51 protein-coding genes (1 of these 51 only partly in view) are annotated in these 57,468 nt (G+C 70.7%); 19 read left to right on the forward strand and 32 right to left on the reverse strand.

Features of this window, described 5'->3' with window-relative positions; genetic code table 11:
• The first annotated feature begins 322 nt into the window (after positions 1–322).
• Positions 323–1,480 carry an ATP-binding protein gene (locus tag AOP78_RS12435; RefSeq protein WP_152659545.1) on the forward strand — a complete coding sequence of 386 codons (1,158 nt, stop codon included), beginning with the start codon at positions 323–325 and terminating at the stop codon, positions 1,478–1,480.
• A 130-nt stretch (positions 1,481–1,610) separates the two neighbouring features.
• On the opposite strand, the gene AOP78_RS12440 is transcribed toward AOP78_RS12435, so the two are convergent.
• The 3 genes from AOP78_RS12440 to AOP78_RS12450 form a co-directional block, all read right to left on the reverse strand.
• Entirely contained in the window at positions 1,611–2,441 is an 831-nt protein-coding gene (locus tag AOP78_RS12440; RefSeq protein ID WP_062205254.1) for a PRD domain-containing protein, read from the reverse strand.
• Positions 2,442–2,492: 51 nt separating this feature from the next.
• Entirely contained in the window at positions 2,493–4,538 is a 2,046-nt protein-coding gene (locus tag AOP78_RS12445; protein ID WP_062205257.1) for a glucose PTS transporter subunit IIA, read from the reverse strand.
• 192 nt (positions 4,539–4,730) lie between these two features.
• Positions 4,731–5,573, reverse strand: a complete 843-nt coding sequence (locus tag AOP78_RS12450) for a helix-turn-helix transcriptional regulator (protein WP_062205260.1) — start codon at positions 5,571–5,573, stop codon at positions 4,731–4,733.
• A 124-nt stretch (positions 5,574–5,697) separates the two neighbouring features.
• Here AOP78_RS12450 and AOP78_RS12455 point away from each other — a divergent pair, with 124 nt between their 5' ends.
• From AOP78_RS12455 to AOP78_RS12465, 3 genes are all read left to right on the forward strand, one after another.
• A complete protein-coding gene (locus tag AOP78_RS12455) occupies positions 5,698–6,474 on the forward strand; it encodes an SDR family NAD(P)-dependent oxidoreductase (protein WP_236685383.1) in 777 nt (258 codons plus the stop codon).
• Between the two features lie 76 nt (positions 6,475–6,550).
• Complete coding sequence (locus AOP78_RS12460) at positions 6,551–7,561, forward strand: SDR family NAD(P)-dependent oxidoreductase (protein WP_062205262.1); 1,011 nt, start codon at positions 6,551–6,553, stop codon at positions 7,559–7,561.
• A gap of 9 nt (positions 7,562–7,570) precedes the next feature.
• Positions 7,571–8,182 carry an FMN-binding negative transcriptional regulator gene (locus AOP78_RS12465; protein ID WP_269082109.1) on the forward strand — a complete coding sequence of 204 codons (612 nt, stop codon included), beginning with the start codon at positions 7,571–7,573 and terminating at the stop codon, positions 8,180–8,182.
• A gap of 36 nt (positions 8,183–8,218) precedes the next feature.
• Here AOP78_RS12465 and AOP78_RS12470 read toward each other — a convergent pair whose 3' ends face one another.
• The 5 genes from AOP78_RS12470 to AOP78_RS12490 form a co-directional block, all read right to left on the reverse strand.
• Entirely contained in the window at positions 8,219–9,496 is a 1,278-nt protein-coding gene (locus AOP78_RS12470; protein ID WP_062205266.1) for an NAD(P)/FAD-dependent oxidoreductase, read from the reverse strand.
• A gap of 4 nt (positions 9,497–9,500) precedes the next feature.
• Complete coding sequence (locus tag AOP78_RS12475) at positions 9,501–9,875, reverse strand: RidA family protein (protein ID WP_062205269.1); 375 nt, start codon at positions 9,873–9,875, stop codon at positions 9,501–9,503.
• A gap of 76 nt (positions 9,876–9,951) precedes the next feature.
• Positions 9,952–10,953 carry a zinc-binding dehydrogenase gene (locus AOP78_RS12480; protein WP_369401092.1) on the reverse strand — a complete coding sequence of 334 codons (1,002 nt, stop codon included), beginning with the start codon at positions 10,951–10,953 and terminating at the stop codon, positions 9,952–9,954.
• A gap of 58 nt (positions 10,954–11,011) precedes the next feature.
• Positions 11,012–12,001, reverse strand: coding sequence for a C-terminal binding protein (locus tag AOP78_RS12485; protein WP_062205274.1), 990 nt, complete (start codon positions 11,999–12,001; stop codon positions 11,012–11,014).
• Complete coding sequence (locus AOP78_RS12490) at positions 12,001–13,287, reverse strand: aminotransferase class III-fold pyridoxal phosphate-dependent enzyme (protein ID WP_062205276.1); 1,287 nt, start codon at positions 13,285–13,287, stop codon at positions 12,001–12,003. The genes AOP78_RS12485 and AOP78_RS12490 overlap by 1 nt, the downstream gene beginning before the upstream one ends.
• 149 nt (positions 13,288–13,436) lie before the next feature.
• Here AOP78_RS12490 and AOP78_RS12495 point away from each other — a divergent pair, with 149 nt between their 5' ends.
• Positions 13,437–15,005, forward strand: coding sequence for a PucR family transcriptional regulator (locus AOP78_RS12495; RefSeq protein WP_062205279.1), 1,569 nt, complete (start codon positions 13,437–13,439; stop codon positions 15,003–15,005).
• 9 nt (positions 15,006–15,014) lie between these two features.
• On the opposite strand, the gene AOP78_RS12500 is transcribed toward AOP78_RS12495, so the two are convergent.
• The 12 genes from AOP78_RS12500 to AOP78_RS12555 form a co-directional block, all read right to left on the reverse strand.
• Positions 15,015–15,794, reverse strand: a complete 780-nt coding sequence (locus tag AOP78_RS12500) for an aspartate/glutamate racemase family protein (RefSeq protein WP_062205283.1) — start codon at positions 15,792–15,794, stop codon at positions 15,015–15,017.
• Positions 15,795–15,820: 26 nt separating this feature from the next.
• A complete protein-coding gene (locus AOP78_RS12505) occupies positions 15,821–17,782 on the reverse strand; it encodes an amidase (RefSeq protein WP_152659546.1) in 1,962 nt (653 codons plus the stop codon).
• Between the two features lie 234 nt (positions 17,783–18,016).
• Entirely contained in the window at positions 18,017–19,300 is a 1,284-nt protein-coding gene (locus tag AOP78_RS12510) for a M20 family metallopeptidase (protein WP_062205286.1), read from the reverse strand.
• A gap of 48 nt (positions 19,301–19,348) precedes the next feature.
• Entirely contained in the window at positions 19,349–20,932 is a 1,584-nt protein-coding gene (locus AOP78_RS12515; RefSeq protein ID WP_062205289.1) for an ATP-binding cassette domain-containing protein, read from the reverse strand.
• A complete protein-coding gene (locus AOP78_RS12520) occupies positions 20,929–21,810 on the reverse strand; it encodes an ABC transporter permease (RefSeq protein ID WP_062205292.1) in 882 nt (293 codons plus the stop codon). The genes AOP78_RS12515 and AOP78_RS12520 overlap by 4 nt, the downstream gene beginning before the upstream one ends.
• Positions 21,807–22,745, reverse strand: a complete 939-nt coding sequence (locus AOP78_RS12525; RefSeq protein ID WP_083980126.1) for an ABC transporter permease — start codon at positions 22,743–22,745, stop codon at positions 21,807–21,809. Before AOP78_RS12525 ends, AOP78_RS12520 begins: the two co-directional genes overlap by 4 nt.
• An 8-nt stretch (positions 22,746–22,753) precedes the next feature.
• Positions 22,754–24,337, reverse strand: a complete 1,584-nt coding sequence (locus AOP78_RS12530; RefSeq protein ID WP_062205297.1) for an ABC transporter substrate-binding protein — start codon at positions 24,335–24,337, stop codon at positions 22,754–22,756.
• A 294-nt stretch (positions 24,338–24,631) separates the two neighbouring features.
• The gene (locus tag AOP78_RS12535) at positions 24,632–25,588 is read right to left on the reverse strand and encodes an Lrp/AsnC family transcriptional regulator (protein WP_062205300.1); all 957 of its coding nucleotides are present in this window, start codon (positions 25,586–25,588) and stop codon (positions 24,632–24,634) included.
• Between the two features lies 1 nt (position 25,589).
• Complete coding sequence (locus AOP78_RS12540; RefSeq protein WP_062205303.1) at positions 25,590–26,822, reverse strand: MFS transporter; 1,233 nt, start codon at positions 26,820–26,822, stop codon at positions 25,590–25,592.
• 1 nt (position 26,823) lies between these two features.
• Positions 26,824–28,710 carry a hydantoinase B/oxoprolinase family protein gene (locus AOP78_RS12545; protein ID WP_062205306.1) on the reverse strand — a complete coding sequence of 629 codons (1,887 nt, stop codon included), beginning with the start codon at positions 28,708–28,710 and terminating at the stop codon, positions 26,824–26,826.
• A 13-nt stretch (positions 28,711–28,723) separates the two neighbouring features.
• Complete coding sequence (locus tag AOP78_RS12550) at positions 28,724–30,823, reverse strand: hydantoinase/oxoprolinase family protein (protein ID WP_062205309.1); 2,100 nt, start codon at positions 30,821–30,823, stop codon at positions 28,724–28,726.
• A gap of 331 nt (positions 30,824–31,154) precedes the next feature.
• Positions 31,155–32,330, reverse strand: a complete 1,176-nt coding sequence (locus tag AOP78_RS12555; RefSeq protein ID WP_062205312.1) for a pyridoxal phosphate-dependent aminotransferase — start codon at positions 32,328–32,330, stop codon at positions 31,155–31,157.
• 202 nt (positions 32,331–32,532) lie between these two features.
• Between AOP78_RS12555 and AOP78_RS12560 the strand changes: the two genes are divergently transcribed.
• Positions 32,533–32,910 carry a phage holin family protein gene (locus AOP78_RS12560; RefSeq protein ID WP_062205315.1) on the forward strand — a complete coding sequence of 126 codons (378 nt, stop codon included), beginning with the start codon at positions 32,533–32,535 and terminating at the stop codon, positions 32,908–32,910.
• On the opposite strand, the gene AOP78_RS12565 is transcribed toward AOP78_RS12560, so the two are convergent.
• From AOP78_RS12565 to AOP78_RS12575, 3 genes are all read right to left on the reverse strand, one after another.
• On the reverse strand, positions 32,885–33,820 hold the full coding sequence (locus AOP78_RS12565; RefSeq protein WP_062205318.1) for a DMT family transporter: 936 nt from the start codon (positions 33,818–33,820) through the stop codon (positions 32,885–32,887). The two genes, AOP78_RS12560 and AOP78_RS12565, sit on opposite strands and share 26 nt — an antisense overlap.
• Positions 33,817–34,413 (reverse strand): methylated-DNA--[protein]-cysteine S-methyltransferase, encoded by a 597-nt coding sequence (locus AOP78_RS12570; protein ID WP_062205321.1) that lies wholly within the window; start codon positions 34,411–34,413, stop codon positions 33,817–33,819. The genes AOP78_RS12565 and AOP78_RS12570 overlap by 4 nt, the downstream gene beginning before the upstream one ends.
• A gap of 149 nt (positions 34,414–34,562) precedes the next feature.
• Entirely contained in the window at positions 34,563–34,760 is a 198-nt protein-coding gene (locus AOP78_RS12575) for a BldC family transcriptional regulator (RefSeq protein ID WP_062205707.1), read from the reverse strand.
• A 227-nt stretch (positions 34,761–34,987) separates the two neighbouring features.
• Between AOP78_RS12575 and AOP78_RS12580 the strand changes: the two genes are divergently transcribed.
• Entirely contained in the window at positions 34,988–35,191 is a 204-nt protein-coding gene (locus AOP78_RS12580; protein WP_062205324.1) for a DUF3073 family protein, read from the forward strand.
• 133 nt (positions 35,192–35,324) lie between these two features.
• Here AOP78_RS12580 and purM read toward each other — a convergent pair whose 3' ends face one another.
• From purM to AOP78_RS12595, 3 genes are read right to left on the reverse strand one after another with little or no spacing between them, the layout of a single operon-like run.
• Positions 35,325–36,431, reverse strand: a complete 1,107-nt coding sequence (gene purM, locus AOP78_RS12585) for a phosphoribosylformylglycinamidine cyclo-ligase (RefSeq protein WP_062205326.1) — start codon at positions 36,429–36,431, stop codon at positions 35,325–35,327.
• Entirely contained in the window at positions 36,428–37,903 is a 1,476-nt protein-coding gene (gene purF, locus AOP78_RS12590) for an amidophosphoribosyltransferase (RefSeq protein ID WP_062205328.1), read from the reverse strand. Before purF ends, purM begins: the two co-directional genes overlap by 4 nt.
• On the reverse strand, positions 37,900–38,457 hold the full coding sequence (locus tag AOP78_RS12595; protein WP_062205331.1) for a DUF485 domain-containing protein: 558 nt from the start codon (positions 38,455–38,457) through the stop codon (positions 37,900–37,902). The genes purF and AOP78_RS12595 overlap by 4 nt, the downstream gene beginning before the upstream one ends.
• Positions 38,458–38,657: 200 nt before the next feature.
• Between AOP78_RS12595 and AOP78_RS12600 the strand changes: the two genes are divergently transcribed.
• From AOP78_RS12600 to AOP78_RS12610, 3 genes are read left to right on the forward strand one after another with little or no spacing between them, the layout of a single operon-like run.
• Positions 38,658–39,197 carry a universal stress protein gene (locus tag AOP78_RS12600; protein ID WP_062205334.1) on the forward strand — a complete coding sequence of 180 codons (540 nt, stop codon included), beginning with the start codon at positions 38,658–38,660 and terminating at the stop codon, positions 39,195–39,197.
• Positions 39,194–39,622 carry a fluoride efflux transporter FluC gene (locus AOP78_RS12605; RefSeq protein ID WP_062205336.1) on the forward strand — a complete coding sequence of 143 codons (429 nt, stop codon included), beginning with the start codon at positions 39,194–39,196 and terminating at the stop codon, positions 39,620–39,622. The genes AOP78_RS12600 and AOP78_RS12605 overlap by 4 nt, the downstream gene beginning before the upstream one ends.
• Positions 39,619–39,987: a fluoride efflux transporter FluC gene (locus tag AOP78_RS12610; RefSeq protein ID WP_062205339.1), complete on the forward strand. Its 369-nt coding sequence runs from the start codon at positions 39,619–39,621 to the stop codon at positions 39,985–39,987. The genes AOP78_RS12605 and AOP78_RS12610 overlap by 4 nt, the downstream gene beginning before the upstream one ends.
• Positions 39,988–40,044: 57 nt before the next feature.
• Here AOP78_RS12610 and AOP78_RS12615 read toward each other — a convergent pair whose 3' ends face one another.
• The 4 genes from AOP78_RS12615 to AOP78_RS12630 form a co-directional block, all read right to left on the reverse strand.
• Entirely contained in the window at positions 40,045–40,917 is an 873-nt protein-coding gene (locus AOP78_RS12615) for a glycoside hydrolase family 6 protein (RefSeq protein WP_160297639.1), read from the reverse strand.
• A 407-nt stretch (positions 40,918–41,324) separates the two neighbouring features.
• Positions 41,325–41,696, reverse strand: a complete 372-nt coding sequence (locus AOP78_RS12620) for a sterol carrier family protein (RefSeq protein ID WP_062205345.1) — start codon at positions 41,694–41,696, stop codon at positions 41,325–41,327.
• Complete coding sequence (purL, locus tag AOP78_RS12625; RefSeq protein WP_062205348.1) at positions 41,696–44,023, reverse strand: phosphoribosylformylglycinamidine synthase subunit PurL; 2,328 nt, start codon at positions 44,021–44,023, stop codon at positions 41,696–41,698. The genes AOP78_RS12620 and purL overlap by 1 nt, the downstream gene beginning before the upstream one ends.
• Before the next feature lie 194 nt (positions 44,024–44,217).
• Positions 44,218–44,646 (reverse strand): hypothetical protein, encoded by a 429-nt coding sequence (locus AOP78_RS12630; protein WP_062205350.1) that lies wholly within the window; start codon positions 44,644–44,646, stop codon positions 44,218–44,220.
• A gap of 113 nt (positions 44,647–44,759) precedes the next feature.
• Between AOP78_RS12630 and AOP78_RS12635 the strand changes: the two genes are divergently transcribed.
• A complete protein-coding gene (locus AOP78_RS12635) occupies positions 44,760–45,584 on the forward strand; it encodes a sensor histidine kinase (RefSeq protein ID WP_062205353.1) in 825 nt (274 codons plus the stop codon).
• Positions 45,581–46,078: a phosphoribosyltransferase gene (locus AOP78_RS12640; protein ID WP_062205356.1), complete on the forward strand. Its 498-nt coding sequence runs from the start codon at positions 45,581–45,583 to the stop codon at positions 46,076–46,078. The genes AOP78_RS12635 and AOP78_RS12640 overlap by 4 nt, the downstream gene beginning before the upstream one ends.
• 20 nt (positions 46,079–46,098) lie before the next feature.
• Here the strand turns inward: AOP78_RS12640 and AOP78_RS12645 are convergent, their stop codons facing one another.
• Together AOP78_RS12645 and AOP78_RS12650 are read right to left on the reverse strand one after the other, a co-directional pair.
• Complete coding sequence (locus AOP78_RS12645) at positions 46,099–46,371, reverse strand: Txe/YoeB family addiction module toxin (RefSeq protein WP_062205358.1); 273 nt, start codon at positions 46,369–46,371, stop codon at positions 46,099–46,101.
• The gene (locus AOP78_RS12650; protein ID WP_062205361.1) at positions 46,368–46,622 is read right to left on the reverse strand and encodes a type II toxin-antitoxin system Phd/YefM family antitoxin; all 255 of its coding nucleotides are present in this window, start codon (positions 46,620–46,622) and stop codon (positions 46,368–46,370) included. The genes AOP78_RS12645 and AOP78_RS12650 overlap by 4 nt, the downstream gene beginning before the upstream one ends.
• Positions 46,623–46,751: 129 nt before the next feature.
• On the opposite strand from AOP78_RS12650, the gene AOP78_RS12655 reads away from it, so the two are divergent.
• The 7 genes from AOP78_RS12655 to AOP78_RS12685 form a co-directional block, all read left to right on the forward strand.
• Positions 46,752–47,408, forward strand: a complete 657-nt coding sequence (locus AOP78_RS12655; protein WP_062205364.1) for a response regulator — start codon at positions 46,752–46,754, stop codon at positions 47,406–47,408.
• 128 nt (positions 47,409–47,536) lie between these two features.
• Complete coding sequence (locus AOP78_RS12660; RefSeq protein WP_062205366.1) at positions 47,537–48,322, forward strand: ABC transporter ATP-binding protein; 786 nt, start codon at positions 47,537–47,539, stop codon at positions 48,320–48,322.
• A complete protein-coding gene (locus AOP78_RS12665) occupies positions 48,319–50,271 on the forward strand; it encodes an FtsX-like permease family protein (RefSeq protein ID WP_062205369.1) in 1,953 nt (650 codons plus the stop codon). Before AOP78_RS12660 ends, AOP78_RS12665 begins: the two co-directional genes overlap by 4 nt.
• A gap of 8 nt (positions 50,272–50,279) precedes the next feature.
• Positions 50,280–52,298: an FtsX-like permease family protein gene (locus AOP78_RS12670; protein WP_062205371.1), complete on the forward strand. Its 2,019-nt coding sequence runs from the start codon at positions 50,280–50,282 to the stop codon at positions 52,296–52,298.
• Complete coding sequence (locus tag AOP78_RS12675) at positions 52,295–54,433, forward strand: ABC transporter permease (protein WP_062205374.1); 2,139 nt, start codon at positions 52,295–52,297, stop codon at positions 54,431–54,433. Before AOP78_RS12670 ends, AOP78_RS12675 begins: the two co-directional genes overlap by 4 nt.
• Complete coding sequence (locus AOP78_RS12680; protein ID WP_062205377.1) at positions 54,430–56,583, forward strand: FtsX-like permease family protein; 2,154 nt, start codon at positions 54,430–54,432, stop codon at positions 56,581–56,583. Before AOP78_RS12675 ends, AOP78_RS12680 begins: the two co-directional genes overlap by 4 nt.
• Positions 56,580–57,468, forward strand: partial view of an FtsX-like permease family protein gene (locus AOP78_RS12685; RefSeq protein WP_062205379.1) — the 5' portion only. Its footprint extends 1,262 nt past the window's final position; only the first 889 of its 2,151 coding nucleotides appear in the window; the start codon lies at positions 56,580–56,582; the stop codon falls past the right edge of the window. The genes AOP78_RS12680 and AOP78_RS12685 overlap by 4 nt, the downstream gene beginning before the upstream one ends.

Consider the following 57,468-nt stretch of genomic DNA (forward strand, 5'->3'; position numbering starts at 1 on the left):
GGCCCGGGCGTGGTCGAATGCCACGCCATCGCTCGGCGCGAAGAGTCACCCCGCATCTATCCCGCACATTCAGATGCAACCATCGACAACCGCAGACAGCCGATTCGCAGGTCTACCTGGCCTTTCCGAAGGCCAAGCCACCCCGCGAAAACCCCTGACAGAGGCGCACTCCAACTCGAAAGGTCACCGGATCGACGCCGGTCGGAGCCACCAAAGCCCCTCGCGTAGCTTCTCCATCGCGGGGGGCTTCTTGTTTTCCATCGGCATCACGTACGCACCACGATCACCCTGTAAATCCAATATTCAGTGTTAGAATTACAGGGTGAATGACACGTGGCTTCCCCGCGATCACGACGCCGCGCGCTTGCAGTCCGCGCTCGACCGTTCCCCGGCGGTGCTGCTGACGGGGCAGCGCCAGGTCGGCAAGACCTCGCTGGTGCGCAAGCAACTGGATCCCCAGCGCAGCCACTACTTCGACCTTGAGGATCCCCGCGACCTGGCGCGGCTGGCAGATCCGATTCTCGCGTTGGAGCGACTGTCCGGGACGGTCGTGATCGACGAGGCGCAGCGCATGCCGGAGCTGTTCCCGATGCTCCGGGTGCTGATCGACCAAGACCGCACGCCGGGCCGGTTCCTTCTGCTGGGTAGTGCCTCGCCGGACTTGGTGGGCCTCGGCGCAGAGTCTCTCGCGGGCCGCATCGCCCTCGTGGAGCTCGGCCCCCTCGGACTTCCGGAGGCCGGCGCGGACCACCTGAACAGCCTGTGGCTGCGGGGCGGTCTCCCCGAGGCCCTCACCGCCGTCGACGACGCAGCAGCAGGCGCGTGGCTCGGCGACTACATCTCCACGTTCCTGGAGCGAGACCTCGCACAGCTCGGCTCCCGGGTCCCGGCGACGACGATGCGCCGCTTCTGGACGATGCTCGCGCACCGCCACTCAGGAACGTGGAACGGCGCCGAGATGGCGCGCTCGCTCGGGGCATCCGAGCCCACCGCGCGCCGCTACCTGGACACACTCACCGACGCGCTCGTGGTGCGCCAGCTACAGCCGTGGGTGGCGAACATCGGCAAGCGTCAGGTCCGCTCCCCCAAGGTCTACCTGCGCGACAGCGGCACTCTGCATCGCCTGCTCGGAATCCCCACGCTGGACGACCTGCTGTCGCATCCGATCCTCGGGGCAAGCTGGGAGGGCCTCGTGATCGAGCACATCGCCCGATGGGGACTGCCGATGTACTTCTGGCGCACTCAGGACGGCGCCGAGATCGACCTCATCATCGACTTCGGATCCACACAGTGGGGCATCGAGATCAAACGCACCGACTCCCCCAAGGTGACACCGAGCATGCGCCACGCGCTGGCCGATCTCGGCCTCGGGCGCATCATCGTCGTCCACGCCGGACCAGACCGCTTCCCTCTGGCTGAGCGAATCGAGGCGATCGGAGCAGCCGACCTGCTGACCGCAGAGGGGCCGCCAGTCGTCTGAAAGCGAGGCGAGGTCGGAATCTGCCGACAGAGTTTTCCAGAATCTGCCGTACTCAGAAGTCGGAATCTGCCGCCGGTCCCGGCCCGCAGGAAACCCCAGCATCGTCCCTGGGACCGCACACGCGGACCGCTCAGGACGTGACGCGTGCGACGTGCAGGGCGAGGTAGGACAGCTCATCCTCGGTGAGGGCGGCGCCCAGCCGCAGCTCGACCAGGGAGCCCAGCCGATCAGCGCACCGTGCGGCCTCCGGGTAGTTGTCGCGGATCGCCGTCCCGACGGCCGAGTGCCGCTGGTCGGACAGCTGCTGGCGCTGGTGGATGCGCACGAACAGGTAGCGCAGATGCGTCACGAACCGGCCGACGTTGACGCTGCCCGTGTCGAGCTCGAGGTCGAACTGCTCACCGATGACGTCAAGGAACTGCTGGATGAGGCCGGTCATCGTGTAGCTGTACGCCAGATCGCCCGCGGTGAAGCCGGCGTTCACGAGGTGCAGGGTCAGGCCGACGGCCTCCGACGCCGGCAGCGGCGACTCGACCTGCCCGTTGATCTGCTCGACGAGCGCCTGCCCCTGCGCGTACTCCTGCGGGTACAGGTGGGACACCTCCGCCAGCAGCGGGTACTCGAGGGTCTGGCCGGCGGCGGCCCGGGCGAGCGCGGAGGCGACATGGTCGGTCATCGCGACCACCACGGCCGGGTTGGCCGCGAGGCGTGCCAACCCGGCGTCGACGAGCGCCTGCCCGACGAGCTGCACGTGCTCCGGGGACAGCCCCGCCAGCTGCGCAGCCATCCGGTCCGGGTCGTTGTCGTCGACCGGGCGGAAGGTGCGCGCGACCTTGGCGGGGTCGATCGGGTCTCCCGGCCGGGTCTGGTAGCCCAGACCCCAGCCGGTGAGGATCACCTCGGAGCCGTCGTCCTCTCGGGCGAGGACGACGTTGTTGTTGAAGACGCGCAGGATGTTCATCGGGCAGGCCGCTCGGTACGTGGACGATCAGGCTCTGGGGGACCCAGAACCTCAGGGAACCACGTCGACGACGACGTCGCCAGGAGCCACGGCCACGGCGGGTCGCGGCGCCACCTCGGTCAGCGACGAGGTGTTGACGACGGTCACCAACGCGGTCGGGTCGTACCCGGCCGCGCGCACGGCCGCGATGTCGACCGTGCCGAGCACCTGGCCGGCGGCCACGCGGTCGCCCGCGGCGACGGCGGCGGTGAAGCCCTCGCCCGCCATGTTGACCGTGTCGATGCCGATGTGCACGAGCACCTCGACCGCATCGTCCGTCTTGAGGCCGTACGCGTGGAGGCTGTCGGGCAGCGTCACGAGCACGCCGCCGACGGGCGCGACCACCTCGAGCACCCCGGCATCGTCCGCCGGCGCGATGCCGACGCCGTCGCCGAGCGCCTTGGAGGAGAACACCGCGTCGTCGACGTCGGCGAGAGGCACGATCGTGCCCGCGACCGGGGCGATCACCGCGGCGGTCGGAGCGGACTCCTCGGCAGCGGCGGGAGCGGCGACGGGAGCGGCGACGCGAACGTCGGCACCGGCGGCCTCGAGCGCGAGGTCGGCCTCGGCCTGGCGGCGCGCCTCGGCGGCCTCGGCCTTCTGCTCGGGCGTGCGGTAGTCCGAGATGATGACGAGCACCATCGAGACCGTGAACGCGGCGGCGATGGCGATCGCGTACAGCCCCATCGGGTCGAACACCGGGATGGTCAGCAGCGACGTGAACGCGAAGACGCTCGTGTCGACGCCGCCGCCGAGGCCGATGATGACGCCACCTGTGAGGCAGCCGACGAGCATGCGGGGGTAGATGCGCTTGAAGCGCAGGTGGATGCCGTACAGCGACGGCTCCGAGATGCCTCCGAGCAGACCGGCCGCGAGCGCACCCGTCGCGGTCTGACGCATCTGCACGTCCCTGTCGCGCCATGCCAGGAAGAGCACACCGGCGGTCGCGCCGAAGCACGCGAAGTTCCACGCGCCCATGGGGCCTTGGATGAAGTCGTAGCCGAGGGTGCCGATGTTCATGAGCATCAGCGCGTTGAGCGGCCAGTGCAGGCCCAGCGGGACCAGGAACGGGTACAGCAGCGGGATGAGGATGGCGAATGCGATGGGCGCGTTGCCGTTGAGCCACGCGAGGCCGCCGCCCAGCCCGTTGCCGAGCCAGATGCCGAGGGGTCCGATGAGGAACGCGGTGACCGGGATCATGATGGCCATCGAGAAGAACGGCACGAAGACCATCTGGATGTTCTCGGGGAAGATCCGCTTGAGGGCCCTGTAGACCACCGCGAGCAGCGCGACCATGATCAGCGGGACGAACACCTGGCCGCCGTAGTCGTTGAGCTGCAGCGGGATCCCGAAGATGTCAGCGACGCACGACTCGGTTCCGAGCGTCGCGTTGGTCGTGCACACCGTGTCGGCGAAGACCGTCGGGTCCGACAGCTTGATGAACTCGGGGGTCATGAGCGCGCCCATGACGGTGGCGCCGACCCACGGGTCGATCGCGAGCTTCTTGGCCGCGTTGTACGCGACCATGATCGGCAGGAAGTAGAAGACCGAGCGCCACATCGCATCGACGAACACCCAGCCGGCGGACTTGTCGGCGGCCCGGAAGTCGACCACGCCGAGCGCGTCGAGCACCGCGGTGAACGCGATGATCAGCGAGGCGCCGAGCAGCACGCCCAGCAGCGGGCGGAACGAGTCGGACAGGTATTCGAAGAACGCGTCGAGCCAGGCGACCTTGCCGCGGGCCTTCGAGCGCGCCGCGGCCTTGACGTCGGCGTCGGACGGTCCGGTCCCGACGCCCTTCAGCGAGGGCAGGTTGATCATCTGGGTGTACACGGACTGCACCGCGCCACCGACGACGACCTGGTAGCGGTCGCCGGACTGCGGCACCGCGCCCATCACGCCGGGCACCTTCTCCACGGCCGCGCGGTCGACGACCGACGCATCCTTCAGCTCGAAGCGCAGGCGGGTCGCGCAGTGGGTGAGGCTGAGGATGTTGTCCGGGCCGCCGATGGCGTCCACGATCCCCTCTGCCTTGTCACGCGTCGTTGCGGACGTCATGCTCGTTCTCCTTCTCGGCGGCGTCGCCGGTGTCTGGGCACAAAAAAAGACCTGAGACGCATGACAACGTCTCAGGCCTTGCTCCGCATCGAAGCGGGTTACAACCCTGTGGTGAGCTCTCGCTCGGCCGTCAGGGTAGCACCCGAACGCCCGTCGGTGTCACGGGACCAAGGTCACTCAAGGCGCTCACGATCAGGGCGCCGACATCTCCTGCGCTCCCACGACGCCCAGGAGGGCGAGCCTGTCGGCCGTCTCCGCATCGTCCCTGGCCGTGAACCACAGGAGGTGCTGCGACCCGTCGTCGGTGTAGAGGTTGTGGCAGTGGAGGTCGAGCGCGCCGATGCTCGGGTGCAGGAAGACCTTGGCGTCGACGCGTCTGAGCGCCACGGCCCGCTGCTCCCACAGCCGCGCGAACTCCTCGGAGGCCTCGGAGCACAGCGAGACCAGCTCTGCGAGGCGCTGATCGTCGGGGGACCGCCGCGCGGCGGCCATGCGCAGGTCCGCGACGAGGGACTCTGAGAGCCGCTCGTAGTCCTTCTCGGGGTGGCGCGCGCGGTGGATCGGCTCGACGAACCACCGGTAGACCTGGCTCGATCTCGGCCACTCGAGACCCTGCTGCTCGCCGAGCAGCGCCCGGGCGAGATCGTTCGCCGCAAGCGTCTCGGCGAGGTCGGAGACGATCAGCGCGGGAGTGTCGTCGAGGCGATCGAGCAGCGCGAGCATCGCGGGGTCCACGTGGTTGTCGCCGGTGCGCGCGGGCACGGGCCTGCCCGCGAGCCGATACAGGTGGTCGCGCTCATCCTTGGTGAGGCGCAGCGCTCGAGCGAGCGCCGCGAGCATCGACGGCGACGGCTGGACCTTCGATCCCTGCTCCAGCTCCGTGTAGTACTCGACGGATGCGCCCGCGAGCACCGCGACCTCGTCGCGACGCAGCCCCGGCACGCGGCGACGCGGTCCAGGCACGATGCCGACCTGATCGGGCGTGATCCGGTCGCGGCGGGAGCGCAGGAACGCGCCGAGCTCGGGAAGGTCCATCCGCCCAGTATGTGCCGCCCGCGACCGCGAAGGGTAGGGGCGTCGCCCCCAGGGTGAACCCCCTCTTCTTCCTGTCCGGTGGCCCCCGCAGGCTGGTTCCGCAATCACCAGAAGGAGAACCCCCGTGAACGACATCAGCCCCCTCGCCCTCATCACCGGCGCCAACCGCGGCATCGGCCGCGCGACCGCGATCGAGCTCGCCCGCCAGGGCCACGACGTCATCGTCACCTACCGCAGCCACCCGGACGAGGCCGCCGAGACGGTCTCCGCCATCGAGTCGCTCGGCCGCGCCGCGGCCGCGCTCCCCTTGGACAGCGCGCAGGTCGCCGACATCGCGCGCTTCGCCGACGACCTCAGGACGATGCTGGAGCAGTCGTTCGGCGGCGCCCACCTCGACGTCCTGGTCAACAACGCGGGCTTCGGCGCCGACACCACGCTCGCGACGACCACGGCCGAGGTCCTCGACGACCTCTACGCCACCCACGTGCGCGGCGTCTACCTGCTCACCCAGGCGATCGCGACCCCGTCCGAAGGCGTGCCTCTCATCGCCGACGGCGGCAGCATCGTCAACCTCGGCACGGGCCTGACCCGGTTCGTCCACGTGGGCCGCGACGCCTACGCGGCGATGAAGGGCGCCGTCGGCGTCCTCACCGCGTACTGGGCGCAGGAGCTCGGCCCGCGCGGCATTCGGGTCAACACGATCGCCCCCGGGCCGGTCGAGACCCACTTCAGCGGCTGGGTGGGCAACGAGCAGGTGCGCCAGGTGTTCGCCGACGGCACCGCGCTCGGCCGGTCCGCGGCGGCGGAGGACATCGCCGGAGTGATCGCCTCGCTCGTGCAGCCCGGCGCGGCGTGGGTCACGGCGCAGCGGATCGAGGCCTCGGGCGGCTACCGCCTCTGACCGCACCGGGGCGGCGGCGGTGCGGCATGATCGGGAGACGCGGCGATCCGTCGCATCCGCCAGACCCCGGAGCACCATGTCCCCTCGCGCCTACCCGCCGCCGCCTTCCGTCCACTACGCCGCCACCGTCGCGGGCCTGCCGCGTCTCGACGGCCGCACGGTCGCGATCACCGGGTCCACAAGCGGCACGGGCGCGGTGCTTGCCCGCACCGCGGGCCGCCTAGGAGCGCGACTGCTGCTGCTCAACCGAGCGTCGGAGCGCGCCGACGCCTCGCTCGCGACCCTCACCGCGGACGGCGTCGCCGCAACCGCGATCGCGTGCGACCTGCAGAGCTTCGCCTCGGTCCGCGCCGCCGGACCCGCGATCCTCGCTGCCGCCCCCGACGGCATCGATGTGCTGTGCAACAACGCGGGCGTCATGGGGCTACCGGACACCGCGACGGTCGACGGCTGCGACGTGCAGATGCAGACCAACCACCTCTCGCACTTCCTGCTCACGAGCCTCGTGTGGCCCGCGCTGCGCACAGCGGCCGACGCGCGAGGCGAGGCACGGGTGGTCAACCACTCCTCCGGCGCGCGCCGCGGCAGGCCGCTCGAGGCCCGCTACATGGAGGCCCACGGCGGCGACCTGGGCGGCGACGGCTTCCCCGGCTTCGCCAAGTGGCGCCGGTACCAGCAGTCGAAGCTCGCGAACCTCATGTTCACGTACGCGCTGTCCGAACGGATGCCGGAGGCGGACAAGGCCCACGGGATCAAGGCCCTCGCGGCGCACCCCGGTCCAACCAACTCGGGCCTCCAGGCGAAGACCGCGCAGGCAGGGGGCACTCGCCTGCTCGACCGCTACATCCTGACGCGCACCCTCAAGGTCGCGCACTCGGTCGAGGACGGGGCGCTCGGCATCATCCGAGCGTCGCTCGACCCGACCGCCGAGGACGGCCAGTTCTACGGCCCCGCCGAGCGCGGCGAGCCCGGCGAGGCAGTGCTGCTGCCGGCCGAGCGCGACGAGGCGTCGGAGCGGCTCCTCTGGGACGTCAGCTCGGCGACCTGCGGGATCGACGAATACTTCGAGAGTCCTGCCGCCCGATAGTGTCACCGTGTGCACAGCAAGCAGCAGTTCCACATGACCGATCCCGAGGAGATCAAGCGCCTGATCCGCGAGAACCCGTGGGCGACGCTCGTCTCTCACACGGACGACGGCCTGGTCGCCTCGCACTATCCAGTCCTCCTGGACGAGGCTGCGGACGGCATCGTCCTGGTTGGCCATTTCGGCCTCGTGGACGCTCGCGAGCACGGGCTCGGCGAGCACGAGATCCTCGTCATCATCCAGGGCGCGCACGGCTACGTCTCGTCGTCCTGGTACGACGAGGGCGACATCGTGCCCACCTGGAACCACCTGACCGCGCACCTGTACGGCATGCCGCAGATCCTCACCGACGAGGAGAACTACGCGACCCTCAGCCGCCTCACCGAGCACTTCGAGGGCGGGATGCCTGGCGGGCACAGCCTCGCTGAGGACGAGGAGGGCACGCGCCGCCTCGCGCGTGGAACGCGCGGCTACCGGCTCGAGGTCACCCGCTTCGACGCCCGCGCCAAGCTCAGCCAGAACAAGTCAGAGCCCGTGCAGGAGCGCATCGTCGAAGGCCTCGACGCGTCGTACCCCGACCTCGCCGCGCAGATGCGGCGGTCGCGCGAGGCACGCAAGGACTGAGCCGCGGCGCACGGCGACGCCACCGCCAGGTGACCCTCAGTCCGTCCGGCGCCCCGGCATCGTCCTGAACCGGCTCGGCGCCAGCACGCCGAACCTCTCGGGAACCTCGTCGCCGCCCGCGAGCTCGCCGATGTGGGCCGCGACGACCTCGGCCGTCGCCGGGGCGTAGGTGAGGCCAAGCATCGCGTGGCCGGTCGCGACCACGGCGTTCGTGGTCCCGGGCAGCATGCCGATGATCGGCACGCCGTCGGCGGACATCGGCCGCAGCCCGGCCCAGCCCGCGGCGCGCTTGTCGAGCGGCACGTCCGGGTAGAGGTGGTGCAGGTCGGCGAGCAGCCGCTCGACGGTCGCCTCGGCGACCTCGGGTCGGCGCTGGCCCATGATCATCCCGGACGATGCGCGCACCCCCTTGTCGAGGGGCGTCACCGCGATGTGCGTGCGGCCGGTGAGCACCGAGGTGCGCGGGCGGAGGTCGGCCTCGACCTCGACGTCCACCGAGTAGCCGCCGCCCGAGTACAGCGGCAGGCGGGCACCGAGCCGCTTGGCCAGGTCCCTCGACGCGACACCTGCCGCGAGCACCACGGCGTCGCATTCGAGGACGCTCGTGGGGGTGACGACGGCCGCGACCTCGCCGCCGCGCGTCGCGAAGCCGACCACGGGCGAGTGCTCGAAGATCTCGACGCCGGACGCGCGCAGGCTCGCGACGATCGCGTCCATGAGCGACACGGGCTCGACCTGGCGATCGTCGGGAGCGACATAGCCGTACGCATACGCGGGGCTCACGCCGGGATCGACCTCGGCCACCTCGTCGGCGCCCACGAGCGGGCGGATCCGGCTCGCGAGCTGCGGGAACGGCTCGAAGACCTTGAGCGCCTCGTCGAGCTCCTCGCGCGACTCGAACGCATGCATCGAGCCCCCGCGATGCTGCTCGAAGACCAGCCCGTCGGCCACGTACTGGTCGTACAGCGGCATCGTCATCTGCGACAGGACGTCCTGCGCGCGCGTGCCCGCGTGGAAGGCCGACGTGCGCGTGGCGAGCCCCATGCGGGCCAGGAACGTGAGATATCCGGGGTCGACGCGAGGGGTGATGCTGATCGGCCCGTGCTTGTCCAGGAACGACTTGGCGGCCATCAGCATCGTCCCGGGCGCGGGGACCGGGAACGACAGCACATCCGTGACGAGCGCGGCGTTGCCGTGCGACGGCCCCATCCCGTAGGTGTCCGCCTCGAGCACCGTGACGTCGTGCCCGTCCTTGACGAGCCGGTAGGCGGTCGCGAGCCCGACCACGCCGGCGCCGACGACGACGATCCTCACCGCGTCACGCTCCCGTGACCGCGGCGGTCGCGATCATCTCGACCTTGTACCCGGGAAGCGCGGCTCCGACCGTCGCCCTCGGGGGGAACGGCGACGGCACGACCGACCGGTAGGCAGCGTCGAACTCGGCGAAGTCGTGGTCGATGTCGTCCAGGAACACCTGCACCTGCACGAGGTCGGCCATCGACGATCCGGCGGCCTCGAGGATCGAGGCGAGCAGCTCGAGCGCGAGCAGGGTCTGCTCGCTCACGGTCGTGCCCCGCACCTCCCCGGTGACCGGGTCGTGCGACGTCAGGCCCGAGGTGAAGACGAGGTCGCCGACGACCTTGCCGTGGCTGTAGGCGGCGACCGCGTCGCCGACGTTGATGGTCTTGACCATGAGGTGCTCCTCGCTGCTCGGTGGTGCTCGTCGTGGAAATGCGATGGGGACGGGTCTGGGGTGGGCGGTTCTCGGCTCAGGCGCTCGTGTCGATGAGGACCTTGAGCGCCTCGCGGGCGTCCATGCGCCGGTAGGCCTCGGCCACCTCGGACAGCCCGAGCCGGTCGGTGAAGACCCGGCCGGGGTCGATGCGGCGCTCGAGGACCGCGGGCAGCAGCGCGGGCAGGTAGTGCCTCACCGGGGCGACGCCGCCGGTGATGGTCACGTTGCGCGCGAACAGCGTCGCGAGGTCGATCTGGACGCCGTGGGGGATTCCGACATAGGACACCGTGCCGCCCGAGCGGACCGCGGCGAGCGCGGTCGAGAAGGACTGCGCGGTGCCGACGCATTCGAGCACCTGGTCCGCACCGGCGCCGTCGGTGAGCGCGGCGACGGCCACCACCGCGTCGTCCCCGCGGGCGGTGATGACCTCGTCGGCCCCGAGCGATCGGGCGAGCGCCTGCCGGTCCGCGTGCGTGCTCGCGAGCGCCACGACCCGCGCGGCGCCGAGCAGCCGCGCGGCGATGATCGCGCACTGGCCGACCGCGCCGTCGCCGATCACGACCGTCGTCGAGCCTGGCCCCACCCCCGCGCTGAGCGCGGCGTGATAGCCGGTGCCCATGACGTCCGCGAGCGCGAGCATGGACGGAACCAGCGCATCGTCCGGGCGCGAGCCGTCGGGCAGGGCCCGCACGAGAGTGCCGTCCGCCTGCGGGACGCGCAGCAGCTCGGCCTGGCACGCCTCGGTGATCTCGCGACCCCAGAAGCCGCCGTGCTCGCACGACGTGGTGAGGCCGCGCGCGCACGCGGCGCACACCCCGTCGGACCAGCGGAAAGGGACGATGACCCAGTCGCCGACCGCGATGTCGGTCACCTCGTCGCCGGTCGCGATCACGGTGCCCACGGCCTCGTGCCCGATACGCGAGCCGGGCTTGGCCGTGCTCTGGCCTCGGTAGGACCACAGGTCGGAGCCGCACACGGCGGCGGCCTCGACCCGCACGACCGCGTCGGTCGGGTCGACGACGACGGGGTCGGGCACGTCCCGGGGGAAGGACCTCAGCCTTGCCCTCGAGCACGGCGGCGCGCATCGCGGCGCCTCAGATCTCGACGTCGCGGTTGACGAGGTTCGCCGGGCGCTCGCCGTGGACGAGCCGCTCGACCAGGCCGCGCAGCGAGATCTCGCGCGCGGCGAGGAACGAGTCCTCGGACAGGAAGGCCGCGTGCGGGGTGATGACGACGTTGTCGAACGTCGAGAGCTCGGTGGACTCGTCGCCGTCCTCGTCCTCGATCACGTCGATGCCCGCGCCGGCGATCCGGCCCTCGCGCAGTGCCGCGACGAGCGCGGGCTCGTCGACGACCTTCCCGCGCGCGGTGTTGATGAGGTACGCGGTGGGCTTCATGAGCGCGAGCTCGCGCTCGGAGATGAGGTGGTGCGTCTCGGGCAGCAGCGGGGTGTGGAGCGAGACGATGTCGGAGCGCTCGAGCAGCTCGTCGAGCGTCTCGGCCTTGCCGACGCCGAAGTCGGCGAGGAACTCGACGGACTTGGTCGGCGCCCACGCGAGCACCTCGAGACCCATCGCCTTGAGCATCGGGACCATCCCCTGCGGGATGCCGCCGAAGAACGCGAGGCCGATCGTCTTGCCGCTGATCCGGTGAGGCATGGGGCCGAGCATCGGGTCCCACTTGCCGTCGCGCACCGTGCGGTCCAGCAGGCTGATGTTGCGCACGAGGTCGATGATCATCCCGACCGTGTGGAGTGCGACCTCCTCGACGCAGAAGCCCGGGGCGTTCACGACGGTCACGCCGTGCGCGGTCGCCGACGCGACGTCGATGTTCGACGTCCCGATGGCCTGCACCCCGACCGCCTTGAGCCCGGGCAGGCGGTCCATGACCTCGGCGGTGACCTCGAAGTACTCGACCACCGCGCCGTCGGCACCCTCGACGGCCGCCACGAACGCATCGTCCTCGTTGGGAGCCGTGGCCTCCACGAGCTCGACCTGGTCGGCGACGCCCCACTTCTCGAGCAGGGAGCGCTCGTGGTCGAGCGTGTCGGTGATGTTGAAGTAGACGACCTTCGCTGCAGCCATCAGGCGGCTCCTCCTTCGATGATGTCGAGGCACTCCTCGAGGATCGCCAGCCCCTCATCCAGGACCGGCGCGGTGACGTTGAGCGGCGTCGCGATGCGGATCGCGTTGCCCTTGACCCCGCACGACAGCACGAGCAGCCCTCGCTCGAGCGCGGCGCGCCTGACAGCGTCGACCAGGTCGCCGCCCGGCGTCCCGTCGGCGTGGTCGAGCTGGATCGCCGCCATGAGGCCCAGCCCGCGCACGTCGGCGATCGATGCGTGGCGCTCCTTGAGGTCCGCGAGGCGTCCCGCGAGGTAGGCGCCCTGCGTGCGGACGTTGCCGAGCACGTCCGACGCGGCGAACTCGTCCAGGACCGCGAGCGCGGCCGCGGCCGCGAGGGGGTTGCCTCCGAACGTCGTGCCGTGCAGGCCGGGCTTCCACCTCGCCATGAGCTCGGGGGTCGAGACGATCGCGCTCATCGGCAGGCCGCCACCCATCGCCTTGCCGAGCGTCATGATGTCGGGCACGACGCCGTGCTGGGTCATCGCGAACATCTCGCCCGTGCGGCCGTAGCCGGCCTGGATCTCGTCGGAGATGAGCAGGATCCCGTGCTTGTCGCACAGCGCGCGGAGCTCCTGCATGTAGCGCCGGGGCGGGACCCAGTAGCCGCCCTCGCCCTGGAGGGGCTCGATGAGGATCGCGGCGACGGTCTCGGGCAGCACCACGTGGTCGAACAGGCGCTGGAGGTCGGCGAGCGCGCGGTCGGCGATCTCCTCATCGTCGAGGCCGGGGTACATCCCGCGCGACGGGTACGGCGCGAAGTGGACGCCGCCGAGCAGCGGCTCGTAGTGCGACCGGTACTTGGCGCTCGAGGCGGTGACGCTGGTCGCGCCGAGCGTGCGGCCGTGGAATGAGCCGAGGAAGGAGATGATCGCCGGGCGGCCGGTCGCGACGCGGGCCAGCTTGATCGCCCCGTCGATCGCCTCGGCGCCGCCGTTGGAGAAGAACACCGAGCCGAGGTCTCCGGGGGCGAGGAAGGCGATCCGGTCGGCCAGCTCCACGGTGGCCGGGTAGGTGACGACGTTGAACGAGGCGGTCACGAGGCGCGCGGCCTGCTCCTGGATCGCGGCCACGACGCGCGGGTGGCTGTGGCCGAGCGCGTTGACCGCGATGCCCTGCACCCAGTCCAGGTAGCGGGTGCCGTCCTCGGCGATCAGATACGGACCCTCGCCGGCGACCGCGACCACGTCGGTGCTCCTCGCCAGGGCGGGGCTCAGGTGGGCCAGCTGCTCCGCGGTCGCCGTCATCGTGTTCCCTTCGTCCGTCTCACGGCGGCCCGAGGGCCGCTCCTGGCTGCGAAAGTAGCACCGGGAGACGCGACGACGGATGGGCCGCGAGGGCCAATTCTTGGGGCTGAGGTCGACTCGATGTAACACCGCCGTGCCACGATGACCGCATGTCGATCACCGTCGCCGGCCTGCTCGCGCGCCCCGAGCTCGGCCTCACGCTCCTCAGCCCGGGCGCGCCCGGCGCGCTCGAGCGGAGCATCGTCTGGGCGCACCAGAGCGAGCTCGACGACCCGATGGCCTTCTCCGAGCCCGACGAGGTGCTGCTCACCACCGGCAGCCTCATCCCCGGGCCCGGGTCGGTGCCTGGCTCGGACGCCACCGGCCAGGAGGCCGCGGGCTGGGAGCGGTACGTCGCGCGGCTGCGCGAGTCACGCGCCGCCGCACTGGGCTTCGGCGTCGGCGTCGTCCATCAGGAGGTGCCGACCGCCCTGCTCGACGCCGCCCGTGAGCAAGGCCTCGTCGTCTTCGAGGTCCCCGAGGCGCTCCCCTTCTCCTCCGTGATCAAGGCGGTCTCGCGCGCGCAGGCCGACGAGGAGACGATGCGGCTGCGGCGCATGCACGTCGCGCAGCGGCGGTTGATCGCTGCGGCCGCCGCGCCCGACGTCAGCAGGCTGCTCATGGTCCGCGCGGCCGAGATCATCGGCGGCTGGGCCGCGCTCGTGCAGCCCTCGGGCGCGGTCTCCGAGATCTCCCACCTGGCGGCGAGACCCCTCGCAGTCGAGACCGCGCGCGAGCACGCCGGCTCCGGCCGCCAGGTGACGTTCTCGAGCGCCGAGGAGACCGAGCTGTGCGCGTGCGACGTCCGCACCCCCGACGGCGACCTGCTCGGCATCCTCGTGACCGGCTCCCGACGCGTGGGCGACCCCGTCGTCGCCGCGGTGCCCGTGATGACCTCGAGCCTGCTGGGCGTCTCGCTCGCGCGTACCCGCACCGGCGACAGGACCGTGCGCTCCCTGCGAGGCGCGCTCGTGACCGAGCTGCTCGACGGGAACCTCTCGCTCGGCCGCGCCGTCGCGCGCGCCCTGTGGAACGGCCTTCCCCGCGAGCCGTTCACCGTCCTGTGCGCGACCGCCTCGGACGAGGCCTACGACCTGGTCGCCGAGCTCGCGCCGTTCGGGCCGCGACCCCGGGCGACCGTCGCCTTCGGCGAGCAGGACGACGTGCTGTGGGTCCTCGTCGGCAGCGACCGCGCACCGCTCGTCGCCGACCGCCTGCGCGGGATCGGTGCGGCCGTGGGCTCCTCCCCGAGCACGCGCTGGCCCGACGTGGCCTCGGCGCGGCGCGAGGCCTCGGGCGCGATGATGCTCGAGCGCGCCGCGACGCACGGGCCGCGCCCCGGCGGGCTCGCGGACCGCACCGCGAGCTCGGGGCTCAAGGCGGCGCTGGCACCCGAGCCCGCGAGGGCGTTCGCACGCGTCGCTCTCGGGCCCCTCGTCGGCGAGGGACCCGAGCCGCGCAGCCTCCTGGCGACGCTCGAGACCTGGCTCGAGGCCGACGGCGGGATCGCTCAGACCGCGGACAGCCTGGGCGTGCACCGGCACACCGTCACCCGACGCCTCAAGCGGATCGAGGAGCTGCTCGGCGTCTCGCTCGCGCAGCCGCGCACCCAGCACGAGCTGTGGCTCGCGTGCACGCTGTGGGCGACCCACGGCCCCGCCGACCGCGCAGGGCGCTGACGAGACCCGTCAGATGAACCCGTGGTACGGCATCTGCTGGGTCGCGAACCTCAGCCAGCGGATCATGGTGATGAAGTCGAACACCGGCAGTCCGGTGGCCGCCTGGACGGCTGACGCGTAGGGCGGCATGTCGGAGCACTCGAGCAGGATCGCGCCGATGTCGGGCGCGTCCTGAAGCAGCGCCCGCGCCGCCTCGAGGACCTCTTCCTGCACCACAGAGTCGTCGAACTCACCGCGATCCTCGAGGATCGCGGAGAACTCCGGGGCGTCCCCGAGTCCCCGCACCACGAGATCCGACGAGTCGGTCACGCCGACGGCCTCGAGGAGCGCGGGGCTGAACGCGGTGCCGTTCGCGGTGAGCACGCCGATGCGCCGGCCGGGAAGCACCGCCCGGATCCACGGGACCTGGATCAGGCTGGACATCGCGACCGGGATGCTCACCGCTGCCGCGACCTCGCGCTGATAGTTGCCGAAGAAGCCGCATGCGCCGGTGATCGCGCGCACCCCCTCGCGCTGGAGCGCGCGGGCCCCCTCGATCAGGTCGTCGACGATCGAACCGTCCGCGCAGAACAGCTGCCCGGAGGTCAGACCGCCGACCGCGCGCATCCGCACCGGGAAGTCGTACGTCCAGGCGTTGACGACGTTGCCGGGCATCATCGGATAGTGCACCTGGTCGATGTACAGGATCCCGACCGGGTAGCCCGCGACGTTCTGCCCGGCGGGCATGCGGACGCGCCCCAGTCGCTGACCTGGGGCGATGTACCCGGCCGGCGCGTGCTGATCGGTCACGATCGTGCTCCTCGTCTTCCTCGGACTCACGCGGGCAGCGGCGCGAGGCTGTACTCGGCCGAGGCGCCGCTCTTGACGATCACCATGACCTCCTCGAAGAGGCGGTTCCGGCGCAGCGAGATCCGCCCCGCGTAGACACCGGGCTCGCCGTCCACCGGCGCGAGGATGTGGCCGTCCGCCCAGACCTGGGCCGGCGCATCGTCCGCATCCTCAATACGAACGGTCACCTCCCAGAACACTTCGCCCCGCTCAATCTGGACGGTGTGCGCGGTCGCAACGACCGCATCGTCCATGGACGATGCTCCACCAGGGATGACGTCGCTAGGCAGGCTCGGCGTGAGGAAGGCGGGCAGACGGCGCTGGGTCGCCTGCTCGTACGCGTACGCCCGGTCGATCAGGACGTCGTCCGAGTACGCGGGCCCCGCGAAGGTGAGTCCGACGGGCATCTGGGTGTCGCCCATGAAGCCCATCGGCACGGTCACCGTCGGGATGCCGAGGTGGCGGATCACGCGGTTGCCGTTCGAGTACACGACTCCGTTCTGGCTCGCGTGCGCGAGACTCTCGGGCCGCGTGAAGAGGTCGTCGCGGCCCACGTCACCGGCCGCGGGGAAGACGATGAGGTCCAGCCCCTCCGCCACGAGCCAGTCCTCGAAATCAGCCTTGCGCGCGGCCTCGAGCCCGGTGAGGAGCTGGTCGAAGCCCGGGACCTCGTCGAAGGAGGACGGCACGCCCGCCTTCGCCATCTCCGCGAGGCGCTGCCAGTCGAAGCCGCCGCGCGCACGCGTGATCCACACAGGCCACAGCGCGTCCTCGACCGGAAAGACGGAGTCGCCGTCCACGTCGGCCCAACTGCTGAGCTCGGGATCGCCGTTGACCTTCAGGAACTGGTCGAGCACCATCGCGGTGACAGGGCCGCCCTCCATGGTCCGCCAGTTCGCGGGGACGAGCCCGCGCGCGGCCAGACCCTCGGCGCCGGGCCTGTCCTCCTCGTAGTTGTTCCACGCGAGGAAGTCGACCTCGACCACCTCGGCGCCCAGGTCTCGAAGATCGGCAGCGGCCTGGTCCCACAGCTTGCGCACGCTCGGCCGGATGACCGGGGGCTCGAGGGGAGCGTCGTCCTCCCCGATGAAGATCGTGGGCACGCCGATGCGGAGGCCGTCGAGGCGCGTCGGGCGCTCGCGGAGCATCGGCTTGGACACGACGTCCTCGGGGGTGGGGAGCGCGACCGCGGTCTGCTGGCGCCAGAAGTCGCCGGTCGTGTCGGGGTCGGTCGCGATGAGGACGTCGAGCAGGACCATGAGGTCGGACACCGTGCGGGTGTGCGGGACGACGACGTCGCACGCGGGGCGCAGCGGCCAGTTTCCGCGGATCGAGATGAGGCCGCGCGAGGGCGTGTAGGCGACGAGCGCGTTGTTGCTCGCCGGCGACCGGCCCGAGGACACCGTCTCCTCGGCCATGCCGAAAGCCGCCATGCTTGCCGCCGTCGAGGTGCCCGAGCCGTTCGATGATCCCGAGCCGTACGCCGCCGTGATGTAGTCCGGGTTGTACGGGCTGCGCGCGTAGTCGTAGACGCCCGGCTGGATGCCGCCCGCCGCCATCGGCGGCATGTTCGTCTTTCCGATCAGCACGGCCCCGGCCGCCTTGAGGAGCCCAACGCTCGCCGCATCGTCCGTGGCCACGAGATCCTTGAGCGCCGGGCTGCCCGACGCGACCGTCAGTCCCTTCGCCTTGTAGGAGTCCTTGATCGTGAACGGGATGCCCTCGAGCGGTCCCGCCTCGCCTCGCGCGCGGCGCGCGTCCGAGGCCGCGGCGTCCGCGAGCGCCTCCGGGTTGAGCACCGCGATCGCGTGCAGGCACGGCCCGGTGCGGTCGTAGTACGCGATGCGGTTGAGATAGGCGGTCACGAGGTCGACGCTCGTGATCGCTCCCGACTCGAGCGCGGCCTTCATCTCCGGAAGGCCCAGCTCCACGATGTCGTAGCTCGTCACGGTCCCTGTGCTCCTTCGTCGCGGAACGGGTGAGGATTCCGACGTTAGACCTCGCTGTTTGCGGGGAGGTTACGGGCGAGCGTCAGGATCGTCGTTCCGGGACCGGTTCCATCCCGCGGAGCGTCAGGATCGTCGACGCGGACAGGCACAGGCGAGGGAACGCGTGACGTGCGGAAGGCCCGCGCCCCCGCAGGACGGGGACACGGGCCTTCACGATCGTGGTGGGCGGATCGGTCAGGACCCCTCGGGGAAGTCCTCGCCCTTGTCCTGGTTGCAGATGTCGAGCGCAGTGAGGGCGAAGACCTTCGACGCGATCTCCATCTCGCTGATGTACATGTTCTCGTTCGCGAACGCGCTGCGGATGCCCGCGCCGTGTCCCGGTCCCCACAGCACGCAGGGGATCCCCGCCGCCCACAGGTGCGAGGTGTCGTCGCCCGAGTACGAGCCGGGCACGTGCACGCCGATCAGCTCCGGCTCCTTGCCCGTGACCTCGGTGTAGTGCGAGGCGACCGACTGGACGATGTACGCATCTGCCGGGATCTCGAACGGCTCGTGCCCGCGGGTCTTGCCCTCGTGAAAGCGCGCGGGCGGCGGGATCTGAACCTCGTACTCGAGCTCCGGGTCCTCGGCCTTGAGCTCCTCCATCACCCGCACGAAGTCCGCCTCGACCGAGTCGATGCTCTGGCCCGGCAGGAAGCGCACGTCGATCAGGGCGGTGCAGTAGTCCGAGACGTAGTTCGCACCGCGGGTGTCGTGCGCGCTGCCACGGCCGCCGACGATCGCGCCGAGGTTCATCTGCGGGATGTCGGGCAGGTCGGGGCGCGGCTCGTGGGTGAACTCGATCGAGTTGAGCGCGGGGACGGCCTTGACCATCTTCGCGATCGCGTCGACGGAGTCCTCCTTGTACATGATGTGCGCCGACTTGCCCTTGATGGTGATAGCGACGCTGCACGTGCCGACGTTCATGGTGAGCACATTGCGCACGCCGAACGCCTCGGGCACGATCGCTGCATCGGTGCGGAAGCCGCTCTTCATGAGCATGTCGGTGCCGAGCCCGCCGTGGAGCTCGCCAGCGACGAGCGCGACCACGAGGTCTCCCTTGAGCTTGACGCCCGACTTCCTGATCGCCTCCGCCGCGTGGATCATCGAGGCGTCGGCACCCTTCATGTTGATGACACCCGCGCCGAAGAGGAGGTCACCCTCGACCTTCGCCTCGAACGGGTCGTGGTCCCAGCCGTCCTCGAGCGGGTCGATGTCGATATGACCGTTGAGCATGAGGCTCTTGCCGCCGCCCTCACCCTTCAGGGTGGCGATGGTCTGGTAGCGGCCCGGCTCGACCTCGAACAGGTCGACCTCGTAGCCGCGCTCGGTGAAGAACTCGGCGAGGTGGCGCGCGAGAGGCGTCTCCTCACCCTTGATGCTGGGGAAGCGGATGAGGTCCTTTGCGATATCGACCAGCTCGTCCCGATCGACATGCGCGAAGACGGCCTCGGCCTCGGACGTGAGTGCGGTGGACATAGGTGTTTCAGCTCCTTCAGTAGACGATCCAGCGGGGCGCGCGACCGGTCAGCTGACCGCGTGCACCGCCATGCTGGCTGCGAGCAGCTCCTGCACGTACGGATCCTTGGGGTGGGTGAACAGCTCCTCGGACGGCGCATCCTCGACGATCTGGCCATCCCGCACCACGACGATGCGGTCGGCGATCGAGCGGATGACGCCCAGGTCGTGAGTGACGAAGAGCATGGGGATGCCTCGTTCCGCGCGGATCTTGAGCAGCAGATCTACGACGTCGGCCTGCACGGAGACGTCAAGCGCCGAGGTGGGCTCGTCGAGGATCATGACTGCAGGATCCTGCGCGAGCGCGCGGGCGATGCTCACACGCTGACGCTCGCCGCCCGAGAGCCGGCGGGGCTTGCGCTCGGCGTACTCGCGCGGCAGGCGCACCGAGTCGAGGAGTTCAAGCATGCGCTCGCGGCGCGCCGCAGCCGGCACACCCGCGACCTTGAGGGTCCGCATGATCGTCCAGCCGATGGTCCGCACGGGGTTGAGCGTGCTGGTCGGGTCCTGGAAGACCATGCCAACCTTGCCGCGCCCTCGCGCGCCCCGGAACACGTCGACAGTGCCGGAGGTCGGGTCCTGAAGGCCGCACAGCACGCGGGACAGCGTGGTCTTGCCGGAGCCGCTCTCGCCGACGACGCCGAGGATCTCTTGATCGTTGAGGATGAGGCTCACGTGGTCGAGCGCGGTGTGCCCCGCGTGGCGGCGGCGCCCTCCGAACCTCACCGACAGCTCGAAGACCTGCATCGTCGGCTCCTCGGCGATCTCGGGACGCCCCTCGGCGTCCCGTCCGCCGTGAGGCACGTCGACCTTCGGCAGCGCGGACACGAGTCGGTTCGTGTACGGGTGCTCCGGGGAGGTGAGGACCTTCGTCGCCGGGCCGCTCTCCACGCACTCGCCGCGCTGCATGACCAGGAGCCGGTCGGCGTGCTTGCCGATGAGCGCGAGGTCATGGCTCACGAGGATGACCGCGACCCCGAGCGTGGTACGCAGCTCGGTGACGAGGTCAAGCACCGCAGCCTCCGTGCGGACGTCCAGCCCGGTGGTCGGCTCGTCCATGACGATGACCGAGGGACGCATCGAGATCGCCATCGCGATAACGACGCGCTGAAGCTGGCCGCCGGAGAGCTCGTGAGGGTAGCGCGCGAGGGCCGCCTTGGGGTCCGGTAGCCGCACCTGGGCGAAGAGCTCCAGAACGCGAGCCCGCGCCTCCTTCTCGCTCACTCCGTGCACCGTCATGCACTCGGCGACCTGGTCCCCGACCTTCATGCGGGGATTCAGCGCCGTCATGGGGCTCTGGTAGACCATGGCGATCTCGCGCCCGAGGATCTCCCGCCGCTCATGCGCGGTCACCGAGCGCAGGTCGCGGCCGCGGAGACGGAGCTCCCCCTCGACGATGCGGGCGTTCGAGGGCAGGTAGTCCATGAGGCTGAGCGAGACGGTCGACTTGCCCGAACCCGACTCGCCGACGATCCCAAGGCACTCCCCCGGGTGGATCTCGAACGACACCTGGTCGACGGCACGCTTGTCGTCGTAGCAGATACTCACGCCCGACGCCTCGAGGATCGGCTCGGCAGTCGTGGCGGCGCTCATGCGCGGCCTCCCTTCGACTCGTCGATGACGACGTTGACGGCGAGCACGACCAGGGCGATCGCCGCCGCGGGGGCGAGCACGACCCACGGGGCCGCGCTCATGTACGCACGCCCCTCGTTCACCATGAGGCCCCAGTCCGGCGTTGGCGGCTGGACCCCGAGCCCCAGGAACCCGAGCGCCGCGAGCGTGAGGAGGCTGTGCGAGAAGCGCAGGCCCGCCTCGGTGAGGAGCGTCGGCGCGGCGTTGGGAAGGACCTCGCGGAACACGATCGAGAGGGTCCCCTCGCCGCGGACCTTCGCGGCCTCAGTGAAGGGAAGCTTCGCGACCTGCAGCGCGGCGGTGCGGGCGATGCGTGCGATCGGGGGGAAGAAGACGAGCGTGATCGCAAGCACGAGGATCGGGATGCTGCTGCCGAACACGGCGAGGACGAGCAGCGCGATCAGCAGCGAGGGGATCGACTGGAGCACGTCGGCGATGCGCATCACGAGCATGTCGTAGGTGCCGCCGATGTATCCGCTCGTGATTCCGACGATGGCCCCGACGATCATCGAGGAGATGGTGCACAGCAGCGCGAGCAGCAGGGTCGCCCGCCCACCGACCAGGATCCGCGAGAACACATCCCTGCCGTAGTTGTCGGTGCCGAGCAGATGGTCTGCGGACGGCGCGACGAGCAGAGCCTCCGGATTGAGGTCGGTCGCGCTGTATGGAGCGATCGCGGCGCCGAAGACCACGATCAGGCCCGCCGCAAGCACGACCACGGCGGCGACCCGACCCGTCCAGCTGAGGTCTGCCCACCAGGATCGACCGGCCGCCCATCGGGCGCGCGGCGCCCGCGGGGCCCGGCCGGAGGTGTCGTTGTCTCGTGCCATCGCGGTCATGACTTCCTCAGTCTGGGGTTGAGCCCGACGACGATCAGGTCTGCGACCAGGTTCGCCGTCGTGACGATCGCGGAGGTGAGCAGCACCGCGGCCGCCAGCAGCGGCACGTCGCGATTGTTCGCGGCCTGCACGGTCAGCGAGCCGATGCCCGGGAAGGAGAAGATCGTCTCGACGACGGCGAGGCTCCCGAGCAGGTACGCGACGTTGGTGCCGGTCGCGGTCACGGCCGGGGCGATCGCGTTGCCCATGACGTGCTTGCGGAAGACCTTCCATTCGGAGAGGCCCTTGAGACGCGCGGTGCGGACGTAGTCGAGCTCGAGCGTCTGGACGGTTCCCTGGCGCATCATCCGGATCGTGAGGGCGAGCACCACGATCGTGGCCGTCGCGACCGGCATCACCAGCTTCGCCGGATCGTCGAAGGGCGAGCCGGTGATGATGCTGGCGGCAGGAAGCACACCCAGGATGTTCGCGAAGACGAAGATCAGCAGGATCGCCCACACGAACTCCGGGAAGGAGAAGGCGGTGAGGGTGACCCAGGAGATGATCCTGTCGATCGCGCCGCCCTCGCGCGAGCCCGCCCACATCCCCAGCACGATCCCCAGGGGGACCGAGATAAGGAGGACGAGTCCGGCGAGGACGGCGCTGTTGGCAAGCCGCGCCATGACGAGGGGACCGATCTCCGTCTGGAAGACCAGTGAGGTGCCGAAGTCCCCGCGCAGCGCCCCCCCGAACCAGGACCAGAACCTGACCAGCACCGGCTGGTCGAGCCCCAGCTGCTGACGGACGAACTCCAGGCTCTCAGGGGTGGCGAGGATTCCCAGCTTCGTCTCGGCGGCATCGGTCGGGAGGAAGGAGGTGATCGTGAAGATCACCAGCGCTACGAGCGCCAGGGTGAGAAGGAGGAGCCCCACCCGTTGCGCGGCATACCGAACCATGACCTGTCTCAGCTCTCCACAGTGACGTTGAAGAGCTCGTAGTAGCCCATGGCCGATCCGCTGAAGCCGCTGACATCGGAACCGGTCGCAGTGACCAGCGGCATCTCGTAGGGCACGAGCGCGTAGCCGCGCTCGGCGATAATCTCCTGCGCGTCGGCATACAGCTCGGCACGAGCTTCGGTGTCGGTGGTGGAACGCGCCTCGGTGATGAGCTCGTCGAGCTCGTCATCGCTGAAGTACGGGGACTCGGAGCCGCCACCGTTATAGGCGCCGTCGCTCTCGTAGAAGGGCGAGATCGAGCCGTCACCGTCGGGGAAGCCGGTGAAGTAGAACGCGACCATGGGCTGCTGGCGGTAGCCCTCGGTTCCCAGATCGCTGTTCGTCTTCGTGACGACGTTCAGCGTGATACCCGCCTGCGCCGCCATCTCGGCGTACGCCACCGTCATCTCGGAGAGGCCGAAGCGCTCGGTCGTGGTCCAGATGTCCATCTCGAACCCGTCCGGATAGCCGGCCTCGGCGAGAAGCTCCTTGGCCTTCTCGATGTTCTGCTCGGGAACCTCGATGTCCGCGTGGTAAGGGTTGGCGCTGAGCACGACGTTGTCGGCCGTGGCGGTCGCGAGCCCACCGGTGGCGATCGCGGCGAGGGCCTCGCGATCCATCACGAGGCGCAGCGCCTCCCGGACACGCTCGTCGTCAAGGGGCTCGAAGCTCGTGTTGAGGTAGATCGTGTGGAAGCTGGCGCCCGGGTTCTCGATGAGCGCGACGTTGTCCGCCGCCTCGAGGGTCGAGAGCTGCTGCGCGGAGACCTGGCTGATCAGGTCGATGTCACCGGCGATGAGGCTCGTGCTCTGCGTCTCGGCCTGCGCGATCGTCACCTGGTGGATCTCGTCGAGCGTGATCGAGTCCTGGTCGCGATAGTCCTCGAAGGCCTTGTAGACGATCATCGAACCCTCGACGTTCTCGTCCATGACGTAGGGACCGGTGCCGTCGGGCGTGGTCGCGAGCTCCTCCGCAGTCGATCCCTCCGGGACGATGGCGGCGTAGGGCTGAGCCAGGGCGGAGGCGAGGTCAGCCATCGGCTCGCTCAGGTGCAGCTCAACGGTCGTGTCGTCGATGGCGACGGCCTCCTCGATGGCGGTGTAGTACGCCGCGTGAGCCGTGGGGACGTCCGGGTCGATCAGACGCATGATCGAGTAGACCACGTCATCCGCGGTGAGCGCCTTGCCCGAGTGGAAGACCGCATCGTCGATGATCGTGAAGGTCCATACGAGGCCGTCGTCCGAGACGCTCCACTCGGAGGCGAGCTCCGGCTCGGGGGCCAGGTCGTCGTCGCTGAAGTCCGTGAGGGTCTCGTAGACGAGCTGGCCGAACTGGTACTCCTCGAGAAGGTTCATGTTGGCGGGGTCCAGCTCCGTCGGGTGGCCCGACCAGGCCATCTCGAAGACCGTCGGCTCCGCGTCGCCCGAGCCGGACGCGCTCGTCGCATCGCTCTCGCTGCTGGTGCATCCGCTGAGGGTCCCGGCAGCGACGAGTCCGGCGATGCCGAACGCCGCCGCCCGCCGAGAGGCGGTCATCCATGGCGTGGTGTGCATGTGTTCTCTCCCTAGTCATGGGCCGGGGCCCGCTGGCGATTTTCACACTAGGTGTCGGTCGTTACGCCCAGGTTTCAGAGGCGAGTCTTTTTTGTAATTTTGAGCCTCTTCACGCGATTCTTTTTCAGTCTGAGAGGCTCCTTGGGCGGTTTCCTTTCACTCTTCGCCCGTTTCGACCAGCGGATTGCTCACTCCCGACGCAAGTCCGCGAGCACCAAGGCAGGACGCGGCGCGCATAGCTATGAGGGTCGGTGCCGAGTGCCGCTGCGGGGCGAGGGGCGAGAGCGCGGAGGCTCAGTCGAGCTGGACTGCGGGAGCCTCTGTCGCCGACAGCCCAGCCCGGAACGACAGCGATCCGGGGAGCTTCAGGACGGCCGTGTACGGAAGCAGCTCAAGGCGGACCCCGGACTGCTCGTAGATCTCATCGGCCACGAGGAGCAGTTCGTTCACGGTACGACCGTGCACCTCGCCCACCTGGGCGATCGGGCCCGTCGTGCTCGCGACGATCTTGATCGCATCGTGCTCAAGCAGGGCGGACTGGAGCGCCCCGTCACCACGCGGGGCCAGGAACAGCGCCGGCACGATGTCAGACGTCTGAAGGTCGTCCGTCGTGACTGTCGCGCGCGCGACGCCCCCCTCGAGAAGAGCGATGACGCGGCGCCGGACCGCGGCATACGGGCGGTCCGTGCGAGCCGCAAGGTCCTTGAACGAGACGCGAGGATCGTCGACGAGCTCCCGCAGCAGCTCGCGATCCCCGTCCGCGATCTCCAGATCGGAAGGGGACGCCAGGTCCGCGCCGATGCGCGGCCGACCGGTGTCCAGCTGCCACTTGTCGATCCGCGCCATCGGCAGGATCTCGACCTTCTCCACGCCCGGCATCGCCCCGATCTGTGCGAATGCCGCGCGGTGCACCTCGTCGAGCGAGCGCCCCACGAGGTCGACAAGGTGCGAGAACCTTCCGGCCACCCGCGCCAGGTGGATGACCGCGTCCTGCTCCTGGCACCACTCCGCGAAGCTCGTGTCATCGCCATGGAGCGTGACCAACAGGCTCGCGCGAGTCGTCAGCCCGAACATGCTCGGATCGATCAGCGTCACCGGGCGGATCGCGCGCGACTGGATCAGTCGCTCCACGCGCGCACGCGCCGCGTCGGAGGAGAGCCCGATGGAAGCGCCCAGGCTCGTGTACGAGGCACGGGCATCGGACTTGAGGAGATCGACCAGCTGCTGGTCGTGGAGATCGAGCGGCGTCATGTCATCCTCGGTCGGGCTGAGGCTCCATCGTAGCGGCGACCTGCGTCGCCGCCACGACTTCACGCACAGCGATCTCGTCGCGGTTCCTCACGAGCATCCCGATGCCCACGACGGCCATGAGGCAGACGAGCGTGCCCACCGTGACGGTCACGGCGACGAGGGACAGGCCGGTCAGCAGCACCCCGGTGAGGAGCACGAAGCCTCCGCCGAACAGGTAGGACGCGAAGTTGAGCCACGCATAGGCTCCACGTAGCCGGACCAGAGGGTTCACCCGGCGGGCGATCGTGTAACCCGCGGTCTGGGCGAGTCCCTGGGAGACGCCGGACAGCGCGGCCGAGACGAACAGGACCGCCACCGAGCCGACGACGAGCCCAGCGACGAGCAGGATCGCGGCACCGATCGAGGCGCCCATGCTCACCATGCCCTGCACCCCCGGCTCGACGGCGCGGAAGACGAGCTGACCCGTGAACGCGCTCGCGAAGACGACGAAGACCAGGAGTCCGCCGACCGTGCCGCTCGTCACGTCGAGGGCGTCGCGGATGAACCCGGATCCCACCGACATGTAGATCGCGCAGACGATGCCGGCGGTCGCGATCGGCGTCGCCGCGGTGAGCATAGCTCGCGCGGGCGTCCTCACGCCGCCGATGTCTTCAAGGCCCACCTCCTCGGCGGCGGTCGCGCGCGGCGACGACGCGATGGCGAGCGTGCGCATGCCCGAGACGATGAACACGACCATCAGCAGGGCGAACGCGAACTCGAGCACGAAGGCGGATTGGGCGGGGTTCGGGTTCAGATCAACGCCGATGCCGCCCAGGAGCGGGCCGAACGCAAGCCCCATCGAGGTCACCACGCTCGCGATCAGCGGTCCGTTGTCGCGTCCGCGGCGCTCCTGCTCCGCCGTCACCGCCGCCGAGCCGCACGAGGCGACCACGCCGACGGAGAGCCCGCTGAGGGCGCGCGCAGCGAGTAGCCACGCCGGCCCTGGCGCGACGGCGAACATGAGCGCGGCGGCGGCAGTCGTCGCCATCGAGCCCGCGAGCATGGGCCGCCATCCGATCCGGTCCGACAGACGTCCGATGCCGACGAGGCCGACGAGCACTCCTGCCTGGTACACCGCGAACAGGACGGTGGTGGTCGAGGCCGAGAATCCCATCTGGTCCTGCCACACCGGGTACACCGGGCTCGGCATGTTCGAGAGCAGGAACCCGACGAGGATGGCGAATGCGGCGGTCATCTCAGCTGGCCTCGGGCCACCACGCCGTCAGGACCTCCGGGTGCCTTCCTGCATCAGCGGACACCGTCCCGGCACGGAGGCTCGTGCGCAGCGCCGCAGTCGCATCGATGTCGACCGACAGGGTCTCCCATCGGGTCGGGTCACCCGCGAGGACCACGCCGTACGCCTCGCGCGCGCGCCCCACCGAGATGTACTCGTCGATGACGTCCTCGAGCACGCGCTCCGGCTCGCGCAGCAGCGGATCTCCGTAGCCTCCCGCGCCCGAGCCATGGGAGACGATCGCGTCGAACCGCTGCAGGTCGACCGAGGCGACATTGTCGTGGATCTGCTCCGAGCGGCCCCCAGGGCCGATCCGCCACGCCTCGGGTCCGCTGGCCTCCTGCCCGCCGCGCACACCCTTGGGCCTGTTGTCCACGCCGTCCATGTAGTAGCTGGACGTGGCGACCGCGTAGCGCGGGCCGTAGGCGGAGGACGTCCCCGTCGCGCCGCGGTTGTGCCCGGCGCCCTCGGAGTCGGGCCACACCGTCGCGCGCTGCCACACGATGAGGGGGTAGCGCTGCTCGACGATCTCGCTCGAGTCGATCAGGGGGAGCCCCCCACCCATGATGGTCGCGAAGGAGAGCCACCCATCCGCGTCGGCGGTGGCAGGACCGCCCGACGAGCCCGAGAACACCTGGAAGATGAAGTCCTCGTCACGGCGCGGGTCGACGCCGGCGATGACGCCCTCGTGAGGCGGGCAACCCAGCGGCGGCTCCGCGGCGGCGATCCCATCGGCCGTCATCTCAGCGAAGCCGGCGAGGATCATGCCTGCCACCCGATCGGTCACCGTGCGGGTCGCGACGGAGCATGACGCGGGGTGACGGGGGATGCCGACCACACAGTTCTCGCGGACCAGCACCTCGATCCGTCGGTGGCTCCCGGAGTTGTTGGGCACATGCAGCGTGGTGCTCTCCGCGTCAGTGTTGAGCACCATGAGCACCGCGGTGACCGCGGCGTTCATCGAGGACGCCTCCGTCAGATTGAGTCCCGTAGGGGTGCAGTCGGGGTTGTCGCGCAGGTCGACGATCACCCGACCCTCGTCCGGCAGCACCTCGATGTCGGCCTGCAGCGGCAGCCCGTCGGGCAGTCCGGGGAAGGCATCCATCTGCGTCTGCACCTTGTGAGTGCCCGCGGGCAGCTTGGCGATCGAGGCGGCGGCCATGCGCTCCCCGTAGTCGAGCCATGCCTCCACGAAGGCATCGAGCTCGTCATCGTTGTCGAAGCTCTCGCAGAACTCGTGAAGCCGCTTCTCCGCGAGTCGGACTGCTCCGAGCGATGCGAGGTAGTCGCCGTACCAGGTGTCGAACGCACGGATGCGCTTCTCACACATCCTGACGACGTCCTTGACGTCCTCGTAGTCGCGCTGGATCCGGACCGCGGGGAAGATGAGCGCACCCTCATGGTAGACGTCGCGGGCCGCCGGCATGTAGGTGGTCGGCTCCGAGTCGCCGCAGTCGACCTGGTGCGCCTTCGCGATCGCGGTGAACACGTGGCGCCCGCGGTGGAACACCGGGACAAGGAACGTGTGGTCCGCGGCATGGGTGTTGCCCATGTAGGGATCGTTGTGCAAGAAGCAGTCACCCTCGGTGAAGTCGGGGTGCATGTTCACCATGGCTTCGGCGACGAGCGAGGACCCGTAGACATGCACGGGGATGCCGCCGGGGGCCGACAGGAGCTGGTGGTCGGCGGAGGTGATCGAGCACGAGAAGTCGCGCGCGGCCATGGTCGTCGACCGCGCCGTACGGATCATCGTGTTGGTCATCTCACGGGTGATCGAATCGAGCCGGTTGGCCTTGATCGCCAGGGTGATCGGATCGATCACAGGGGAATCGGTGACAGTGGTGGTCATCTCGCAGCCCTCCTCAGGCCTCGTCGAGGGTGATCAGGTAGTGGGTGGGGTGCGCCACGGCGGTCGCGCCCGGGTCGAGCACGATGGTGGTGGTCGGCTCCTCGATCACGGCGGGCCCCTCGATCACGGTGCCGCTGGGGAGGTTCTCGACGCGGTAGACGCCGCCGTCGTACGTGGTCGAGCCGAATCGCATCGGGCGGGTGTGGGGCACGGGGGGCTCCCCGTCATGGAGGGCCATGGCGAGGTTCGGCTTCGGCCGCACGACACGCCCCTCGGCGCGCCAGGAGACGACCTCGAGCGGCGCCCCGGGCTGGTTGACGGAGAAGAACTCCAGGTGAGCGGTGTCGAACGCGTCGTGCAGCGTCGCGAGCGCCACAGGATCACGGAAGTCAGGCCTCTCGCCGAGGTCGACATCGATCTCCCAGATCTGCGCGTCATAACGTGCCTCGGCCAGATAGCGCTTGTGCCGCTCGCCCTCGTGGTCCACCTCGGCGAGGAAGGCATCAAGCTCGCGGTCGAGCTCGTCGATGGTCGAAGCCGCGAGCTCGTGGTCGAACTGCTTGGTCGCGAGGTATCGGCCGGCCGACACAGTCATCGAGATGTCGGTGCACTGGCCGCCGACTGCGGACAGCCCCGAGGCGAGGCGGGGGACCAGAATCTCCCGGACGCCAAGGTCGCGGGCGATGCGGACGATATTCATGCCCGCCGCGCCACCGCCGGCGACGATCACGCAGTTGCGCACGTCGATGCCCTGGCTCACGGTCATGTCGGTGGTGAACCCGCGCATGCTCTCGGAGGCGATGCGCAGCACGGCCTCGGCCGCCTCCTCGATACTCATGCCCAGCGCCTCGGCGACCTCGGAGCGGAACGCCTCGCGTGCCGCCGGGAGGTCGAGGGTCATGCGACCGCCGAGGAAGTTCTCGGGGTCGAGGTAGCCCAGCACGAGCGCTGCGTCGGTCACCGTGGGGCGCGCGCCACCCCTGCCGTAGCACGCAGGTCCGGGCTGAGCCCCGGCGCTGATCGGGCCGACCTGCAGGAGGCCGCCCTCGTCGATGTAGGCGATAGACCCGCCGCCGGCGCCAAGGGAGCGGGTGTCGACGGCGGGAAGCCCTGTCATGTGCCCGGTCCACTCGTCCCCGAGCCACTTCTCGCGGGTGTACAGGATGTTGCCGTCGCGCACGAGGCTCACGTCGTACGACGTGCCGCCGGTGTCGACGACGATGACCTGACGCCCGACCGCGGCCTCCTCGAAGCCGCTGTAGGCGATGCCGGCGACGGGCGCGAGCGCGGGGCCCGAGTCGATGGTCTGGATGGGGCGCTCCGCCATCTCCTCGAGACTCATGACTCCCCCGGACACGTGCGTCACCATCAGCGGCTCTCCGGCGAAGCCGAGCTCACGGAACCGACGCTCGAGCGAGTGGAGGTGGTCACGCATGAGGGGCTTGATCGACGCATCGATCGCTGTCGCCGAAGCACGGCGGTACTCGCGCACCACGCCGTTGACCTCATGCGAGAGGGAGAAGGCCACGCCGGGCAGCTCCTCAGCGATCAGCTCACCGATCCGCTTCTCATGCGCAGGGTTCACGATCGAGAAGGTGAGGGAGACCGCCACCGCCTCGACCTCGAGCTCCCGCAGCCTGCGCAGCACGCCCCGAACCTCGTCCTCATCGAGCGGGACCACGATCTCGCCGTCGCTGAGGACTCGCTCCTTGAGCTCGAACGTGTAGCGGCGCGGGATATAGGGCTCGGGATACGCGGATGCGAGGTTGTAGGGCTCAGCCTTGCCGCCCTCGCGGTAGAGCAGCACGTCGCGGAAGCCCGCGGTCGTGAGGAAGGCGGTCTTCGCAACCTTGCCCTCGAGCACCGCGTTGGTGGAGCGCGTGGTCGAGTAGACGAATACCTTGGTCTGCTCGAGCAGCTCGCCGAGTGTCATCCCATTCGCGCCCGCGGCAAGCTCGATGGCCGCGGAGATGCCGACGAAGAGGTCGTCGGGCGTGCTCGACGACTTGTACAGGCCCAGCACGCGCTGGCTGTCCGCAAGGATCAGGTCGGTGAAGGTGCCCCCCGTGTCGACCGAGATGGTGAACGGCGGCTGGAGATCTGGTGCAGGCATGGCATCGACTTTCGGTTCGTGTCGACGGCGCACGGCCCGCGATGTCAATGTTGGCGGGATGCGACCGTCTAGATGAACAAAAGACTAGTCACAGCCCTTCCGAATGATCAATTTGCGCGCCAAGAGTTCACATGACGGAAATATCCGGGGTCTCCCCCGTCATCTGGAGGCAACACAGCGCGGGCGCCCTGTGGTGAGCAGCGAGCGTCAGGAACGTCGACGGGAGGAATCCGGGCACAGGCGTCGACAGCGTGTCCAGGTCGCACGGACGCCCGCGAGCACAGACATCCTCAGATCGACGATCCTGACGCCTAAGCGCCGCGCACCGCTCTCAGGAAGAGGATCCTGACGTCTCGCGCACCATCATCCGGCCGATGCCAGCGATCCCGGCGAGGATGTCCGCATCGTCCGCAGCCAGGGCGAGCCGCACCCAGCCGTCGCCCGAGGCGCCGAAGGTGAGCCCGGGCGCGACCGCGACGCCCTGCTCCGCGAGCAGCGTGAGCGCCCAGTCGTCGACGCTCATGTCGCCCGCGAGCTCACGCACATCGATCCACAGGTAGAACGCCCCGGTCGGCATCACGTAGGGGATCCCGAGCCGCTCGAGCTCGGCGACCGCCAGGTCGCGCCGCCGCTCGTAGGCCGCCCGCATCTCCTCGACGCAGTCCTGCGGACCGGTGAGCGCCGCGAGCGCGGCCTTCTGCGCGGGAGCGTTGACGCACGACAGCACGGGCTCCTGCAGCTTGCCGGCGAGGTCGGCGAAGGCCGGCGGCGCGACCAGGTAGCCCACGCGTACTCCCGTCATCGCGTACGTCTTGGAGAACGAGAACGTGGAGATCACGACGCCCTTGGTATCGAAGACCGCGGGAGACACGTGCTCCACGCCGAAGGTGAGCGCGTCGTAGCACTCGTCGGAGATGAGCCAGATGTCGTGCCGCTCGGCGAACCGCACGAGCGCCTCGAGGGTCGCCGCGTCATACACGAGGCCGAGCGGGTTCGACGGGCTGTTGACGATGATCGCCCTGGTGCGGTCCGTCACGAGCGCCTCGAGCTCGTCGATCTGCGGCACGAAGTCGTGATCGGGCCGGAGCACGTAGGGAACGGCCACGCACTGCAGCATGTCCATCGCCATCGCGTAGTTCGGCCAGCCGGGGTCGGGGACGAGCACCTCGTCGCCCGCGGTGAGCATCGCGGAGTACGCGACGAACAGCGCCTCCGCGCCCCCGGCCGTCACGACGATCTGGTCCGGAGTCACCTCGAGGCGGTTCACGCGCGCGAGCTTGTCCACAAGCGCGGACCGCAGCTCGGGCACGCCCATGTTGGAGACGTAGTGCGTGAAGCCCTCCGCGTAGGCCTCGCCCGCGGCCGCGAGGACATGCTCGGGCGGGACGAAGTTCGGCTCGCCCACGTGCATGCCGACGAACGGCTTGCCTGAGGCCCAGGCGGCGTCCATGATGCGGCGGATCCCCGACCGGGGCATCCTCTCGGCGAATGGCGAGATCTCGGGCATGCGTGCTCCTTCCACAGGTGGCGGCGGGAGCATCGGCGCGCGGGGCCGGTCCGGCGTCCTCGCTCTGCGGACAGGTTGCCAGATCGCGGGCGCGCAAGGCCAGGGCCAGCGGCGGGACGAGTGGCCCGATCGGCCTCACGCGTTTGCGGCGAACCGCCGATAGACGATGTACTAGGACTATCCGACTCAGGGGAGCCAAGAAATGTCGTCCTTCGCCAAGTCCGCCGCCAGCTCGCTGTTCACGGGCCTCGTCGGTCGGTACCAGACGATGCTCAAGATCGAGCTCGACCGCGCCAAGGCGGAGGTTCAGGAGAAGCTCAAGCAGATCGGCATCGGCGCGGCGCTCCTTGTCGCCGCGGGCGCGTTCGCGTTCTTCCTGTCGCTGCTGCTGCTCACGGCGGCCGTCGCGGGCCTGTCCACGGTGTGGCCGGTGTGGCTGTCGGCCCTCACGATCGCGGGCGGCGTCCTGCTGATCATCCTGATCCTGGTCGGGGTCGGCGTCTCGAAGATCAAGAAGAACTCCGACCTCATGCCCACGGAGTCCATCGACAACGTCAAGAAGATGTTCGCGTGGGAGTAACCGCCTCGGTCGCGGCCGCGCGCGGCTGACGGCCCGCGAGCCACACGCCCACCAGGACCACGACGGCGCCCGCCGCCTCGTTCCAGTGCAGCCGCTCCCCGAGCACGAGCACGCCCAGGAACGTCCCCACCACGGGGGTCAGGTACGTGACGGACGATGCGGTGGTCGCGCCCGCGAGCTTCACGAGCCGCCAGTAGCCCATGTAGGCGAAGGACGTGCCGGCGACGCCGAGCGCGATGACCCCCCACAGCGCCACGGAGTCGAGCGCGAAGGCGCCCGGTTCCGGGCTCCCCGAAGCGAGGGCGAACGGCGCGAGGATCACCGCGCTCGTCGCGATCTGCGTGGCCGACAGCACCGCGTGGGACTCGTCGAGCCGCGCGAGCAGGCGACGCGACAGCGTCCCGCCGATGCCGTAGCAGGCGGTTCCTGCCAGCATCAGCACGACGCCGAGCGCCGAGAACTCCGCGACGTTCCACACGCCCACGAGGATCGCGATGCCCGCGACGCCGATCAGCAGGCCCACCAGCTGGGCGCGCCCGATGCGCTCGGCGGGGATCAGCAGCGCCACGAAGAACGCGGTCCACAGCGGCGTGGTTGCGTTGAGCATGCTCGCAAGGATGGACGTGACGTGCTGCTGCGCCATCGGGATCAGCACGAGCGGGATCCCGGACATGAACAGGCCGACGAAGCCGACGGCGAGGACGTCCTTGCGGGTCAGGGTGGGCCGCCTTCGCCCGATCGCGACGACCGACCACAGGACGAGAGTGCCCACGACGAGCCGCCCGAAGCCGACCTGGCTCGGCGAGAAGGACCTCAGCGCGAGCTCGATGAAGAGGAACGACGATCCCCAGCCCAGGGCGATCAGGGGGATGAGCGGCGCCCACTGGCGCGCTGGCGCGGCCTGCGTCACGCGGCACCCCCGAACATGGACGATGCGGGGGCCGGGTCGGTCTCCTTCGCGGAGGCCTCGATCAGCGGCAGCCGACCGGCGGGCGCACCCGCCTCGAACGCGAGCATCGACGCCTTCACGCCCACGCCTCCGAAGCCGTAGGAGCCGAGCACCCCGCCCGCGCGGATCACGCGGTGGCACGGCACGAGGACGGCGATCGCGTTGCGCGCGCATGCGGTGCCGACTGCGCGCATCGCCCGCGGCCGGCCCGCGGACGCCGCGAGCTCCTGATAGGAGACGGGCTCACCCGCGGGCACGTCGCGGAGCGTCTTCCAGACCTCCTGGAAGAACTCGCCACCGGGCTGCTCGACGGGGACGGACGCGATGGCGCCGAGGTCTCCGCCGAGCCACGCGTGAACGGCCGCCACCGCATCGTCCATCCCCGCCTCGACGATGCGTCGAGGCGCGTACGGCGCGGCGAGGCGCATCCGCAGCTCGCGGTCACCCTCGTCGAGCCCTGCGGCTCGCACCACGCCGTCCTCGGGCGTGGCGAGCATGCGCAGCACTCCCCAGGGGGTGTCGACCTGGGCGGCGTGAAGGGGGGGCTCCGTCATGAGAGCAGGCTAGAGCGCCCCGTGGGTGCCAGCATCCGAGCAAGCGGATCCGGCTCCCGCCGGGCGCGCTGAGGTCAGCGCGAACCACACCGCAACGCTGCGGCTCGAGCCGACCGGGGCGCCCTCGCGCCCCGGCTCCCGGTGGATCCCTACTGCTGCTCGCGCGCCTGCGTGAGGAGGGCCTGAACCTCAGCCTCGCGGAAGCGACGGTGCCCGCCCAGCGTGCGGATGGAGGACAGCTTGCCCACCTTCGCCCAGCGCGTCACAGTCTTGGGGTCTACGCGGAAGATCGCGGCCACCTCACTCGGGGTGAGCAGCTTCTCCGGCTCCTGAATCGTGTCAGCCATCATGTCCAATCCCTCAGTCTCGTCGGGTTCCTTTATGGGGGGTTCATGTCGTGAACACCCTTTGAGAGGGCCCAACAGACCAATCATGACGCGAAAGATGAAAATTCGGCGGATATAGCACAGATAGGCAGTCGCGACGAGGTGAACGGGCGTTGTAAAGTATGGGGGAACTCGACACGCAGGGCCCGCGGAGGACGCGCGCCCGAACCGTTGGAAGGGACGGCGACATGGGGCGCGGCCGTCAGAAGGCTAAGGACGCGAAGATCGCGCGTCAGCTGAAGTACACGAACCACAGCTCTGATCTGCGGGACCTCGAGCGCGAGCTCATGTCCGGCGGCCAGGGCATGGGCGGCGCCAAGCCGGTCGTGACTCAGGACGACTCCGACGATGACGACGAGTACGTCGACCGCTGGGCGGACGACGAGGACTAGTCCTCTCACTGCGTGAGCGGACCCGGGGCGCGCCCCGGGTTCTTTCGTCGCGTCCGAGCCCGGGACGCACGCCGGGCCAGCCCGAGCATCGTCCCTCCCCCCGCAGGCCGCTCATGCCTGCGTTCCGCGCGGCTCAGCCCAGGCGGTACGCGCCGCTGAGGTTCACCGCTCCGCCCGTGACGCCCTTCGCACCACGCACGGTGTCGGGTGAGGCGATCCGGCCGTCGTCCGCGCTCACCGAGCCGAGCACCCACGCGGGCACACCGGCCGCGGCCGAGGCCGCGATGAGGCCGTCCGCATCGTCTGCCGACACGATCGCGACCATGCCGACGCCCATGTTCAGCGTCGACTCGAGGTCGTGCCACGGCACCGCGCCCGCAGCCTGCACCAGGGAGAACACCGGGGGCAGGTCCCACGAGTCGCGCGCGACGGACGCCGCGAGCCCCGCCGGGATGATGCGCGCGACGTTCGCCGCGAGCCCTCCGCCGGTGACGTGCGACAGGGCGTGGAGCCCGTCAAAGGATGCGGCCAGGTCCACGCACAGCCTCGCGTAGATGCGCGTCGGCTCGAGCAGCTCGGCACCGACGCTGCGGCCCAGGTCGTCGACGTGCGTGTCGAGCTCCCAGCCGGCATGCGCGGCGACGCGGCGCACGAGCGAGTAGCCGTTCGAATGCAGCCCGGACGATGCCATGGCCACCACGACGTCGCCCGCGGCCACGCGCTCGGGGCCCAGGAGCTTGTCCGCCTCGACCACGCCGATCGCGGCGCCGGCCACGTCGTAGTCCTCGGGGTCCATGACGCCGGGGTGCTCGGCGGTCTCGCCGCCGACCAGGGCGGTGCCGGCGAGCTCGCAGCCCTCCGCGATGCCGCGGACGATGTCGGCGATGCGCTCCGGCACGACCTTGCCGCACGCGATGTAGTCCGTCATGACCAGGGGCTTCGCGCCGCACACGACGATGTCGTCGACGACCATCGCGACCAGGTCCTTGCCGATCGTGTCGTGCACGTCCAGCTGGCGCGCGATGACGATCTTGGTGCCGACACCGTCGGTCGAGGAGGCGAGCAGCGGCCGCTTGTAGTCCTTGAGCGCCGAGGCGTCGAAGAGCCCCGCGAACGCGCCGATCCCGCCGAGGACCTCGGGGCCGTGCGTGCGCGCGACCGCGTCCTTCATCATCTCGACGGCCTTGTCGCCCGCCTCGGTGTCGACGCCGGCGCCGGCGTACGTGATCGGCTCGCTCATCGGGCGACCTCCTCGCGCTGCTCGAGCAGCAGGTGACGGGCGTTCACCGGAGGCTCGATCGGATACTCGCCCGTGAAGCACGCGGTGCACAGGCGCTCCTGAGCCTGGCTCGTGGCCTTCACCATGCCCTCGAGCGAGATGTAGCCGAGCGAGTCCGCGCCGAGCTGGTCGCGGATCTCGTCCACGGTGTGGCCCACCGCCGCGAGCTCGGTGCGCGTGGGGAAGTCGATGCCGTAGAAGCACGGCCACTGCACGGGCGGCGAGGAGATGCGGACGTGCACCTCGGCGGCGCCGGCGTCGCGCAGCATCTGCACGATCGCGCGCTGCGTGTTGCCGCGGACGATCGAGTCGTCGACGACGACCAGGCGCTTGCCCTCGATCACCTCGCGCAGCGGGTTGAGCTTGAGGCGGATGCCGAGCTGACGCAGCGTCTGCGACGGCTGGATGAACGTGCGACCCACGTACGAGTTCTTGACGAGCCCCTGGCCGAACGGGATGCCCGAGGCCTGCGCGTAGCCGACCGCCGCGGGGGTGCCGGACTCGGGGGTCGGGATGACCAGGTCGGCCTCGACGGGGTGCTCGCGAGCGAGCTCGCGGCCCATCTCGAGGCGCGAGGCCTGCACGGAGCGGCCCGCGATCGTGGTGTCCGGGCGGGCAAGGTAGACGTACTCGAAGATGCAGCCCTTGGGCTCAGGCTCCGCGAACATCTGCGAGTGCACGCCCTCGGCCGTGATGGTGAGGAACTCGCCGGGCTCGACCTCGCGCACGAACGTCGCGCCGACGATGTCGAGCGCGGCGGTCTCCGAGGCGACGACCCAGCCGCCGCTCGCGAGCTCGCCGAGCACGAGCGGACGCACGCCCTGCGGGTCGCGCGCGGCGTACAGCGTGGTCTCGTCCATGAAGACGAAGGAGTACGCGCCGTTGAGGTGCGGAAGGAGCTCGAGCGCGACCTCGGTGAGCGAGTCGCCCTCGCCTCCGAGCAGGGCGGTGACGATGGCCGTGTCGGTGCACTTGCCGCCCTTGAGGTCGAGCCGCTTGGGATAGCCCTCGCGCTCGATCAGCAGGTCGATGAGCTCCTGCGTGTTGGTCAGGTTGCCGTTGTGGCCGAGCGCGACGGTGCCGTTCGCGGTCGGGCCGAGCGTCGGCTGGGCGTTCGCCCACGTCGATGCGCCCGTGGTCGAGTAGCGCGCGTGGCCGACGGCGATGTGCCCGGTCAGCGCCTCGAGCGCGGCCTCGTCGAAGACCTGCGACACCAGGCCCATGTCCTTGAAGACCAGGATCTTCTCGCCGTCGGAGGTCGCGATCCCGGCCGACTCCTGGCCGCGGTGCTGAAGCGCGTAGAGGCCGAAGTAGGCGAGCTTGGCGACCTCCTCGTTCGGCGCGTAGACGCCGAAGACGCCGCACGCGTCCTGCGGGCCCTTCTCCCCCGGCATGACGTCGTGGTTGAGAAGGCCGTCGCCGCCGCGCCTCATCGGGTCTCGCTTTCGTCGGTGGTGTCGGCCTCGGGGGCCGCGGTGGTGTCTGAGGTCTCGGCGGCCTGCGCCTCGGCCGTCACGTGCACGAAGGTCTCGCCCTCGGTGGGGACGTGGGGCGCCTGCTGCGCGAGGAGCTCGGCCTTCTCGGCGTCCGCGCGCTTCGAGGCGCGGTCGTCGGCGGTCACGACGTAGACGCCCGTGATGACGCCGCCGATGACGCCGAAGCCGAGGCCCACGAGCAGGCCCGCGATGACGCGTCCGCCGGTGACCGCGTTCGGCAGCAGCGAGCCCAGCAGGAACCCGATCGCGGCTGGCGTGCCCGCGCCGGTCAGCAGGATGCGGCTGAACCTCGGCGCGTGACGCACGACGGCGGGAACCGCGTCGGTGAGCTCCTCCTCGGTCGGCGCCGCCGTCTCGACGTGCTCCGCCGAGGTGCTCTCGGAGTGCACGGAGTCCTGGGTCGGCTCTGCAGCGTCGTTGGCGTCGCCGGGTGCGGTCACGAGGTCGTCGTCCGCAGCGGTGACGTCCTCAGGGCGGGGGGCGTCGCTCACGGGACAAGTCTAGGCGGTGTCAGGTGAGCCGGGGACGATGCCGCCTCGGGCCACGCGGATCGCCTCCACCCACGGGTGTAGCCTCAAGAGCAGGCCAGAACCTACCAGGGGCGTTCAACCCTTGGCTGCCGAGCGGCCGCGGACCGGCTCTCGACGTGGGCGCGCAGGCGGGCAGTCCGTGCCCGGGAAGGGACCCAGCGATGAATCAGACCCCTCCGCAACCCAGCGTCTCCCGACTTCCCGGCTTCCGCGCGCAGCCGCTCGTGGTCGGCGTCCTGCCCGAGACCTCGCCGATCCTCATCCACGCCGCCGAGGGGCTCGCACTCGGCCTCGACGCGCCCCGGCTGTGCTTCGCGTACGTCGACCCGACCAGGGTGCTCGTCGAGGAGCGGCCCGACGGCACGGTCGTGCACGCCCCCATCGACACCGACGCCGACGACTCCGCCTGGCTCGAGCGCCGCGACGCCCTCACCTCGCACCTCAGGGATCAGCTCGCGGGCACCAACGTCGCATGGGAGCTCCACTACCTCGCGGGGCGCCCCGACCGCGCGCTCACCCACCTCGCGCGCGCCGTCGACGCCTCCATGATCGTCGTGGGAAGCCGCGGGCCTGGCTGGGTCGAGCACGTCAAGGAGTCGCTCGAGGGGTCCCTGACCGCCCACCTCACCCAGCACCAGCATCGTCCCGTCGTGACCGTCCCGCTCAGCGTCGTCGACTGGAAGGACGCGGTGGTCAGGTGAGGACCACCCACCCCGCGGTCGTGACCGCGGCAGTGATCGTCGGCGCCGCCGTGGGGACCACCGGGCGCGCCACCCTGGGGCACGCCCTTCCCACCGCGGACGGCGGCGTGCCCTGGGCGACGCTCCTCGCCAACGCGGTCGGTGCCCTCCTGCTCGGGATCCTCGTCGAGTGGATCGCGCGCATCGGCGACGCCGGCGGCTGGAGGCTCGCCCGTATGGGGCTCGGCACCGGCGTCATGGGCGGCTTCACGACCTACAGCTCGTTCGCCGTGGAGACGACTCACCTGCTCGAGGGCGGACACGTCGCGATCGGTGTCGGGTACGCACTGGGCAGCCTGGTCGTCGGGATCGTGTGCGCCGGGGCAGGGCTGTGGATCGGCGGACGGCTTCCTCACCCCGCGTCCCGCGAGGCGGTGGCCTCGTGACGCTGCTGCTCACGGCTCTCGCCGGTGGACTCGGAGGCGCCGCCCGCTACTGGGCGGACACCGGGGTCGGCCGCGTGAACCGCACCGCGTTCCCCTGGGGCACGTTCGTCGTGAACACCACGGCCTGCCTGTTCCTCGGCGTGCTCGCAGGGTTCGTCGACTCGCACACCGCGCCCGAGGCGACACTCGCCATCCTTGGCACCGGGTTCGCGGGCGGCTACTCGACGTTCAGCACCGCGCTCGTCGAGACCGTGCGCCTGATGCGCGCGGGCGAGTGGCGCATGGCCGCGGCGCAGTGCCTCGGCATGGTGGTCGCGGGCGTCGCGGCGGCGGTCGTGGGCCTCGCGATCGGGACCGCGATCTAGAGGTCGCGCCTCGTTGGACCCTCTGCGGCGCCGCCCGGCCAGGACGCCGGCTCCCGGTCAGCCCGCGTTGCCCGCGAGCTCGAGCGCGATCTCATCCCACCACGCCCCGGCCGCCGGCCCGCCGTTGCACTCCCCGTCCGACTCCCCCGGCACCTTCGCCCACACCGTGGCGATCATCCCCTCGGTCGCCCCGGTCAGCCCGGGGTTCTCGCCGAGCGCACGCCCGCGCGGGTTGCACCACTCGCCGGTCGAGCCGTTGCCGTTGCGCGACGTGTCGACGATGTACGGGAGCCCGACCTGCGCAGCGACACGTTCACCCCACGCCTGCTCGTCGGCCGTCGTGTTGTAGTTCGACGTGTTCGTCGCGAACCCCGCCAGATGCTCGGTACCGACCTTCTCGATCCGGGACGCGATCTCGTCGGAGCTCTGCCAGCCCGAATGCCCGACGTCGAGGAACACCTCCGCCCCCGCATCGTCCAGGATGGCTGCCGCCTCCGCGAGGAAGGCCACGCGATCGCCCTGGCCGTCGCAGTCTCCGAGGCTCGCGAGCCCGTCGGGCTCGAGGATGACCCACGTGGTCGCGCCGTCCGCGAGGCCCGCGGCGACCTTGCCCACCCACGCCACGTACTCGTCCTCCTCGGCGCCGCCCGCGCTGTACAGGCCGCAGTCGCGACCCGGGATGTTGTAGACGACGAACAGCGCGATCTGATCCGCCGCCGTCGCCGCGTCCGACACCTCGGACACGACCGAGGTCACATCGTCCGCGCCATTGAGCCACACGGCGATCGGCTGGGAGGCGATCCGCTCGATCAGAGCCGCGTCGTCGTCCCGCCCCTCGTCGAGGGCCGCCTGGAGCGCGGAGTCGACCTGGTTGGGCGCGTCGTAGAAGGACGAGGCGGCGTGATCCGTGGCCGTGGCGTCGTTGCTCATGCCCCCATCCTGGGTCCCCGTGGCCGTCGCCGCAGGATCCGGCGTCGACGAAACGGTTTCCTCGGCAGTGGCGGTGGCGGCGCCCGTGCTCGGCGTCGCGCTCTCCTCGACGGACGCGTACGTGCAGGCGGTCAGCAGCGCTCCGATAGCGATGGCTAGCGCCGGGCGACGCAGCATCGTGCCCCCTTCCGGCGGCCACCCCTGACCGCGCGCCACCATCGTGGCACACGCGTCGCGGGCGATTCCTGACACAGCGCGCGCCGCGGGCGCGGCGTGTCGCCCGCGACACGCCGGACGGTAGCGCAGCGCTGTGTCAAGAAGTGTCCGCGCGAGGGCGCGAACGGGCAGATGCGAGAGGGCCCGGAGTCGGGAGCGGGGGCCGGGACGCGCGGCTCAGCCGCGACGCGTCAGACCAGAGGCAGCAGATGCGTCAGGTCCGCGCGCTCGCCCGAGGCCTGGAGAGCGCCCGAGGAGAGTGCGTCGTCCCAGGCGAGCGAGCCAGTCGCGAGCGCGAGCCAGGTGGCGGCGTCCGTCTCGATCACCGCGGGCGGGGTGCCGCGGGTGTGCGTGGATCCCTCGATGCACTGGACCGCGCCGAACGGCGGCACGCGCACCTCGACCGAGCGGCCGGGCGCACGCGTGCCGAGCTCCTCGAGCGCGTACCTCACTGCGGTCGCGAGCGTCGTGCGGTCGACGGCGGCGCCGGATTCGACGCCGGCCCGCCACGCCTCGACGGCGCCGCGGCCGGCCGCGACCGGGATGCGCCGGCGGGGAGCCATCAGGCGAAGCGCTCGGGGAGCGTGGCCTTCCAGGCGTCCTCGATCTCGGACAGCGGCAGCGCGAACAGGCCCTGGAACTCGAGCGCGGCCTCGGAGCGGGACTCGCGGTCGTAGGTCACGCCGACGCGCAGCGCGGGCACGCCGCGCGCCTCGAGCATCGCGGTCCAGCGGGGCTCCTCGGTGCGCGGCACCGAGACGAGCACACGGCCCTGCGACTCGGACAGCAGCGCCTGCGCGGCGGTCACGCCGTCGCGCTTGCAGACCTCGTCCACGACGATGCGGGCGCCCACGCCGTAGCGCAGCGCGCCGAGCGCGGCGGCGGCGACGAGGCCGCCCTCGCCGACCTCGCGCGCGGCATCGATCAGGCCGTCGCGCGACGCCGACACCATGACCTCGGCGAGCGTCTTCTCGTACGCGTAGTCCACGACCGGCGGAAGGCCGCCCAGGTGACCCTGGAGGGCGGCGAACTGCGAGCCGTCGAGCTCGTCGCGCGTGGTGCCGAGCAGGTAGAGCACCTGTCCGCCCTCGCGCCAGCCCGACGGGGTGGCGCGCGTGACGTCGTCGAAGACGCCGAGGACGCCGACGATCGCGGTGGGGTTGATCGACGAGTCGATCTTCCCGGGCTCGCCCGTGCCGTTGTACAGCGAGACGTTGCCGCCCGTGACGGGGACCTCCATCGTCTGGCACGCGTCGGCGAGGCCGCGGATGGCCTCGGCGAACTGCCACATCGAGTCGGGGTCCTCGGGCGAACCGAAGTTGAGGCCGTCGGTGATCGCGACCGGGGTCGCGCCGGCGATAGCGACCGCGCGGTACGCGGCGGCGAGCGACTGGCCCGCGCCGTTGTACGGGTCGAGCTTGGTGTAGCGGTCGTTCGAGCGGGTGGCGATCGCGACGCCGCGGTTCGTGGCCTCGTCGACGCGGATGACTCCGACGGTGTCGGGGCGGGCCATCGCGGTGTTGCCCTGGACGTAGCGGTCGTACTGGCTCGTGACCCACGAGCGGTCCGCGAGGTTCGGGGACGCGAGCAGCTCGACGGCCGCGGCGCGCAGCTCGTCGGGGTCCTCGGGAAGCGACGGCGCGTGGTCGGCCTGCAGCGCGTCCATCCAGGCGGGGCGCGCGTAGGGGCGGTGGTAGGTCGGGCCCTCGTGGGCGACCGTGCGCGGGTCGACGTCGACGATGCGCTGGCCGTGATGGTCGATCGTGAGGCGACCGGAGTCGTTGACCTCGCCGACCACTGCGGTCTCGATGTCCCACTTGCCGGTGATGGCCAGGAACTCGTCGAGCTTTTCGGGCGACACGACCGCCATCATGCGCTCCTGCGACTCCGACATGAGGATCTCGCCGGCGTTCAGGGTGGGGTCGCGCAGCAGGACGTCGTCCAGCCACACGTGCATGCCGCCCGAGCCGTTGGACGCGAGCTCCGACGTGGCGCACGAGATTCCCGCGGCGCCCAGATCCTGGATGCCGGTCACGACGTCGGCCGCGAACAGCTCGAGGCAGCACTCGATGAGCACCTTCTCCATGAACGGGTCGCCGACCTGGACCGAGGGACGCTTGGCGGGCACGCCGTCCTCGAACGTCTCGGACGCGAGGATCGAGGCTCCGCCGATGCCGTCGCCGCCCGTGCGGGCGCCGAACAGGACGACCTTGTTGCCCACGCCCTCGGCGGAGGCCAGGTGGATGTCCTCGTGCTTCATGATGCCGACGCACAGGGCGTTGACCAGGGGGTTTCCCTGGAAGCACGAGTCGAAGACCACGCCGCCGCCCACGTTGGGCAGGCCGAGCGAGTTGCCGTAGCCGCCGACGCCGGAGACGACGCCGTGGACCACGCGGGCGGTGTCGGGGTGGTCGATCTCGCCGAAGCGGAGCTCGTCCATGACGGCCACGGGGCGCGCGCCCATCGCGAGGATGTCGCGGACGATGCCGCCGACGCCGGTCGCGGCGCCCTGGTAGGGCTCGACGTAGGACGGGTGGTTGTGGGACTCGACCTTGAACGTCACGGCCCAGCCGTCGCCGATGTCGACGACGCCCGCGTTCTCGCCGATGCCGACCATGAGGTGCTTCTTCATGTCCTCGGTGGTCTTCTCACCGAACTGCTTGAGGTGCACCTTGGAGGACTTGTACGAGCAGTGCTCCGACCACATGACGGAGTACATCGCGAGCTCCGCGGCGGTGGGACGGCGGTCCAGCAGGGAGACGATGCGGTCGTACTCGTCCGCCTTGAGGCCGAGCTCGGCCCAGGGCATCTCCTCGTCCGGCGTCGCGGCGGCGTTCTCGACGGTGTCGGGCACGTGCGCGGGCGCGGCAGGGGTGGTGGTCTCGGTCATGGGAGAAAGTCCTCACGGGAGTGTGTCCGGCGATGGATTACCTCCTCAGCGTACCCGCGCGCGCGGCGCCCAGGCGTCCGCGAGCCCCGCCGACCCGGTTCGTCCAGGGGTGATGGCACGCATCCGCGCGGGAACTCGGCGCGCGGGGCCGTCCCGCTTCCGCGCCTCGGCTCAGCCCGCGCGGGCGCGGAGGGTCAGCCCGCCTCGGCGTGCGGCGCCGCGAGCGCGGCGACCGCGTCGCGCGCGGTGCGCAGCACGTCCTCCCACACGCGGCCGGGCGCGGTCACGTGAAGGTGCAGGCCACCCTCCCAGGTGTAGCCGTCGGATCCCACCCGCTCCGCGATCGCGGGCGCGAGGTCGGCGAAGGCGTCCCCGAGCGCGACGGGCGCCTGCTCGGAGATCAGCAGGACGTGAGTGCGGCCCTCGAGACGCGACGTGCCGCAGTCGGAGATGAAGGCGCGCACGCCCGCGACCGGGTGAGTGCGGTTCTCGAGCGCCTCGCCGGGGTGCCTCCCGGGCAGCGCTGCGAGCGGCGCCCCCGTCTCGACGCCGGGACTCCACTGCGCATCGTCCTCGAGCGCGCCCGCGAGCGCGGCGAGAAGCGCGTCGTCGTCGCCGTCCATACCTCATCCTTCGTCACGAACCGGTCCCTCCATGAGACCTCATGGAGGACGAATTCGCACCCGGTGACAATCCGGCCACGGCCAGGGACGATGCGCGGGCCTAGGGTGGCCCCATGATCTGGCTCGCGTGGGTGGTCGCCGCGGGCGCCCTCGCGCTCTCGGCTCGGCTGTGGTGGCGCCTGCGCGAACAGGTGCGTCGCGGGCTCGAGCTCGAGGAGGCACGCGAGCGCGAGGCGGCCGCCGCGCAGGAGCTCGCAGCCTCGACAGAGCGAGCCAGGATCGCGCGCGAGATGCATGACGTCGTGGCCCACACGCTGTCCGTCGTGGTGGCGCAGGCCGACGGTGGACGCTTCGCGGGGCGCACGGACTCGGATGCCGCGCTGCGCAGCCTCGACACGATCGCCGACGTGAGCCGCGCCGCGTTGACCGAGATGCGCGCGCTGCTCGGCGTGCTGCGCGAAGGCGACACCGAGACGCAGATGGGCCCGCAGCCGTCCCTCGCGGACGTGCCCGCGCTCGTCGCCGCGACGCGCGAGGGCGGCCTCGACGTCAGCTACGTCACCACGGGCACCCCGCGCCCCGTGCCGATCGGCGCGGGACTGGCCGTCTACCGCATCGTCCAGGAGGCCCTCACCAACGTCCTCAAGCACGCGGGTCCGTCGCCGAAGGCGTTCGTGCAGCTCAGGTGGGAGGACGACGGGCTCACCGCCACGGTCTCGGACGACGGCCGCGGCGCGGCGGCGAGGGGCGACGGCAACGGCAACGGGATCGCGGGGATGACCGAGCGCGCGAGCGCCTTCGGGGGCTCGCTGTCCGCTGGGCCGAAGGCGGGCGGCGGCTTCCTGGTCCGCGCGCGTCTGCCCCTGGGACCGCGGGAGGGTAGCCTCACGTCATCGCCTGCCACCGCGGCCGGCCCGACCCCGGGAGAAGACGCATGACCGACGAGCGTGAGGTTCTCACCTGGCAGGGCTACGGCGACGCGTCGCGCGAGCTGGCGCAGATGGTCGTGGACGACGGCTACGAGCCCGACGCGGTCGTCGCGGTCGCGCGCGGCGGCCTGCCCGTCGGCGGCGCGATCTCCTACGCGCTCGGCACCAAGGGCGTCGGCACGCTGAACGTCGAGTTCTACACAGGCATCGACGAGCGCCTGCCCGAGCCCGTCCTGCTGCCGCCGCTGCTCGACACGGACGCGATGAAGGGCCTCAAGGTGCTCGTCGCGGACGACGTCGCGGACACCGGCGAGACCCTCGCGCTCGTGAAGAAGCTCATGGAGGCGCACGCCGCCGAGGTGCGCACCGTGGTGCTGTACGCGAAGCCGCGCTCGGTGATCGATCCCGACTACGTGTGGAAGCGCACCGACAAGTGGATCACCTTCCCGTGGTCGGCCCTGCCGCCTGTCACGCCTGGGAAGCCGCACCCCGAGCAGGGCTGACGGCGTCGTCTCACAGGCCGCTACTCGTAGTGGAAGCGGCAGGCGGCGATGCGCAGCTCGTCGCCGACCACCTTGTAGACAAGTCGGTGCTCCGCGGTGATCCGCCGTGACGCGTAGCCGCTCAGGCCGTGCTTCAAGAGCTCCGGCTTGCCGAGACCAGCGTTCGGATCGCCCTCGTCGACCCCACGAATGATGTCTCGTACGAGCGCGTTGATCCGCTTGAGAAGCTTGCGGTCCGCCTGCTGCCAGTGGAGGTAGTCGTCCCACGCCGACTCGTCCCAGACGAGCCTCACGCCTCGACCAGGTCCTGCTCCGTTCCGGCACCGGCCTCGAGCCGCTCGATCGACGCGAGGAGGCGGCGCGCGTTCGCGGGATTCTGCAGGAGGTAGGCAGTCTCCTTGAGAGACTCGTACTCCTCGAGGGAGACGATCACCACGGGCTCGTGCCCCGCACGCGTGATGACGACCTCCTCACGGTCGTCCACGACGGAGTCGAGCACGCGCGCGTAGTTCTCACGCGACTGCGAGTACGACATGGTCTTCATCTCTGCCTCCTTGTACAGAAAAGCGTACGTCCGCCCACAAGCCGCGGTCAACGTCGTTCGACCGTACGCAACCGGCGCCAGCATCGTCCCGGCATCCACAGCCGACACGGGGACCGGCATACTCTCCCCATGACCATCAGAGTCGCCCTGGTCGACGACCAGCAGCTCATCCGCGCGGGCTTCCGCATGGTCGTGGACTCGCAGCCCGACATGGAGGTCGTCGCCGAGGCCGGAGACGGCGCGACTGCGGTCTCGACCTTGGTGGCCCTCGACCCGCCCGCCGACGTGGTCCTCATGGACGTGCGCATGCCCGGCATGGACGGCATCGCTGCGTGCGAGGCGCTGACCGCGTCGTCGCCGGCCCGCGTCGTCATCCTCACGACCTTCGACCTGGACGAGTACGTCCTCGCCGCGATCCGCGCGGGCGCGTCGGGCTTCCTCCTCAAGGACGCCCCGCCCGAGGACCTGCTGAGCTCGATCCGCACGGTGCACGCGGGGGACGCTGTGATCGCGCCGTCGTCCACGCGCCGCCTGCTGGACCGCGTCGCCGCGCTGCCCGAGCCGACCGACGACTCCCGCCTGGACGGCCTCACCGACCGCGAGCGCGAGGTGCTCACGCTCATGGCGCGCGGGCTGTCCAACCAGGAGATCTGCGCCGAGCTGTACCTCGCCGAGCCCACCGTCAAGACCCACGTGGGCCGCGTGCTCGCGAAGCTCGGCGCGCGCGACCGCGTCCAGGCCGTCGTCATCGCGTACGAGACGGGGCTGGTCTCGCCGCACGCGTGAGCCTGGCGCGGGACGCTCAGCGCCCGCCAGGACGATGCGGGACGCAGGTCCGTCATACCCGGGTATGACCCCAAGTCCATCCCCCAGACCGACGCGGGCACCGAGTGCCACTCAGTAGTTTCATCCTCATGAAGGGGAATTCGGGGGAATCCTCGGCGACCACAGCGTCGCCGGTCGAGGCGCCGCTCGCGCTGAGGTCCAGGGGGCTGACCAAGGCATACGGGGCCGGCGCCTCGACCGTCATCGCCGTCGATCACGTCGATCTCGACATCCCGGCAGGGGTGCTCACCGCCGTCATGGGGCCATCGGGCTCCGGCAAGACGACGCTCGTGCACCTGCTCGCCGGACTGGACAGGCCCGACTCGGGCCAGGTCTGGGTCGGGGACGACGAGATCACGGCCATGCGGGACAAGCAGCTCGCGAAGGTGCGGGGCCGGATCGTCGGCTTCGTGTTCCAGGGCTTCAACCTGATGCAGACCATGAGCGCACGCGACAACATCGTGCTGCCGCTCAGACTCAACGGCCTGCCGCAGGATCCGGAGTGGCTGGACGCGCTCATCGACATGCTCGGCATCGGCCGGGAGCTCGAGCGCAAGCCTTACGAGATGTCGGGTGGTCAGCAGCAGCGGGTCGCCATCGCCCGTGCGCTGATCACCCGGCCCCGCATCGTCCTGGCCGACGAGCCGACCGGCAACCTGGACACGCACGCGAGCGCCGAGGTGCTCGCCCACCTTCGCGTCTCGTGCCGCGAGCTTGGCCAGTCGGTCGTCATGGTCACGCACGATCCGACCGCCGCGTCCTACGCGGGTCGGGTGCTGCTCTTCGCTGACGGCAAGGTCGCCGGCCATGTCACCGATCCCACGCCCGAGGCGGTCCTCGCTGGACTCGACGCGCTCGCGGGGGTCGAGCGATGAGGCACCTCAGCTGGATCGCGGTCGGCGTCGTGGCCACGCTGTGGGGTTGGGCGATCGGGCCCGTTTGGGACGAGTCGGCCGGCATCTACAACGCGATCCTGCCGGGCTCCGTCTCGGTGGTGTTCCTCACGATCTACGCGCCGCTGCTGATCGCGCTCGGCGCGGCCGTCACCGGCACGCTCGACGCCGCGCACCTCGCTACCCGCCGCGCGGAGCTGACCGCGCTCCACGCGCTCGGGCAGACACGCTCGTCGATCGTCGCGGGCATGGTGCGCCGGTCCGCGGCGAGGGCCGCGATCGTCGCCGGTGCCTCGCTTGTCCTCGGCGGCGCCGCCGCACAGGTGCGGCTCGCGGCGCTCGGCTGGACCTCACGCGTGAACCTCGACTGGGGGGCCGTCGGCGAACTCGTCGCGGCGTGGTTCATGCTCGTCGTCGCCGCGACGCTCGGCACCTGGTGGGCCACGGTCTGGGCGACACGTGCGGAGTCGGCATCGCCGACCGGGCCAACGCCAGGGACGATGCCCCGGGACGTAGCTGACTCCAAGCGACGCCCACGGTGGCCATGGATCGCGCTCACCTTCGCGGTCGTGACCATCGGGACGATGCTGGTTCCCGGCATCACGGACTCGACCAGCGGCCTCGTGATCGCCCTGGGCATCGCCGCGTCCCTCTCGCTCTACCTGCTGATCCCCGTGGTGCTCGTGTACTGGGGCTCGGGGCTCGGCAACCGGATCATCCGGCGGCTCGGCCGGGCGCTGGGAGGTGACGGCGCGACCGGGAGCGCCCGCTCGCTCGCGGCCGACGCGCTCGTGCGACCGGCGCCCCTCAGGGTCGCCGCGATCGGCGCGGTCGGCCTCGTGGTCGGAGTCACGGCCGGCGCCGGCGTCATGCTCAACGGACAGTCGGCACGCAACGCGCTCGCCTACGACATGATGCCGGACGCGGAAGTCTCGACGGTCGACTTCCTGGACGACCCCTCCCAGCCGGGCTGGACCGGCACGGGCTGGGCGCCTGCGCTGGACGAGGACATGATCACCTCGCTCGAGTCGGACAACCGCTTGGTCGTCGTGCGGACCTCGGTGCTGCGCACCGAGGAGACGCCCGCGCCTGCCGACTGGGGGCTCGGCGAGAACGACATGCAGGCCGGCGAGACCCTGATCGCGATCGAACCCGATGCCCTCGATGAGGTAGCACCCCCGGGGCTTCGGGTGACGTACCTGGACTACGGGGTGGGGATCGGTGGGGTGACGCTCGTCGCGCTCGACGGCACCGTGACCGAGCTCGACTCACCCTCCGCCACCGCGCCTTTCCTCGCCGTCGACCGCGCGTGGGCGGAAGACCAGTTCGGCGCGGCCGCAGACTCGATGCTGCTGATCTACGCCGCGGATCCGAGCATGTCGGGCGACGACTTCGAGGCAGCATTGCTGTCGCACGACCTCGGAGACGCTGTCGTCTCGACGCCGTACTCCGACTTCGGAAGCGCCTACTCGGCGGATGGCGTCCCGATCGGGCTGCGCGACCTCACGCAGTACGGCGGCCCGTTCCTGCTCGTCGCCGTCGGCATCGTGATCGCCCTGTCGGCCGCGACCCAGCGACTGCGGGCCAGGGAGCACGCGACGCTCGTCGCGCTTGGGGTCCAGTCGGGCACGCTGCGCACCGCGGCGGCGATCGAGGCGGGCACCGTCACCGCCGTCGGCGCGGCGCTCGGGCTCGTCGCGGGCACCGTGCTCGGCACGTTCCTCTCGGCGCTCAACGGCGCGGGAGGGCTCGGCATCCGCCTCTGGAACGCCGGCTTCGACCTCGCACAGGCGCCGTGGGGTGCGTTGCTCGCCCTCGTGGTGGCCTCGGTCGCACTCGCCGCAGGACTGGCCGCGCTGATCCGTGTGCGTGGAGAGTCGCGCACCCCTGCAGAGCAGCTGCGCGAGGCGGACAAGGCGGGCGTGCGATGAGCCGGGCCATGGCCTGGGCCCCGGCGGGGCTCATGGGAGTCGCCGGACTGCTCGCGGGGCTCACGTTCGGAACGTCGACCCCCGACACCCTCGTCTCGATGGCCGTCTCCACGATGGCGATCACCGTGTGGGGCGGCGCGCTCGTCGTCCTGCCACTCGGCCTCCTGGCATGGACGCTCCGGCGCCTCGCGCTACGCACGTCGGCACCCGAGTACAGGACGATGCTGGACCTGGGTGGCGATCGCCGCACGATCGTGCGGGGCGAGTCCTTTCGGGGAGCCCGCGATGGCGCGCTCACGACGGGCATCGGCGTCGTGGTCGGCCTCACACTCACGATGACGCTGCCGTACTACGACCAGGGCACCGACGGCCTCCGCGCCCCGAGCCTTGCCGCCCTCGCCGGACTGGTGATCGCGTACGGGGCGCTGATCGTCACGACCGGAGCCGTGTACGGCGCGGCCGCATTCAGCGCCTCCCGCCCGGGGCCTCGACCCGGCATCGCGGCCGATGCGGTGGCATTCGATTCTTCCTCTGTCGGCAACGGCCGACGGCGCCGCATGCTGCTCCTCCAGCTCTCAGCCTTCGCCGCGAGCGCGGGCGCCCTCCTCGTCTACCGGATCGCGGGCCACTCCTTCGTGAGCCTCAGCGAGACCGCGGCGACGTGGCTCTCGCGGGGGATCGGTTTCGTGACCGCGGTCGCGGCCCTCTCCGGGATCGCACTCGCGGCGCGCCTCCTGAGCCGCACGACCATCCGCGTCGCCGCATGGCTGGGAGAGGGCCTGGCCGAGCTGGTCTCGTGGAGCGCACAGGGGCTCGGGCTCGCCGCCCGCATCGCGGCGGACAGCCTCAAGCACCGCACCGACGCACGCGCGCTCGCGACGGGCGCGATGGCCGGCGTGATGGCGCTCGCCACCGTGATCTCGGTCTCCCAGTCGATCGACGACGCGGAGAGCCAGGTGAACGAGGCGTTCCAGATCGACTACACGATCTCGTCGACCGATTGGTACTGGCCCACGGAGACGGATGGGCCCACGGTGGTGCAGGACGCGCTCGACGCCGACTTGGTCAGCTCGCTGCTCGATGACCCGAGGGTGATCGCGATCCCCTACGGCGTTGTCTCAGGGGTCGCGACCAGGTGGGAGGACTCGTACTGGTTCAGCGAGGACGGAGATCGCTCGTGGGTCTTCACCGAGTCGTTCATGGTGGTTGATCCGACCGACCTCGAGGTGCGGTCCGATGGGGGCCTCACGGCGGTCGGATTTCAGGACGGCGTCTTCACGCAAGCGCTCCCAGGAGCGCTCGCGTCAAGCGACCCCTCGACCGAGACTGAGACGGCGGACCTGTTCGAGCTTCCCGACACAACCGTAGGACCGTTCGTGACCCGCGCCTGGGCCGAGGAGCAGTACGGGGACGTCCCGGTGGTCGGCGTGATCTTGTGGCTTGCCGACGAGGACCAGGCGGCTGACGATGCCGCCGACGGCCACCCCATTCTTCGGTCGATCGTGAGCGAGTACGGCGGCGATGACCTGTTCACGTTCGGGACCGACCTGTCCGACGACATCGTCTCAAGCGAGCGGACGGACCACACCGCCCTCGTATGGATCCTCCTGGTCGTCGGCGTCGGGATGACGGTCGCGCTCGCGTCGGCCTCCGTGCGCGACCGGCGCCGCGAGCTCGCCACCCTGTCCGCACTCGGCGCCTCGCCTCGCGCGATCCGACTCGCGCCGGCCGTCGAGGTGGCGGTCACGATCGTGTCCGCGACCGTCGTCGGCATCGGCTTCGGAACCCTCGTCGCGCTCGTGCGCAGCCACCCGACGCTGCTCGGCATCGGCGCACCGTTCGACCCGACGACAGCGCTGTGGATCATGGGCTGGGACCTCGCGCACGCGTCGTTCGCGCTGCCGCTGGCCGTCGCCGCGGCGGGGCTGGTCCTCTCGGTGCTCGCAGCGCTAGTGCTCGGCACGGGCGTGGCCAAGAGCACCCCCGTCGAGGAGCTCCGCACCGCCGACAAGGAGGGCGTCCGATGATCCGCCAACTCATGCGCGAGCAGCTCCGCTCGCAGCGCTCCTACCTGATCTGGACGACGGCGCTGCTTGCGATCGCGATCGGGCTCACGTCGTACTCCGCACTCGTGTCCACGCAGCTCGATGCCGTGAGCGACCACGTCAACGCGTCATACGGGATGGACGGCGAGTGGCGCACCCTGGTGAACGTCTCGAACGATGAGGACCCGTACGGCGACGGTTCCTTGACGATGGCGCGGGGCGACCTCGAGGCGCTCATGGCTGAGGCCGATGCCGAGGGCGCCGGGATGACCGTGCGCGCCGACACGACCCTGCTCATCGTTCCGACAGGTGCGTCTGCCGACGCCCACCGGGACCGCACCTGGTACACCGCGAGCACCCTCACGGGAGCGGTGGACTGGTCCGGGCTGCTCGCCGACGGCGCCGCGCCCGGGGCAGGCGAGGTGGCGATCGACGCCACATGGGCCGCCGAGAACGACGTCGCCATCGGCGACACGGTCTCGGCCGGCCGATTCGGCTTCGACGCGGACGGAGGGGAAGCTGGCTTCACGGTCGCCGCGGATCTCACCGTGTCGGGGCTCCTGCGCACGTCGGTCACGGGCACCTACTCCGTCTGGATGCCGCCCGCTCTGATCGGCTGGGACACGGCGCTGAACCTCGACCTCGAGTCCTTCGCGGCCCAGGGCTACGAGACGGAGTTCTGGACCGTGCTCGCGGACCTGTCCGCGCACCAGGAGACGCCCACTCTGACCGCGCTCAATGCCGACCGGCAGTGGACGTCCTACTCCACAGGGGAGAACGCGAGCGCCCAGTACCTGCTGCTCGCCTCGGGGGTCATGGTCCTCGGCCTGATCGGCATGGCGTTCGCCGTCGGCCGCGCCCGCGCGCAGTCGCGCACCGGATGGGTCGCGACCGCGCGCGTGCTCGGAGCGCGACGCTCGGCCATCGTCGGCGCGACCCTGCTCGAGACGCTTGCCGTCGGCCTCGCGGCCGGCCTGATCGGCGTCGGCGGCGCGTACGGACTCCTCGCGATCCAGTGGTCGGCGCTCACGAGTGCGAACCCCGACGCCTTGATCCCGCCCTCCGTCGCCGTGCCGCTGTGGCTCGCGGCCGGGCTGATCGGCGTCGCGCTGCTCATCGCCGTCATCATGGGCGCGATCCCCGCATTCTGGGCCGCGCGAGTCGAGCCCGCGACGGCACTGAAGCCGAGCACCCCGATCGAGCAGGCCACCGTGTCGCGCACGGTTCCGTTCTGGCCCGTCGTCGCACTGTGGGCGCTCTCGGCAGGGCTCCTCTACGTCCTGATCCACGCCCCGTCAGACACCTCATGGGGCGCGACCGCGATCGAGGTGGCCAGCACGAGCGCGGTCGGACCGCTCGCCACGGCCGCTGCCGCGATCACCAGCGTCGCCGTGCTCATCGAGACCACCAGGCGCATCGTCCGTGCCGTGGCACGACGCCTGGAGCGCAGCCCGCGCCCATGGGCGATGACCGCAGGCGCCGCGCTGAGCGGGCGCCCCGGCCTCGCGTCCGCCCCCGCCGCAGTGCTAGCGCTCGCGACGACGGCGATCGTCGCGTGGGTGAGCTCGATGGTGCTGTGGGAGTGGAGCGCGCAGTGGGAGTACGCGCCCATCACGGTGGTGCGGGCGCAATTCGCGGGCCCGTTCTCCTTCCCGACGGGCGCCTACGCGGACTACTCGGAGATGCTCACGATCACCGCGCTCGTCGGCGGGCTGCTCGTGCTCGTCGCGCTCGCCGCGTTCCTGGTCGGGCGCCAGGCCACCCGCGACGAGGCGGCAGCGCACACCGCGCTCGGCCTCGACGCCCGCGCCGCGCGACTCGCGGCCGCACTCCAGTTCGGCCTGCCGCTCACGCTCGGTGTGGGACTTGGCACCGTCGCCGGCACGCTCGGCGCGGCGCTGACGTACTCGATCCCGATCAGCACCTACGACGAGGTGGCGGACGCCACGACCACCGCAGATGCGGGGACAGGGTGGGCGTTCGCCAACCTCACGCACGTCACGATCCCGGTGCTCGTGATGCTCGCCGCCCTCGTGATCGCGATCGCGGTGGGTGCCGCCGTCGCCGCGCTCACCGCGCGGACCTCGACCCGCGTGCTGGAAGGGGCCCGCCCATGATCCGCCAGCTCCTGCGCGAGAACCTGCGCGCGCATCGTCCCTATCTGATCTGGACCACCGCGCTCCTCACCGTCGCGGTCGCGATGGCGTCGTTCGCGACGTTCTCCGCGACTCAGGCCTCCGCCATCGAGGACCACGTCGCCGAGGCGTACGGGATCGACGGTCCGTGGCATGGCGGGGCGTACTTCGTCAAGGACGTGGACAACTACGTGACGTACGACCCCATGACCCCTGCCGAGGTGGCCGACATCGTCGCGCAGGCGAACGACGAGGGCGCCGAGGCCACTGCGATGGCCACACTGGACGTGGCCATCGAGGCGATCTCCACCGAGGCCCGCGACGCGGCGACCGACGCCAGCGACCTCCCCGCGAACCTCTGGGATGGCGCCACCCTCACAGGCGCCGCGGACTGGGACGCGATCCTCGTCGAGGGCGACGCCCCCGAGCCCGGCCAGGTCGCGGTGAGCGCCGCGTGGGCGGACGACCAGGGCATCCGGATCGGCGACACCGTCTGGGCCCACGCGTCCACCTGGGAGATGGGTACCGACGAGAGCACAGAGGTGGACCTCGACTCCCTCACCGTGAGCGGTCTCATACGCGATTCCCTCCCGGACACGTACTGGGTGTCGACACACGAGTTCCTGCTGAACTGGGACACGGCGGCGGAATACAGCGCGTCCGTCGCCGCTGCCGAGCCCGACAGCGAGCCCCTCCTCTACTCGGCGGAGGTCTCCGCTGCCACGGAGACGCCCGCGCTCGCGGCGCTCGACGGGGGCGTGGGCGGGACCACCTATGGCTCGATCACCTCGTCCCTCGCCCAGATCATGGCGATCGCCGCCGCCGTTCTCGCCGCCGGCCTCATCGGCATGGCCTTCGCCGTAGGCCGCTCGCAGGCGCAGGCCCGCACGTCGTGGGTCGCGACAGCGCGCGTGCTCGGCGCGCGCCGGTCCGCGATCGTCGGGGCGACGATGCTCGAGGTGCTTGGCGTCGGCCTCGTCGCCGGCGTCGTCGGCACAGCCGCGGGCGCGGCGATCGTCGCCGCCGACTGGCTCGTGCGCATCACCGCTCACCCCGACGCCTTCGTCCCCTCGGGCGTGGCGCTGCCGTCGTGGGCGTGGCTCGCGATGCTCGGCCTCGCGCTCGTGGTCGCGGGCATCGTCGGCGGGATCCCCGCGTTCTGGGCCGCACGCACCGCGCCGGCCGCGGCCCTCAAGCCCGTCACGCCGGCCACCCAGGCCGAGGTGTCGCGCACGGTGCCCGTGTGGCCGCTGTACGCGCTGTGGGCGCTCCTGTCCGGCGCGTTCCTTACGGTCTACCGGATCGCCGACGCCACGGGCTCGAGCCCCACCTGGGTCTGGGTCGCCGCACCGCTTCTCGGCCTCGCCGCCGGCGTGACGAGCATCGCCGTCTGCGTGGACCTCACGCGCCGCGCTGTCGCGTGGGTCGGGACTCGATTGGCCGCTGCCACCACTCCGTGGCGGATCACCGCGGGCCACGCGATCACGGGTCGTCCCCGCCAGGCGTCCGGCCCCGCATCGGTCCTCGCGCTGGCGACGACGACCGCGATCGGCATCACGACCTGGACCGCGCTCGCCAACTGGGCCGAGACCTCGAGCTGGACCGAGGACGGCTCGACAGCCCATCTGGGCCCCTTCGCTCAGGTGCTGTTCATGCCCGGGAGCTTCGGGTTCGGGCGGACGCTGCTCATGGTCACCGCGCTGTGCGCCGCAACGCTCGTCGCGGTCGCTCTCGGCGCGTTCCTGTCGCTGCGGCAGGCCACGGCCGCCGAGGACGATGCGGCGACAGCGCTCGGCCTGGACGCGGGGGACGCGCGCGCCGCCGGAGCGGCGCAGTTCGCGTTCCCCCTCGTCACCGGGGTGGCGGTCGGGACGATGCTCGGAATCGCGGGAGCGGTCTCCGTCTTCTCGTACTGGTTGTGGGCACCTGTCGCGACCTACTCGGACGGCTCCTCGGAGTGGGACACCTCGACCCAGATCGGCCCCTGGTGGGCGCTCACGCACCTGAGCCACGCGTTCATCCCGATCGCGCTCGTCGCTGGCATCGTGCTCGCGTGCGCAGGGGTCGGAGCCGCGATCGTCGCGCTCACCACGCGCGTCGCCGCCCGACCGCTCGAAAGGACGTCCGCATGATCGGCCAGCTCCTGCGCGAGAACCTGCGCGCGCATCGTCCCTACCTGATCTGGACCACCGTGCTGCTCGCTCTGGCCACCACGATGGCCTCGTTCGCCGCGTTCACCGCGGCGCAGCAGCAGATCGGGGCGAGCGCCTACGTCAACGAGGTCTACGGTCTCGACGGCTCATGGAGCGGGAAGGCGAGCGCCGTCGAAGGCTGGGCCGAGGACGGGCTGGCCGCCATCCAGCTCGACGACGTGAACCAGGCGCTCGAGGCGGCCGACGACGAGGGCGCTGGCGTCGTCGCGCAGGCCGGCATGGCCGTGTACCTGTCCTCGGCGACCGAGCTGCTGGCCCTCGACGACATCGAGCCGGCTGCGGACCCGCTCTACAGCGTCGCATCGACGACCGGCGACGTTCAGTGGGACCAGCTGCTCCTTGACGGCACGGAACCAGGCGCCTCGGAGGTCGTGGTGTCGGCGGACTGGGCGGCGCGGAACGACGTCGAGATCGGCGACACCGTGCACGTCACCATGGAGCAGTGGGACGGGTACTCGGCCGAGCCTGAGTGGGTGCCGCTCGGCGATCTCCGCGTCAGCGGACTGCTGCGCACCAACCTCCCCGACACGTACAACATGTGGACCTACGAGGCGTTCGTCGGCTGGGACGCCCTGCCCGACCTTGAGACCGCCGCGCGCGACGAGGGCATGACCTCGATCGCGAGCGTCGAAGTATCCGCGGAGACCCTCACCCCAGCCTTGTCGTACTTCATCCCGACGCAGTCGCACGCGGACTACTGGGTGCGCAACGGCAGCACCGCCTCGGTCTACCTCGCCGTCGCCGCCGCCGTGCTGGCCCTCGGACTGGTCGGCATGGCGTTCGCCGCAGGACGCGCGCAGGCGC

Origin of the sequence: Demequina salsinemoris (assembly GCF_000974805.1) — a bacterium.
GTDB classification, from domain to species: Bacteria; Actinomycetota; Actinomycetes; order Actinomycetales; family Demequinaceae; genus Demequina; species Demequina salsinemoris.

Bases quoted from the DNA above. Each gene is read 5' to 3' on its own strand.
- AOP78_RS12635 (WP_062205353.1), top strand. From the start codon at position 44,760: ATGATCTGGCTCGCGTGGGTGGTCGCCGCGGGCGCCCTCGCGCTCTCG.
- AOP78_RS12540 (WP_062205303.1), bottom strand. From the start codon at position 26,822: ATGACCGCCGCATTCGCCATCCTCGTCGGGTTCCTGCTCTCGAACATG.
- AOP78_RS12650 (WP_062205361.1), bottom strand. From the start codon at position 46,622: ATGAAGACCATGTCGTACTCGCAGTCGCGTGAGAACTACGCGCGCGTG.
- AOP78_RS12445 (WP_062205257.1), bottom strand. From the start codon at position 4,538: ATGACGTCCGCAACGACGCGTGACAAGGCAGAGGGGATCGTGGACGCC.
- AOP78_RS12440 (WP_062205254.1), bottom strand. From the start codon at position 2,441: ATGAACATCCTGCGCGTCTTCAACAACAACGTCGTCCTCGCCCGAGAG.
- AOP78_RS12570 (WP_062205321.1), bottom strand. From the start codon at position 34,413: ATGACGGAGCCCCCCCTTCACGCCGCCCAGGTCGACACCCCCTGGGGA.
- AOP78_RS12550 (WP_062205309.1), bottom strand. From the start codon at position 30,823: ATGCCTGCACCAGATCTCCAGCCGCCGTTCACCATCTCGGTCGACACG.
- AOP78_RS12630 (WP_062205350.1), bottom strand. From the start codon at position 44,646: ATGGACGGCGACGACGACGCGCTTCTCGCCGCGCTCGCGGGCGCGCTC.
- AOP78_RS12655 (WP_062205364.1), top strand. From the start codon at position 46,752: ATGACCATCAGAGTCGCCCTGGTCGACGACCAGCAGCTCATCCGCGCG.
- AOP78_RS12485 (WP_062205274.1), bottom strand. From the start codon at position 12,001: ATGGCTGCAGCGAAGGTCGTCTACTTCAACATCACCGACACGCTCGAC.
- AOP78_RS12450 (WP_062205260.1), bottom strand. From the start codon at position 5,573: ATGGACCTTCCCGAGCTCGGCGCGTTCCTGCGCTCCCGCCGCGACCGG.
- AOP78_RS12680 (WP_062205377.1), top strand. From the start codon at position 54,430: ATGATCCGCCAGCTCCTGCGCGAGAACCTGCGCGCGCATCGTCCCTAT.
- AOP78_RS12640 (WP_062205356.1), top strand. From the start codon at position 45,581: ATGACCGACGAGCGTGAGGTTCTCACCTGGCAGGGCTACGGCGACGCG.
- AOP78_RS12510 (WP_062205286.1), bottom strand. From the start codon at position 19,300: ATGTCCACCGCACTCACGTCCGAGGCCGAGGCCGTCTTCGCGCATGTC.
- AOP78_RS12580 (WP_062205324.1), top strand. From the start codon at position 34,988: ATGGGGCGCGGCCGTCAGAAGGCTAAGGACGCGAAGATCGCGCGTCAG.
- AOP78_RS12670 (WP_062205371.1), top strand. From the start codon at position 50,280: ATGGCCTGGGCCCCGGCGGGGCTCATGGGAGTCGCCGGACTGCTCGCG.
- purM (WP_062205326.1), bottom strand. From the start codon at position 36,431: ATGAGCGAGCCGATCACGTACGCCGGCGCCGGCGTCGACACCGAGGCG.
- AOP78_RS12620 (WP_062205345.1), bottom strand. From the start codon at position 41,696: ATGGCTCCCCGCCGGCGCATCCCGGTCGCGGCCGGCCGCGGCGCCGTC.
- AOP78_RS12520 (WP_062205292.1), bottom strand. From the start codon at position 21,810: ATGACCGCGATGGCACGAGACAACGACACCTCCGGCCGGGCCCCGCGG.
- AOP78_RS12490 (WP_062205276.1), bottom strand. From the start codon at position 13,287: ATGACGGCGACCGCGGAGCAGCTGGCCCACCTGAGCCCCGCCCTGGCG.
- AOP78_RS12600 (WP_062205334.1), top strand. From the start codon at position 38,658: ATGAATCAGACCCCTCCGCAACCCAGCGTCTCCCGACTTCCCGGCTTC.
- AOP78_RS12575 (WP_062205707.1), bottom strand. From the start codon at position 34,760: ATGGCTGACACGATTCAGGAGCCGGAGAAGCTGCTCACCCCGAGTGAG.
- AOP78_RS12525 (WP_083980126.1), bottom strand. From the start codon at position 22,745: ATGGTTCGGTATGCCGCGCAACGGGTGGGGCTCCTCCTTCTCACCCTG.
- AOP78_RS12475 (WP_062205269.1), bottom strand. From the start codon at position 9,875: ATGGTCAAGACCATCAACGTCGGCGACGCGGTCGCCGCCTACAGCCAC.
- AOP78_RS12495 (WP_062205279.1), top strand. From the start codon at position 13,437: ATGTCGATCACCGTCGCCGGCCTGCTCGCGCGCCCCGAGCTCGGCCTC.
- AOP78_RS12535 (WP_062205300.1), bottom strand. From the start codon at position 25,588: ATGACGCCGCTCGATCTCCACGACCAGCAGCTGGTCGATCTCCTCAAG.
- AOP78_RS12545 (WP_062205306.1), bottom strand. From the start codon at position 28,710: ATGACCACCACTGTCACCGATTCCCCTGTGATCGATCCGATCACCCTG.
- purL (WP_062205348.1), bottom strand. From the start codon at position 44,023: ATGACCGAGACCACCACCCCTGCCGCGCCCGCGCACGTGCCCGACACC.
- AOP78_RS12660 (WP_062205366.1), top strand. From the start codon at position 47,537: ATGAAGGGGAATTCGGGGGAATCCTCGGCGACCACAGCGTCGCCGGTC.
- AOP78_RS12515 (WP_062205289.1), bottom strand. From the start codon at position 20,932: ATGAGCGCCGCCACGACTGCCGAGCCGATCCTCGAGGCGTCGGGCGTG.
- AOP78_RS12675 (WP_062205374.1), top strand. From the start codon at position 52,295: ATGATCCGCCAACTCATGCGCGAGCAGCTCCGCTCGCAGCGCTCCTAC.
- AOP78_RS12555 (WP_062205312.1), bottom strand. From the start codon at position 32,330: ATGCCCGAGATCTCGCCATTCGCCGAGAGGATGCCCCGGTCGGGGATC.
- purF (WP_062205328.1), bottom strand. From the start codon at position 37,903: ATGAGGCGCGGCGGCGACGGCCTTCTCAACCACGACGTCATGCCGGGG.
- AOP78_RS12460 (WP_062205262.1), top strand. From the start codon at position 6,551: ATGTCCCCTCGCGCCTACCCGCCGCCGCCTTCCGTCCACTACGCCGCC.
- AOP78_RS12530 (WP_062205297.1), bottom strand. From the start codon at position 24,337: ATGCACACCACGCCATGGATGACCGCCTCTCGGCGGGCGGCGGCGTTC.
- AOP78_RS12560 (WP_062205315.1), top strand. From the start codon at position 32,533: ATGTCGTCCTTCGCCAAGTCCGCCGCCAGCTCGCTGTTCACGGGCCTC.
- AOP78_RS12665 (WP_062205369.1), top strand. From the start codon at position 48,319: ATGAGGCACCTCAGCTGGATCGCGGTCGGCGTCGTGGCCACGCTGTGG.
- AOP78_RS12615 (WP_160297639.1), bottom strand. From the start codon at position 40,917: ATGAGCAACGACGCCACGGCCACGGATCACGCCGCCTCGTCCTTCTAC.